Origin of the sequence: Zobellella iuensis (assembly GCF_016746085.1) — a bacterium.
GTDB lineage: Bacteria > Pseudomonadota > Gammaproteobacteria > Enterobacterales > Aeromonadaceae > Oceanimonas > Oceanimonas iuensis.
In genome coordinates this window covers 108,421-163,372 of the sequence record NZ_JAERTZ010000004.1, presented here as the reverse complement: position 1 = coordinate 163,372, position 54,952 = coordinate 108,421, and the positions used below count along the sequence as shown (strand labels likewise).

Here is a 54,952-nt window from a genome sequence, read left to right as displayed (position 1 = left end):
CGCGATGCAATTTCGACTCCTTCCACTCTACCGGTTGGGCGCCTATGGCTCCGTGCTCTGTCTGTGCCTGATATGCGGCCTGATCACCGCCCAGATCCTGGGCCGGCTGACCGACAAGCTGCTGGTGGCGGTGGGCATGAACAGCCTGGGGCTGGAAATCCCCGGCCTGTCCGAAGCCTCCGGCTTTCTGCTGGTGGGCGCCAGTTTTCTCGGCCTGGCCTACACCTTCGTGCAGGGGGGCCATATCCGGGTCACCCTGATGATCGGCCATCTGTCACCCAAGGTCCGCGTGTTCTTCGAACTCTGGTGCCAGAGCCTGGCCCTGGCCCTGTGCGGCTACCTGGCTTGGTACACGTTCTGGCTGGTGGAAGACAGCCTGGCCTTCAATGAAGTGTCCTACGGCATTTTACGGGTGCCGCTGTGGATACCCCAGAGCGCCATGCTGGCCGGCATCCTGCTGTTCTGCACGGCCCTGCTCGAAGCCTGGCTGCACACCCTGATCACGGCCCTGACCCGGCCTTCTTCCTTCCGTGTCACCGATACCGGCCACGAATAACCGCGGAGTAGAACCATGTTGTTGATGATGTTGGTATTGCTGGTGGCGCTGTTCGTGATGCTGGGCAGCGGCGTCTGGGTGTCCTTCACCCTGCTGGGACTGGGCTGGCTGGGCATCAGCCAGTTCACCTCCATTCCGGTGGGCGACATGATGGCCTCGGATGTGTGGAGCGCCAGCTACAGCTGGGAGCTGACCGCCCTGCCCATGTTTATCTGGATGGGCGAGATCCTGTTCCGCTCCCGCCTGGCGGAAGACATGTTCACCGGCCTGGCGCCCTGGATGCAGAAGGTGCCCGGCCGCCTGCTGCACACCAATGTGGTGGGCTGCGGCCTGTTCGCGGCGGTGTCCGGCTCCTCGGCCGCCACCTGCGCCACCATGGGCAAGATGACCATTCCCGAGCTGACCCGCCGGGGCTACGATGAGCGGCTGGTGCTGGGCACCCTGGCCGGCTCCGCCACCCTGGGCCTGCTGATCCCGCCCTCCATCATACTGATCGTGTTCGCGGTGGCCACCGACCAGTCCATCGCCCGGCTGTTCATGGCCGGGGTCTTTCCGGGGCTGATGCTGATCGCCCTGTTCGCCGGCTACCTGGTGTTCTGGGCCTGGCGCTACCCGGACAAGGTGCCCCAGTCCGACGAGCCCGACCTGTCCTTCGGGGAAAAGCTGAAGCGCTCGCGCAAGCTGATCCCCATGGTCGGGCTCATCGTCGGGGTGATCGGCTCCATCTACGCCGGCCTGGCCTCGCCCACCGAAGCCGCCGCCGTGGGCGTGGTACTGTCGCTGGTGCTGGCGCGGGCCAACGGCGCCCTCAACCGGGCCACCTTTATGGAAGCGGCGCTGGGGGCGGTGAAAACCTCCTGCATGATCGCCTTTATCCTGGCCGGCGCCTCCTTCCTCACCGCCGCCATGGGCTTCACCAAGCTGCCCAGCGAACTGGCGGCCTGGATTGCCACCATGGAGCTGTCGCCCTTTATGCTGCTGGCGGTGCTGACCCTCTTTTTCATCGTGCTCGGCTGTTTCCTCGACGGCATTTCGGTGGTGGTACTGACCACCTCCATCATGCTGCCGATGGTGGAAGCGGCGGGCATCGATCTGATCTGGTTCGGCATCTACCTGGTGATAGTGGTGGAAATGTCCCAGATCACGCCGCCGGTGGGCTTCAACCTGTTCGTGCTGCAGGGCATGACCCGCAAGAACATACTGAAGATCGCCGGTGCGGCCCTGCCTTTCTTTTTCCTTATGCTGCTGGGTGTGGTACTGATCAGCATCTTTCCGCAGATTGTGACCTATCTGCCCGAAGCGATGAGTAACAGGTAATGAACAAGAGTAATGAGGAACAGGTAATGGTGGATCCGCGCGGGCCCATAGTGTCGTCCGAGCACCTGTCGCGCAAGGCGCGGGAGCTGTCGGAGTTCGAGTTTGGCCTGATTATCGCGGGCCATGCCTTCAACCGCTGGATGGTGCGCTGCATGACCGCTGCCGGCCTGCCCGAGCTGAGCTCGCTCGACATCCTGGTGCTGCACAGCATCAACCACCGGGAGCGGGCCAAGCGGCTGTCGGACATCTGCCTGGTGCTGAACGTGGAAGACAGCCACACCGTGAGTTATGCCCTGAAGAAGCTGACCAAGCTGGCGCTGATCTCCGGCGAAAAGCACGGCAAGGAAACCTTCTTCAAGACCACGGAGCAGGGGCGCGACACCTGTGCCCGCTATGCGGATATCCGCGAAGCCTGCCTGGTGGAGTCGCTCTCTTCCCTCGGCATCGCCAAGGAAGACATGCACCAGATAGCCGGCGCCCTGCGCGCCATGTCCGGCCTCTACGATCAGGCGGCCCGGGCGGCGGCTTCGTTGTAAGGCGAGTGCATCCGGCATCCTCGCCCGGCGGTGGGGATGCCGCATTTAGGAAATTGCCTATTTATCAAACGCCGGGAACTGATTATGATGGAGCCTCATGTTAACCAAGAGGCCCGGTCAAAAGCCGGTAACTATATGGATTGCTCGCGAAGTTGCTTGCAACGCACCCTTAACTGCCCTGTTTTTCCCTTCTTCTTGTCGTTCCCGGCGTCTGTCGCCCTCCGCTGCCCAGATCACACTCCGCTTGCCCTATCGGCCGGCGCAATGCGCTGAACCTGCCGCTATCGTCATAGAACAAAGAGGTAAATTATGGAATTCCTGATGGATCCGTCTATCTGGGCGGGGCTGCTGACGCTGCTGATCCTGGAAATCGTGCTGGGCATCGACAACCTGGTGTTTATCGCCATCCTGGTCAAGAAACTGCCGCCCCACCAGCGCGACCGGGCCCGCATCATCGGCCTGTCGCTGGCGCTGTTCATGCGCCTTGGCCTGTTGAGCCTGGTGTCCTGGCTGGTCACCCTGACCAGGCCGCTGCTCACCCTGGGTGAGCTGAGTTTTTCCGGGCGGGACCTGATCCTGATGGCCGGCGGTTTCTTCCTGCTGTTCAAGGGCACCATGGAGCTGCACGAGCGGCTGGAAGGCAAGATGCACGAGGCCAGCACCAATGTGGTTTATGCGGGCTTCGGGGTGGTTATCGCCCAGATCCTGGTGCTGGATGCGGTGTTCTCGCTCGATTCCATCATTACCGCCGTGGGCATGGTGGACAACCTGGCGGTGATGATGATTGCCGTGGTGCTGGCCATGGTGGTGATGCTGGTGGCGTCCAAACCGCTCACCGAGTTCGTCAACGCCCACCCCACGGTGGTGGTGCTGTGCCTGAGCTTCCTGCTGATGATCGGTTTCAGCCTGGTGGCCGAGGGCTTCGGGCTGCATATTCCCAAAGGCTATCTGTACGCCGCCATCGGCTTCTCCATCCTGATCGAGTTCTTCAACCAGATGGCCAGGCGCAACTCGCAAAAGGCCGAGGCGCGCCTGCCCCTGCGTGAACGCACCACTCAGGCCATCTTCAACCTGATGGGCGGCGGCAGGAAGGAAACCATGGAGCCCCAGGCCGCACCGCAGCAGAGCCGGGAGCAGGGCTTTGCCGAGGAAGAACGCCATATGATCAGCGGCGTGCTGTCTTTGGCGGAGCGTTCCATCCGCACCGTGATGACGCCCCGGGCCGACATCGTCTGGCTGGACGTGACCGATGGCCCCGACGTGGTGCTGGAAGAGCTGATGGCCTCGTCCCACGGCCAGTTCCCCATCTGCGAGGGGGAGCTGGACAACCTGCTGGGCGTGGTGCGCGCCAAGGATCTGGTGGCCGGCCTTAAGGAGGGCAAGAGCCTGGTCGAACTGGCCACGGGCAACGAGCCCATGATAGTGCCGGACAGCATCAGCGTGATCCGCCTGCTCAACATACTGCGCGAGGCGCGCGGCAACCTGGTGCTGGTGAACGACGAGTTCGGCACGGTGCAGGGGCTGGTGACGCCCCACGATCTGCTGGAGGCCATCGTCGGCGAGTTCCTGGACGAGGACGAGATCCCGGAAGTGCTGGCCCAGGAAGACGGCTGGCTGGTGAAGGGCAGCACCGATCTGCACTACCTGGAGCAGGTGCTGGCGCGCAAGGGGCTGGTGGATCCGGACAACGACTACGCCACCCTGGCGGGCATGCTGCTGGCCTGGAGCGGCCAGTTGCCGGAGGCGGGCGCCGTGTTCGAACGCGAGGATTTGCGCTTCGAGGTGACGGAAGTGGAAGACTTCCGCATCGCCCAGGTGCGCATCACCCCGCTTAGCGCCTGAACCCGGGACGCCGATTCCGTCATGCCCGCGAAGGCGGGCATCCAGAACCCGGGTAGCTTCCCGCGCAGGCGACAACGCCGAGCCCCTGGACCCCCGCCTTCGCGGGGGAGACGGGGTAAGGTGCCTGCGCGGGGACTACAACACCGCCTCTATGGCGGTTTTCAGTTTTTCGTCCTCCGGTTTGGTCAGGCTGGAAAACACCGCCGTGACCCGGCCTTCCCGATCGATCACGTATTTGTAGAAGTTCCAGCGCGGCGCCTTGCCGCTCTGGCGGGCGATCTCCTTGAAGATGGGGTGGGCGCCGCCGCCCCGTACCTTGATGGGTGCCACCATGTCGAAGGTGACGCCGAAGTTCACATAGCAGACCTCCGCCGTCTTGGCCTGGTCGTCGGCTTCCTGGCGGAAGTCGTGGGACGGAAAGCCCACCACCTTCAGCCCCTGATCCTTGTAGCGCTGGTGCAGTGCCTCCAGCCCTTCGAACTGGCCGGTAAAGCCGCAGAAGCTGGCGGTGTTCACCACCAGCAGCGGCTGGCCGGCGAACTGGCGCATGTCCACCGTTTCATTCGAGTGCAGCCGGGGCAGCCGGTGCTCGAACAGGGCGCCGGTGTCCGGCTGGGCCGCGCTGGCCGTCTGGCACAGCAGCAGGCCGCATAGGCCGCTGAACAGTTTTTTCATCTCGATCACTCCCTGATGGTCCATGGGCATGGTTTAAGGTTACAGCCACAAAGACCCTGGCGGATAAAAAATGCTTGCAGCGGGGGTGACGATGGGGATGAATTGTGATGTTATATTATAACTAAATTGGTTGTTCTCATTCGTATCCACTGTTCAGGTAGCCCCCATGATGCCACTGCGATCTTCCCTGCTCGGCGCCGGCCTGCTGGCCGTTGCCGCTTCCACCCATGCCACCGAAGGGGTGCTCGACATAGTCGCGCCCTGGGAAATCGGCAGTACCGATCCTTCCAAGGCCGGCTATGTCTATACCCGGCTGCAGATAGGTGAAACCCTGGTGGAGGTGGACAACCAGGGCCATCCCCAGCCCAGCCTGGCCGAGAGCTGGACGGTTTCCGACGACCAGCTCAGCTGGCGTTTCGCCCTGCGGCCGGGCGTGCGCTTCCACGACGGCAGCCCGCTTACCGCCGAGGTGGCGGCCAAGGCGCTGCAACTGGCCCTGGCCAAGCCCGGCATGCTGACCGAGGCGCCGATAGCGGCCATTACCGCCGAGGGCGATGAGCTGCTGATCCGCCTGAACAGTCCCTTCGCGCCGCTGCCGGCGCTGCTGGCCCACAGCTCCGCCCAGATACTGGCGCCTGCTTCCTACAACGAGGCCGGCGAGGCCACCCAGGTGATCGGCACCGGCCCCTACCGTATCGAGCAGTTGCAGATGCCGCAAAAGCTGACCGCCGCCGCCTTCAACGACTACTGGGGCGAGGCGCCCGCCATCGAACAGATCAGTTACCTGGCCGCCGGCCGGGGCGAGACCCGGGCGCTGATGGCCGAGAGCGGCGACGCCGACATCGTCTTCACCCTGGATCCGGCCAGCCAGGCCCGGCTGCAGCGCAACAACCGGCTCAGCGTGCACTCCGAGCCCATTCCCCGCACCGTGACCCTTAAAGTGAACGCCGGCCATCCCTTCCTGGCCGAGCCCGAGGCCCGGCGGGCCCTGAGCCTGGCGCTGGATCGCACCGGCATGGCCGTGGCCCTGCTGCGCACCCCCGAGGCGGCGGCCAGCCAGCTGTTTCCGCCGTCTTTGACCGACTGGCACCTGGGCGAGGTGGCCGGTGCCGAGCGGGATCTGGACCAGGCCAGGGCCCTGCTGGCCGGCCTGGGCTGGCAGGCGGACGGCAAGGGCATGCTCAGCCGCAACGGCGAACCCTTCAAGCTGACGCTGACCACCTTCGCCGACCGGCCCGAGCTGCCGCTGCTGGCCACCGCCATGCAGGATCAGCTGCGGGAATTGGGCGTGGAGCTGACGGTCAACGTCACCAACTCCAGCGAAATCCCCGCCGGCCACCGGGACGGCAGCCTGCAACTGGGCCTGATGGCGCGCAACTTCGCCCTGGTGCCGGATCCCCTCGGCACCCTGCTGCAGGACTTCGGCCCCGAAGGCGGCGACTGGGGCGCCATGAACTGGCATTCCCCACGCCTGGGCGAGATTTTGCAGCAACTGCTGGCACACACCGACGGCGAGACCGTATCCGGGCTGCGCATTGAAGCCGCCGGCATACTGCACCAGCAGCTGCCGGTGATCCCGGTGGCCTGGTACCAGCAAACCGCCGCCGTGTCCAACAAGGTCGAGGGCTTCAGCATAGATCCCTTCGAGCGTAACTATCGGGTGAGCGAAATGAGGTGGGCCCAGTGATACCGGTGTTGAGCTACCGGCTGATGCAGGCCGCCCTGGTGGCGCTGATGGTGGGGGTGCTGACCTTTATCCTCACCCATGCCCTGCCCGGGGACATGGCCTTTCGCATCGCCGCCGGCCGTTACGGCTACGACTATGTGAACGCGGCCGCCGCCGCCGCGGTGCGCGCCGAGCTGGGCCTGGACCTGCCCGCCTGGCAGGCCCTGGGCCACTGGCTGTGGGATCTGCTGCGGCTGGATCTGGGCCGGTCGCTGGTAACTGGCGAGGCGGTGGTGGACGAGCTGCGCCACCAGCTGGGCCACTCCTTCAAGCTGGCCGCCGCCGCCGTGGGGCTGTCGCTGCTGCTGGGCCCGCCGCTCGGCATTTTGGCCGGGCTCCGGCCCGGCGGCCGGCTCGACCGGCTGACCCTGCTGCTGGCCACCGTGCTGCGGGCCTTGCCCCAGTTCGTGATCGGCATTTTGCTGGTGATGCTGCTGGCGGTGCAGCTGGGCTGGCTGCCCGCCGCCGGCCACGGCACCGCGGCCCACACCCTGCTGCCGGCGCTAACCCTGGCCCTGGGGCTGGCCGCCGTGGCCTGCCGGGTGAGCCGCAACGCCATGCAGGGCGTGGCCGGCTCCGCCTATTACGCCTTCGGCCGCACCAAGGGCCTGGGCGAGGGCCGGGTGTTCAGCCGCCACGGCCTGCGCAACGTGGCGGTGCCGGTGCTGGCCCACCAGGCCATGCAGCTGGTGTACCTGATCGAAGGCGTGGTGGTGGTGGAAACCCTGTTCGCCTGGCCCGGCATCGGCCATGCCCTGGTGCACGCCATCGTGGCGCGGGACGTACCCATGATCCAGGGCACCGCCCTGGTGCTGGGGCTGATGTTCGTGCTGCTCAACGCCCTGGTGGACCTGCTGTGCCACCGTATCGACCCGAGAAGGAGGGAGGCATGAGCCAAACCGCTACCCTGGCCGCCCCGGCGGCCCCCGCCGGCCGCCGTTTTTTGAGCCCCCGCCAGCGCCTGGGCGCCGCTTTGCTGCTGGCGCTGGCCCTGTTCGGCCTCGGCCTGCCGCTGGTGGCCGAGCTGGATCCGGCCCGGCAGAACTACAGCCAGATCCTGGCCGCGCCCAGCCTGGCCGAACCCCTGGGCACCGATCACCTGGGCCGCAGCATGCTGGCCCGCATGAGCTCGGCGGTGCAGCTTTCCCTCGGCCTTTCCCTGCTCGGGGTGCTGACCGCCGCCGTGCCCGGCGTGCTGCTGGGCGTGCTGGCCGGCTGGCGCGGCGGCTGGGTGGACCGGACCCTGGGCGTGCTGGCCGACACCCTGCTGGCCCTGCCCGGCCTGCTGCTGGTGCTGCTGCTGGTGGCCATAGCGCCGGGCAACTTCTGGACCCTGTACGTGGGCATCGCCCTGGTGTTGTGGATCGAATACTTCCGGGTGGTGCGCCTGACCACCCGCAGCCTGATGGCCTCGCCGCAAATCGAGGCCTCGCGCCTGCTCGGCTTCGGCCCCGGCTACATAGTGCGCCGCCACCTGTGGCCGGCCCTGGCGCCGGTGGTGCTGACCCTGGGCGCCTTCGGCGCCGCCACCGCCATCCTGGCCATTGCCGCCCTGGGCTTTGTCAGCGTGGGGCTGCGCCCGCCCACCGCCGAGCTGGGGCTGATGATGACCGAGCTGCTGCCCTACTACCACGAGGCGCCCTGGGTGTTGCTGCAACCCATAGCGGCGGTGTTCCTGCTGGTGCTGGCGCTCAACCTGCTGGCGGGAGGCCGCAAGCCATGACCGAACTGCTGAAAGTGGAACAACTGGCGGTGGCGGCGGCGGATGCCATAGTGCGGCCGCTGTCGTTTACCCTCGGGGCCGGCCGGCCGTTGACCCTGCTGGGGGAAACCGGCTCCGGCAAGAGCCTGATCGCCCAGGCCATTATGGGCAACCTGCCGGCGGGGCTGCAGGCCCGGGGCCGGATCTGGCTGCGGGGGGAAGAGCTTACCCACCTGCCCGCCGCCGCCCGGCGCAAGCTGTGGGGCCGCCAACTCGCCATGCTGCCCCAGGAGCCCTGGCTGGCGCTGGACCCGACCATGAAGGCGGTGGAGCAGGTGGCCGAAGGCTACCGCTACGTGGCCGGGGTGGACTGGGCCCAGGCCCGCAGCCAGGCCGAGCAGGATCTGACCCGGCTCGGCCTGGGCCACGCCCTGCACCGGCTGCCGGGCCAGCTCTCGGGCGGCATGATGCAGCGGCTGGCCTTTGCCGCCGCCAGCACCGGCGGCGCCGACATCGTCATTGCCGACGAGCCCACCAAGGGCCTGGACGCGGGCAGCCGCGACCAGGTGACCGGCCTGCTGCGGCAGGTGGCGGAGGAGGGCGGCGGCCTGCTGACCATTACCCACGACATCGCCGTGGCCCGCCAGCTGGGCGGCGAGGTGATGATAGTGCGGGGCGGCGAGGTGCTGGAATCCGGCCCGGCGGAGCAGGTGCTGCAGGCGCCCGCCAGCGACTACGGCCGGGCCCTGCTGGCCGCCGAGCCCGCCGCCTGGCCGGCACTGGCGCCGCTGAACGCCGGCGCCACCGTGCTGAAGGTGGACGGGCTGGCCAAGGAGCGGGGCGGGCGGCCCCTGTTCCGGGATATCTCCTTCGAACTGCGCGCCGGCGAGGTGATGGGGGTGGTGGGCCCCAGCGGCTGCGGCAAGAGCACCCTGGGCAGCATCTGCCTGGGCGTGCTGGAGCCGGACGCCGGCGCGGTGTGGCGCGACCCCGCCCTGGCCCGCACCCGCTACCAGAAGCTCTACCAGGATCCGCCCGCCGCCTTTGCGCCCTGGTGCAGCCTGGGCCAGAGCCTGAAGGACGTGGTAAAGCTGCACCGCAAAGACTGGGCCGAGGTGGAACGGCTACTGCCCCGGCTGGGGCTCTCGCCCGACCTGCTGGCGCGCTCGCCCCGGGAGGTGTCGGGCGGCGAGCTGCAGCGGCTGGCGATTTTGCGCATCCTGCTGCTGGAGCCGGTGCTGCTGTTCGCCGACGAGCCCACCTCGCGCCTGGATCTGGTGACCCAGCAGCAGACCATAAGGCTGCTCACCGATCTGGCCCGGGAGCGGGGCTGCGCCCTGCTGCTGGTGAGCCACGAGGCGGCGCTGGTGAACAAGGTGGCGGATCGGGTGCTGGCGCTGGGTTGACACTCAAACGGGGAGGGACTGCTAGACTTCAAGGGAGTCCCTTTTCCCGGCAAGGAGAAACCCCATGAAAAAGCGTACCCCGGCCCTGATCCTGCTGTCGCTGCTCGGCCTGTCGCTGTTGTCCGGTTGCAACACCATGCGCGGCGTTGGGCAAGACATAGAAGCGGGCGGCGAGGCGATTCAGCGCTCCACCTACTGAACACTCCACGGCCAGGGGCCGGAGGCACTCCCTCCGGCCCTTTTTCGTCCTGGCATCCGGATGGGCTTATTCTTCACTATCCTCAGGGCAGGTGGATCATGACAACGCCAGGGGAGGAGCCATGAACACGAGCCAGGCGACCATCGGCCATCTCGGTGCCCACCTGGCCGAACAGGGGCGGGAGCTGCGCCGGCTGGAAGGGGCCGGCGGCCGCTTGCTGACCCTGTTCAGCCTGTTGCTGGTGGCCCTGGGCGTGCTCACCGCCTTCAACGCCGCCCTGCTGTTCCACCCGACCGAGCCCCTGGGCTGGATCACCCTGGTGTTGTGCCTGCTGGCCTTTTTTACCCTGGCCTGCGGCTGGGGCCACGCCCTGCTGAGCTTCCGTCCACCGGAGCAGGCGCCCGCCATGCCGCTGGCGGCGGAGCTGGACGCCCTGCTGCACGGCGACGACCCGGCCAGCCTGGAACGGTTGCAGGCCGAATACCGGCAACTGGGCCGGGAGCTGGGCCAGGCCATCGCCCTCAAGCGCCGCTTCTTCAACCACGCCTGCGACGAACTGGCCATCAGCGCCTGGCTGCTGGCCCTGTTCGGCCTGCTGCTGGTGTTCGGCCTGCACTTCCCCTGGGCGGGCTGAAGGCGGGCCGCCGAGGGGGCTTTGCCCTTGCAACTGCCATAGGGAGCCATGCCATTGCTGCTGAATCGGGAAACCGCCCCCCAGGTGCTCGCTTTCTTTTTTTCCTTGGTCATCTTGCTGCTGATCATGCTGGAAGGCGACAGGACCAATCGTGAGCTGCTCCGGCTCAATGACGCGGTCGTCGATATCCACGAGGGGATCTCCTCACTGCAGGAGTTACAGGCCTTGTTGCTGGACGTAGAGACCGGCGAGCGCGGCTATTTGCTGACCGGCAACGAGGAATACCTCGCCCCCTACCATCAGGCGCTCGCCCTGATCGATGAGCGGTACCGTCGCACGGAAGAGCGGATGGCGGCCGAGCCCGCGCAACAGGACAGGTTGGCTCGGTTAGAAGAGCTGATTGCACGCAAGCTGGGCATTGCCACCCGCAATGTGGAAATACGTCGGCAGCAAGGGTTGGCCGAGGCCCGCGAGCGGCTGCTGAGCGGCGAGGGAAAGCAGGTGATGGACGCTATCCGTGGACTGATGACGGAGATGGAAGCCCACGGCAGGATGTTGCTGCTGTCCTCAACCCGCGAAGCCCATAGCCAGGCCGCACGCAGCCGCTGGTTTACCCTGGGGGGTGGCAGCATCGCCGTGTTGCTGTTGCTGCTGGTCGCCCTGGTGCTTAACCGCGACTTCCGCGCCCGGGGGCAGGTCGCGCGGCAGGCCCGGGCCAGCGCCGCCCGGTTGCAGGCCCTGCTGGATGCGGTGCCCGAAAGCCTGTTTCGGCTGCGGCCCGGGCAGGTTCCTGAATATCTGGGCGGCGCCGTGGATGCGCACCGCATGATGCCGGCCACTGTGCTGGTGGCCGCGCTGGAACATGGCGAGCACGACGGGCAAGCCCACAGCCGTGACTGGATCGATGAAGAGACCGGCCGTTGCTATGAGATCCGGGTGGCCGAGGTGGAAGGCCAGGAGCAGGAGTCCCTGGCGATGGTCCGCGAGGTGACGGAGCAGCGCCGGGTCGCCCAGATGAAGCACGAATTCATCGCGACCGTCAGCCACGAGCTGCGCACCCCGCTCACCTCGCTCAACGGCGCGCTGGCGTTGCTGGCCGTGAACGAGGGGGCCGGCGTGAACCCGGATTTGCGGCCCATGCTGAGGCTGGCGCTCAAGAACAGCGAACGGCTGGTGGTGTTGATCCGGGATATTCTCGACGTGGAACGGCTGGACAATGGCCGCCTGCTGGCCAGGTTGAAACGCCAGCCCATACGGCATTTGGTGAGCCGGAGCCTGGAAGACAACCTGCCGTTTGCGGAACGCTTTGGCGTGCACCTGCTGCTGGCCCCGCAAACCGAGGATGCCGAAGTGAATGTGGATGCCGACCGCTTCCTCCAGGTGATGGCCAACCTGATCTCCAACGCCATCAAGTTCTCGCCACCGGGCGAAGCGGTCCGTATCGGAATAGAGCGGCAGCCGACGCGAGTCCTGATCTGGGTTGCCGACCACGGGCCCGGCATCCCCAAGTCATTCCATGATCGCATGTTCGAGCGTTTCTCCCAGGCCGACAGCTCGGACTCCCGCCAGAAGGGGGGCGCCGGGCTGGGGCTATACATCAGCAAAGGCCTGATGGAGCAGATGGAGGGAAGCATCGGCTTTGTATCGGAAGAAGGGGTGGGGACTACCTTTTACTTGTATCTTCCCCTGGTGGAACCCTAGCGAGTAAGAAAGGCCGGGCACTCACCACCGCTACCCGGCAGGAGGCGACAAGATGACGGAGCAGCGCGACCATGTACTGATGGTGGAAGACGACGAGGACATCGCTTTTCTCATGCGTTTTCTGCTTGAGCGCAACGGCTACCGGGTGACGCACGCCGCCAACGGCCGCGAGGCCAAGGAGTGGATCGATACGGCAGCACCGCCGGCGCTGGTGCTGCTGGATGTGATGTTGCCATACCGGGACGGCCTCGAATTGCTGCAGGATATAAGGGCCTTGCCGGCCTGGCGGCATACGCCGGTGCTGATGCTGACCGCCAAGAATCGGGAGGCGGACATAGTGCGGGCCCTGGAGCTGGGGGCGGACGACTACGTGGTAAAACCCTTTCAGCCGGATGAACTGCTGGCGCGTATCCGGCGCATGCTCAGGAAACTGAAACGATGAGGCATGGCGGTTGGATATGGTGGCTGATGCTGGCCACGGTGCAAGCCCAGGACGAACCGCCGGCACCCCGGGTGACGGAAGCGGAGCTCAGTGTCCGTTACGACGTGCTGGATCGGGGCTTTGACGACGAGCAGAGCTACCGGTTGGACTGGCTCTCGGCGCGGCGTGGTTACAACAGCTACCATGGTGGCGTGATCAGCCAGTCACGCTTTGGCGAGGCCGGGCAGGGCATGGAGCTGGGCGGCCATTTTCCCCTGGACGGGCGCTGGAGTCTGTTCACCGAGGGCGGGCTGGGCTTTTCGGCACGCTTTCTGCCCGAGTGGTTTGCGGAGGCGGGGGCCGAGCGCCGGCTGGCATACGGTTTCGGCCTGCGGGCCGGCTACCGCCGCACCTCTTATAGCAGCAACAGGGTGGACCGGCTGGGGCTGACCGGGGATCGCTATTGGGGCGCCTGGCGCGGTGCCTACACCCTGAACCTGACCTGGCTGGAAGGCCGGGATCCGGTATTGGGGCACCATGCTTCCCTGAGCTACTACCCCGATGACCGCAGCTATTGGGGCGTGCGCGTCGGCCTGGGTGAAGAGCGGGAGCTGGTGTCGTCTGCCCGTATCGTCACCACCGACACGGCCGCCATCGGGGTGTTCGGCCGATACTGGCTGGCGCCGCGCTGGGCGCTGACCTGGGATCTGGAGGCGGGCCGGCAGGGGGAGCTTTACCACCGCTACGGTGCGCGGCTGGGCGTGCGCCATGCGTTCTGAGTCTTTGGTGCCGTTGGCCCTCTATTCCGCCCTGGCGGTGGGGGTGCTGACGGTGCTGCTGTTGTTGCAGGTGCTGCTGATCACCACCCTGAATCGCCGCCGGACCCGGGAAAGGACGAGGCTGGAGGCGGGCTGGCGCCCTTGGCTGGCGAAAGTGGCCGCCGGGGACCGGATAGACCGGCTGCCGCTGCTGCCGCCGGCGTACAGCGCCTGGTTTCTGGTGCTGTGGTGCCGCACCCAGCGCAGCCTGCGGGGCGAAACCCGGCGGCGCCTCAACACCCTGCTGTATCACCTGGGGCTGGACCGCTTTGCCCTCGGCATCATCGCCGGCGGCAGGGCGCAGCAACAGCTGATTGGGCTCACCACCCTCGGCTATCTGGGCAACCTGGCGCACTGGCCCGAGGTGGCGGCCCGCCTGGCGGATCTCAGGCCCATCATCGCCCTGGCCGCCGCCCGCACCCTGGTCAGCCTGGATCCGGCGCGGGCCATGGACCAGCTGATGCTGCCGATGTTGACACGGCGCGACTGGTCCCGGGCGCAGGTTGCCACCCTGTGCCGGGCCGCCGGCCAGGAGGCCGTTACCCCTCCCTTGCTGGATGCGGTGCGGCGCTATCAAGGGGGCGAGCCGGTGGCGGGGGCGCCCCTGGCGGTAGCCCGCCTGATGGCGCTGCTGCCGTTGGGCCGGCCGGCGGAGCTGGCCCCCTTTGCCCGCCGCCTGCTGGCCGATGCGGATCCCCGGGTGGCGTGCGCCGCCCTGGGCTGCCTGGCCGACAACGCCGACCCGCGTGACAGGCCCGCCATTCTGGCCATGCTGAGCCATCCGGACGCCGAGGCCAGGGCCATGGCGGTGCGGGCACTGGCGCCCGTGGGGGAAGCCGCCGACCTGCGGCTGTTGCTGCCGATGCTCGCCGATACCGACTGGTGGATACGCCAGCAGGCGGCCAGAACCATGGCGCAGATGCCGGGGCTGGGCCGATCGCAGTTGGAGCGCTTGCTGGCCGAGGTAAGGGACCCCTACGGGCGCGAGGCCCTGGCCTATGCCCTGAGGGTGCGCGGCCTATGAACGGGTTCTGGGAGTTCTGGCTGCCCCTGCTGTTTATCGGCTATTTCATCCTGCTGAATCTCGGCTACCTGATCCTGAACCTGGTGTCGCTCGTTAACCTGCGCCAGTACATGCAGTACCGCTCCGAGCTGGGGGAAACGCCCACCTGGCTGGGGGTGGAGCCCCCCATCACCCTGATACTGCCGGCCTTCAACGAGGAGCGCATCATCACCACCTCGGTGATGTCGGTGCTGCAGCTGCAGTACGGGGAATTCGAGGTCATGGTGGTGAACGACGGCTCCACCGACCGGACCCTGGCCTGCCTGCAGCAGGACTTTCAACTGGAGCCCCAGCCCCAGCCGGTACGGTTGCAGTTGCCCTGCAAGCCCATTACCGGCATCTACCGCTCCCGGCGTTTTCCCAACCTGGTGGTGCTCGACAAGGCCAACGGCGGCAAGGCCGACGCCATCAATGCCGCCATCAATGCGGCCCGGCACGGCCTGTTCTGCGTGATGGACGGCGACTCCATACTGCAGCGGGACAGCCTGTTGCGCATAGTGCAGCCCTTTATCGAGGACGAACGGGTGATCGCCGCCGGCGGCACGGTGCGCATCGCCAACGGCTCGGAGATCCGCGGCGGCTTTATGGTGAAGGCCGGCTTGCCCCGCAGCTGGCTGGCCCGTTTCCAGGTGGTGGAGTATCTGCGCGCCTTCTTGTTTGGCCGGCTGGGCTGGTCGCCCATGAACGCCCTGCTGATCATCTCCGGCGCCTTCGGCCTGTTCAACCGGCAACGGGTGATTGACGTGGGGGGCTTTCGGGTGGACACGGTGGGCGAAGACATGGAGCTGGTGGTGCGCCTGCATCATTACCACCGCCAGCACCGCATGCCCTACCGCATCGTCTATGTGCCCGACCCCCTGTGCTGGACCGAGGCGCCGGAAGACATCGGCACCCTGGGGCGGCAGCGGAGCCGCTGGCAGCGGGGGTTGTCCGAAAGCCTGTTCAGCCACTGGCGGCTGCCCTTCAGCCGCACCGGTGGGGCACCGGGCTGGCTGGCCTGGCCTTTTATGTTCCTGTTTGAGTGGCTGGGGCCCCTGATAGAGCTGATGGGATACCTGCTGCTGATGGTCGGCTTTCTGTTCGGCCTGGTGTCGGCGGAGGCGCTGCTGGCCTTTGCCGTGGTGGCGATTGGCCTTGGCATGCTGCTGTCGGTGAACGGCCTGCTCCTGGAGGCCATGTCATTCCGGGTGTATCCCCGGCGGCGCGACATGCTGTGGCTGTTCCTGGTGGCGTTGCTGGAAAACTTTGGCTACCGCCAGCTCAACACCCTGTGGCGGCTGCGGGGCATGCTGCAGTGGCTGACCCGCCGCAAGAAACACTGGGGCAGGATGAAACGCAGCGGCAGCTGGCTGCAAAAGTAGTTTGCTGCCGCCTTGCCCGGCTACCACCAGCGGCGCAGCTTGAGCCAGGCACCCAGCGCCACTCCCAGCGCCAGTATGATCAGGCAGAAAACCCAGAAGGCGAGGGGGCTTTCGGCCCCCGGCATGCCGCCCAGGTTGATGCCGAACAGGCCGGTGAGAAAGGTGGCGGGCAGGAACAGCAGCGCCATTACCGAGATTTGGTAGGCGCGGCGGTTGGTGGCCTCGGTCATCAGGTTGTTGATCTCGTCGGCCAGCACGGCGGTGCGGGCCACGCCCGCGTCCAGATCGTCCAGCCAGCGGCGCAGCCGGTCGGCGATGTCCTGTAGCCGGCGGCGGTCGTCCTCGTCCAGCCAGCCGATTTTTTCGTTGGCCAGCCGGGCCACCAGATCCCGCTGCGGCGACAGGTAGCGGCGGATCAGGATCAATTGCTTGCGGATGCGGCCCAGCCGGCCGTTGCCCGGCAGCTTGCGCTCCAGCACCGCCTCTTCCAGCGCCAGGATCTGGTCGTGCAGCTCCTCCACGAATTCGCCGGCCCGGTCGGTAAGGGCGTCGCACATTTCCACCAGCCAGTCGCCCGGGTTGGCCGGGCCGCCGCGGCGCTCGAGCCGGGCGAACAGATCCTGCTCCGACAGCAGCGGCCGGCGCCGGCTGCTGATAATCAGATCGGGGGTGATAAAGATGCGCAGGGCCACCATTTCTTCGGGCCTGTTCCCCTGGTTGTGGTTGATGCCGCGCAGGATCAGCAGCAGGTTGTCGCCCTGGCGCACCAGCTTGGGCCGGCTGCTCTGGCCCAGCAGCGCCTCGCGGGCGGCCTCGTTCAGCAGCGGGCTCTGCCTTAGCCAGCGGGCGGACTCGGGATCCCCGTAGTCCAGATGCACCCAGGCGGGCCCGTCCGCCGGCAGCCCGGCCCCCGCCAGCGGCCGCATGCCCCCGGCGCCGTCCAGCACCAGGCGATAAATACTGTTAACCGGCACCCGCTCCATCGCATTCCTCCCCAAGATCAGAGCCACCAGCTTACACCAAGGCGGGGCCGGCCTCGTCAGAGCCTTGCCGAGAAAAATCACAAACACAAAATAAGAATTATTACAATTGATGTTTTGTTTTGTGGCAACAATACTTGTCTCAAGTGGGTAGGGCAGGTAGACGCTTGGACCTGAAAACAGCGGCGGGCGGTAGCGTACCTTTAAAGACTCAAGTGGCATTGTTTTTATGCGGTATGCATATCCTGAAACCGCTATACGGCGCGATAACCCAGGTCGGACCTCCCGATAACCCCAACATCCCGATAAAGATCCTTTCTATTTCAGTAAGATAGCCGGCAGGCAAGGAGGCCATCGAGCTGGATTATGGCGTTATCGCTCTGGCTTCTGGCTTCTGGCTTCTGGCTTCTCTCGGCTTTGGTTCTTGCGGCGTCATAGGGCCACTTTGCATTCGGAGGGAGTTGACTAACAAACGAGGTGCAACCCATGCCCAAGAATGTTCGCCTCGGCATCATACGCGCCAGGCACGATACAACCGTCCCTGTCATCCCCGATCAGGCGTGCATCGCGATGGTGATGATCGGCGACCGCTCGCTGTTGCGCTACTGGATCAACACCACCCGCGGTTACCTGGATTTCCTCGACTCGCCGATGTTTCCGTGGGTCGACATCACCATCGGCACCGACACGAGCCGCAGCGCACAGGCGACGGCCGCGATCAATGCGCTCCGCGCCCGCGTTCCCGGGCACGACCCGCTCGCCGGACTCGACGGACTCGTGGTGCTGACGCACCCCGGAACGCGGACCATGGCGAACCCGCTCGCCGGGCAGCCCGGACAGCCCGCAACAGTCACGACCGGCTTCGACGGCGGCACGACGGGCGTCGGCGGATTCACTGTCGCCGTGCTGCCGATAATGGCGAGCGACCACACGTTCATGTGCCACGAGATCGGCCACGTGCTCGGCTTCGGCCACACCTTCGGCCTCGACAACAACGGCACCGACTGGGATCCCTCCGACGCCAACATCATCGTGGGGCCCGAATACGGGTCGCCGTATGATCTGATGTCATCGGCGTCGTTCGGCACCCTATGGCTCGGGACCGGCCCGTTTTACGCGGCCTCGCCGACCTTCATCGGCCCGCCCGTCAGCGGTTGGCCGAACGCCAACGGTGCCCTCGCCATGGGACCTCACCTGGCCCGCGCCAACCTGCACCGGTTCATGCCCGATGCTCTCGCCGGCCGCGTTGTCGAGCGGCCCTTCCCGCCCCCGGGTGGTGCCGTGCGTGTGCGCCTGGTGCCGGCGTCGGCTGCGACCGGACGGTGCCTCCTGATCCTGCATCCGCCGAACGAGCCCGCGAACGGCGTCGGCCGCGTCTACGTCGAGTACCGCACGGCCCGCGGGTGGGATGCTGGCATGGACATCCTGGGGCCGAGCCTGTCGCGCGAGGGCGTGGTGGTGCACTCGCTCGTCGACCAGCCGAACGTTGGCCCGCGGGTGTGGTACCGCGGGTCGGTCCCGACGGTGTCGCCGGACGCCGACGTCGCCGTTGCCACCACGTCGCTCGTCGTCAGTGTTGAAGACATCGATCCGGAACGCAACTGGGTCGAAGTCTCGGTAACGGAGGGCGCGGCGCGGCGTGTCGAGCTCGTCCGCGGCAACCATTCAGACGACGTCGTGGGTGTGGTGGGGGCGCTGGAGCAAACGACGACGCCGTGCGGCGATGCGATCCGCAAAGGGACGTTCGCGACGTCGACGTTCAGCCAGTTTCGCATCCGCACGACCGGCTTCGGCGGTGGTGGCGCACCCGGGGTTCCCGACGCCACCGTGGCGTGGACGGTCGGCGGCGTGCCTGCGGGCGGCAACAGCGGCACGGTGGACGTGCCCTACGACGGCGTGACGTTCGCGGTGGAGTACACCATCGACCCCGTCGTCTTCGAACTGGCGCTGACCTCCCGTGGCGGCGAACGCTTCGAGGTTCCGGTCGTCGTCACCGTCACCGGTGACGGGACGACGGCGGCGGCCAGCGGCACCTTCGCCGCCGAGGGTTGGTTCGACGGCGTCCATCCGGACGATGCGGCGACCCTCGATAGGTGCCTTCGGCGCGTTTTCGACCGCTACCATGAAGTGCCGCCGTTGTTCCGGAAGCCGACGCCGGAGCCCGGATGGTCGTTGCGGGTCCGCGAGGAAGTCCAGCGGCTCTGGTACGCACAGACGACCCGCTTGATCAACGACGCGTCGGGACTCGACGCCGCCGGACGAACCGCGTTCCGCCAACTGGTCGACGTGCAGGTGCAGCCGACGCAAACCGTGCTCGGCGCCCTGGCCGCCGTCGGGATCGACTTCAGCGTGCCGGAGGCCGACATCACGGCCTGGCTGGCGAACCCCGAGTTCACGCCGTATCCGGCACTAGCGGAAGCGTTGCTGACACGGCTGAATGGCAACCGGCTGCGTCGCGCGGTGTTCCTCGACGTCATTGCGTTCAACTATGAACACGCCCCCGGCGTGACGTCGCCGCGGGCGGTCGAGCAGGTGCGGGTCGGTGTGCTGGAGGCCGCCGTTCTGGAAGGATCGAACACCCGATATGGAGAACGTGCCACGAGCTTTGCCGAACTGCTCGCGGTCGACGACAGTGACGATGCCCTCACACGCGTCCGTGCGGATGTCGCTGGCGAGATCTGGCGGATGGGACGGACTCGGCACGCGGATCCCGGATAGGCACGCCAGCGGCCCTCGACTCACGCGACGGCCGCCCCGTTGCTCAGTGGACACGCACCAACACAGAGGTTGAATAGAAACCAGTTGCTGCGCTCAAAAGAGCCAAGCCCCCCTTGAGCCGCCCGCATCTTCCCTTGGCCCCCGGGCTCAGGCCCGGGGATGGCGAGTTCCACCACGCAGGAATTTCATCATGCTTACCGATCTTCAGCACAAGACCGCCCAGGCGGTAGTACACGTTTTCGAGACCGGCCGGCCGACCGGCGGTTACGACACGGTTACACTGTTGCCGGGTGACACGGGGCACCTGACCTACGGAAAACTGCAGACCACGCTCGGCAGTGGCAACCTGTTTTTGCTCATCAACCGCTACTGCGCAGCACCGGCCGCCGCCTTTGCCGAGCCGCTGCGGCCCTATCTCGGGCGGCTGCGCGACCGCGACACCAGCCTGGATCAAGACGCTGCGCTGCGGCGGCTGCTGCGCGAGGCAGGGAGCGACCCGGTGATGAAGGCGGTGCAGGACGCGTTTTTCGACGATCTCTACTGGCACCCCACGGTGACCGCCGCGCGGTCGCGCAACATCAACAGCGCGCTGGGCACCACGGTCGTGTTCGACAGCTTTATACACGGCTCCTGGCGGCGCATGCGCGACCGCACCGATCAACAGGCCAAGGGCAAGAGCAAAACATCGGAGCAGGCGTGGATTGCACTGTACCTCACCACGCGGCGCGACTGGCTTGCCAACCACACTAATCCGCTGCTGCCGCGTACCGTCTATCGCATCGATGCCTTGCAGAAGCTGACCAGCGCAGACAACTGGGCGCTGGCCCTGCCCATTACGGTGCGCGGCCAGTTTATCGACGAGGCGGTGCTCGATGGCTCCAGTCACGCGCGTGCTGCCAGCGACGACGGCGAGCGGCTATTGATGGTCACCAGCCCGATGCACCGCGGCGACGACGTTAAGGCGTTACAGCAGGCGCTTAACGCGCGCGGCGAGTCGCTGCAGGTGGATGGTGTATACGGGCATGCGACCGCCGCCGCGGTGAGGCGGTTCCAGGGGCTCAACGGGCTGCGTGCCGACGGCATTGTTGGCGCCATGACCCGTGCGGCGCTCGGCATGTTCTAGCGGCGCGGTTCGCCCCGCGCAATCGGCAATAGGAGCCAGTGGCTCCTCGGCCCCCCGTTTGCGCAACGGCAGCCTGCAATCTTATCCGCTCCTGAGCGCTGCTCGGTACTCACCGGAGGAATCCTTATGGCCATCAAAACCTTGTTATCCCTTGACGGAGGCGGCATCCGCGGGCTTATCCCCGCGCTGTGGCTGGTTGAAGTTGAGCGCCGTTTACGCCGCTCCGGCAAGGGCAGCGTGCGCGATCACTTCGATCTGATCGCCGGCACCTCGACCGGCAGCATTCTTGCCTGCGGTATTGCGAGCGGCCTTAGCCCGCAGCAGATTGCCGACCTGTACGTGCAGCGCCACCAGGAGATTTTTCCGGGAGGGGCGATGCGGCTGTGGTCGCGCATGGGCCGCTTGTTTACGCAGGGCCCCTCGGCGCCCAAATACGATGGCAAGGGCCTGCGTGCGGTGCTTTCGTCGGTGCTTGGCGGCAACACCCTCAAGCATCTGTCGCCGCGCACCCTGGTTGTGTCTTACGACACCATCGCGCGCTCGGCGGTGATCTTCAAAAGCCATAAGGAAGAGCACTGGGAGTTGCCGGTGTGGCAAGTGTGCGTTGCCTCGTCGTCGGCACCGACCTATTTCCCCGGCCATATCATGGACGTGGAAGGCAAACGTTGTGCACTGATCGATGGTGGCGTTGTCGCCAACAATCCGACCGCCTGCGCCGTTGCCGAGGCGCTGCGCCTGAACCGCGAGGCCGGTACACCAGAGCAGCCGTTAATGGTGGTGTCGATAGGCACCGGCCAGGTCACGCGGCCCATTCCGGCGGAAGCAACCCAGGAGTGGGGCGCGCTCGAATGGGCGCTGCCGATCATCGACGTATTGTTCGACGGAGCAAGCAAGTCGGTCGACTACATCGCCCGCCAGAGCATAGGCGCCGGCTACTTCCGTTTGCAGACCCAGCTGGCCAAGGGCATGGACGACATGGACGACGTGAGCGCAACAAACATCAACGCGCTTACCACCACGGCGCAAGACTATCTCCGCGAGCCGCAAGTGAATCAAATGCTCGACGATATCGTCGCTCGGCTGTAGCGCACCCGCTTACACCAGGCGGACAGCCCCGGCCGGGGCTTTCCTCCTGCCTCGCAAAAAAGACATTCCGCAATTGCCTTTTACCCATGAAGCGACAAAACTAGGCACAAATGAGTCGGCCGGGGGTGCGCTTGAACCCGAAAACAGTGACGGGCGGTAGCGTGCCCGGCAGGGCCCGGATGGCGATGGGTTTATACAGTATCAACGGCCAAAAACCACTGTACAGGCGCGATAACCCACATCGGACTTCTCGATAACCCCGGCAAGCCGATAAAAATCCTCCCGGCTTCAGCCGGATAACCGGCAGGCGAAGGGACAATCGAGCCGCCTTATGGCGTTATCGCGCCGGCTTGTTTACTCCGGCACTGGTTGGGGGCGATTGTGTAAAATATTTCTATTATCAGTTGATTATAAGTTTTTATTGATCTGGTCAGGTGTGTGTAAATGAGCCAGGTCAATATACAATTGTTAGGCATCGCAATCAGCATCTGAGAGAATTTTATGAAAAAAAACATCGAATCCAAAAGTTCTGTAAGTCGTCTTTCAGATGAGGGGCAGAAAGAAGGGTTTCAGACACTTCACAAAACGTCAGAGAACACGGCAAAGGTTGACTCGGACGCAATCAACAATATTGGGTCACTTACATCTGAGTACATTTCTGCCTCAAAGGAGGCTCTGGCCAACGCGAAGACAGAAGATGAAAGGACTCAGAGGCTAAAAGATGCTAGGGACGCACTTCGAGAGGCGCGCGAAGATATCCGCGAAGTAAATAAGCGATCACACCAATCTCAGCGAGGATTTTCCACTCTTGCGATTATTGGAATGACCGCTCTGGCAGGCGTAGCCATTTCAGGCGGATTATGGCTATTGTCAAAAAAATAGTGGGCTAGCAATACCTAACAATTCGTTCAAGCCGACGCCGCTTCACGGCTCGGCTTAACTCAAACGTTATACGCAAAAGAAGAATCGAGCATGGCAACAAGACAACCACAATTTGAAGAGATAGTTGAGCTGCTTAGTAAAGCTGTTCCTATCTTGGAATCAGAAGGTTTAGATGGCTCGGTCAAAAATACAGAGAAACTAATTAATCGTATTAAAGGTATGGGCAGCATTATCCCATCACACAAAAATGAGCTTTACTCAATTCTTCGTATGATGCTTGAATCTAATACCTACTATGACTCAAAAGCTGGAGAGTATTTGGATCAAGCATTTGTACTTATTAAAGAGGCATTTGGTGAAAGCGTATAACAAGTCAAAGCACGTGGACTTGGCAAAGCTGTCACCTTTTTTGTTCCAAAAAAGCCGCCAACTTCACCAAGCCGGTGTTTGAGGCGTTATACGAGGTGTTCAATGAATAAACTGGAGAATTACATTGCTTAAACTGAAAGATATTCACTTGGGATCCACAGATGCAAAAAACGAACTCCTAAGTAGCTCCCCTGAAGAAATTCGTAGATTTGAGTCGTCGTTTGTTACGCCTCCGGCATTGAATATCGAAAGCTACTATAATAGAAATAAGTACTATGTTGTAGGTCTGAAAGGCACTGGGAAAACCGCTCTTCTCAGATATATATCAATTAAGCTAGACGAAAAATCAAGTTCACATTATTCCTTCGTACTATTTAAATCGGAAGTTGATGAGGATTTACGAAAAGACTTCACAAAAGCCGCACGCATTCAATTGGCAGAAGATAACTCAAATGAGTTCCAAGGTAACGATTTTGAAACGGTCTGGAGATGGTTTATATACAGAAAAATTGCATCTTCAATTGAAAATATGGAAGAGAACCCATTTCAAAAAAACAGTAATTATTTCAAGTTTGTTGAGTTAGTGAACTCCGAAAACATTGGCCAGCAACAAGACAAGGGTTTTTCACGTTTAATACCTAAGATTCGAAAAGGAAATATCGAAATAAGCAAGTCGCCAAAGCTTGGATTGGAATTTGACTGGGATGAGGATGGAAGAGCAAAGGTTAATTTCAACGATCTTGTTCGTAAGGCAGATGACGCTTTTGAAAAATTGGACCCGGGCGCTGGGACACTGAATATATTTTTTGATGAACTAGAACTTAGCTACCAATCCAGCAAACAATATCAGCGAGACTCGAGACTGATTAGAGATTTGATAGTCTCTGTTGAAAAGGTCAACGCGGTATCCAAGCGTAATGGATTTAATTTTTGTCTATATGCCGCTATTCGTTCGGAGGTTTTAAATTCTGTTGAGTCGCTTGGAAAAGAAATTAACAAACCAATAGCAGATTTTGGATCTACTGTTTTATGGAATAGACCGGGCCTAGATGCAGTGCAGCAGCCAATATTGCATATTATTGAGAAGAGAATAAATAATGCCCGAGAAGAGAATGGCTTGGAACGACTTTCTGAAGCCAGTCTTTGGAAAGATTATTTCCCCTCCTCGATTCATGGCAAAAGGCCTCAAATCTATATACTTCACAATTCATGGTATCGACCTAGAGATGTAGTTCGTCTTTTGATTTCAGTTCAAGACCAGTATCCGAATGAAGAAACATTTGCGCTGCAAGGTATTGAGGCTATTAGAAAGGCATACTCTACTGCGTCTTGGGTTGAAATTACTGAAGAACTGAAAGCCAAGTACCGACCTTCAGATATAGACGGCATAAAATATATTTTTTATGGGTTTAAACAAATAATCTCTTTAAGTGAACTTATGGATAGAGCCGTTGAGGTTTCGAATGACCACAAAGAAACCGCAGAACTTATGAAAGCCAACGATCTTAAAAGTGTTGTCAAAGACCTATTCAGAATAGGGGTCATTGGAAATATCAATGATAATCGTGACAGAATAAGATTTTCATTTCGCGGAGACGACGAGATATTGTTTGATATGAATATTTTCGTCCATAATGCTTTAAAAGCACACCTTTCTATATTCAAATAGTTTGTATAACAATGCCAATCACTGCGACAACTTTTTCGTTACGGCTCCGCCTTCACTACAAAGCTGCGCGTGTTGGCGACGTTAGGCGTTCGTGAGATAGCATTCAGGGATAACTATGAGCAATGTAAACATCAAAAGAGCTATTGAAAACATACGCTCAGGAACTAGCGTTTATACTCCGATTGTAGAGACTGTTGTCAATGCAATTCAAGCAATTGAAAGTGCTAAAGGCATTACAAATGGATTGGTTGAAATAATAGTAAAGCGTGACCAACAAATGGATCTGGACGGGACGGTTCCAGAAGTGGATGGTTTTGAAGTTGTTGATAATGGCATAGGATTTACTGACCTTAATCGCGACTCTTTTGATACTTTATACTCAGCCCACAAAATAAGTGAAGGGGGTAAAGGTTTTGGACGATTTACCTGCTTAAAGTATTTCGAGAACCTTGAAGTAGATAGCACGTTTGAGAAAGGCGGAAAGCTTTTTGACAGGTGCTTTGAGATGGGAAAAGAAAACGAAATAATAATTAACGAAAGTATAGCTGATTCACAAAAAGATAGCACCGGCAGTAAAATCAAGCTCATAAAACTTAAAAGAACTAAGTTTCCCGATAAAAAACTGAAAACTATGGCAAGGATCTTAGTTGAAAGACTCCTTCCATACTTTGTAAGCGAAGACAGAATCCCCCCAACTATAGTTCTTCGAGAAGAAGATGAGTCTGAAGTAGTTGTTCTTAACGAGTACGTAAAAACCCAAGGTCAAATACAGGAAATCAAATCTGCTAGTAGTGAGTACTTTCTGGACGGTGTAGATGAACAAAAGCGGTTTGTAGGTAGAGTTTTCAAATTTTATTCTCCAAGAAGCCAAACAAGTAAAGTCAGTCTCGTCGCACACAGAAGAGAAGTTACAAGCATATCACTGCATAAATACATACCTGAATTTATCGAAGAATTTTTCGATAGAGAAATCAATGGTGAAGAAATTCATGATAAAAATTTCACCATCAAAGTCTATGTTTTTGGAAATTATCTAGATGATAACGTATCTCTTGAGCGAGGTGGATTCGAATTCCAGAAAGAGAATGATGCATTATATGGAATCTCTCAAGTCGATATTGAAAGAAATGCAGCAGAGCTTGCTAGAGTTGCTGTGGATTCAGAGGTTCAAGCAAGGTACGAGAAGAAAACTAGAAAAGTAAACGAGTATGTGAGTGAAAAGGCTCCGTGGCACACGGGTATGTTAGCAGACGTAGATCTGACAGATATGCCTTATAACGCAACTGACGAACAAATAGAGACTAGGCTTCAGAAAATCAAGTATGAGCGAGAGGTTCAGGTTAGAGCTGAAGTAAAGAAAATATTAGAGAAAGGTGAAATCAACGATCTTAAAGATAAAGCCACCGATATAGTGCGGAGGATTTCAGGCGCGACCAAGAACGATCTTGCACATTATATTGCACTCAGGCGAAGTGTTATTGATCTTTTTGAAAAGAGTCTCCAATTAGAAGCTGATGGAAGCTATTCTTCAGAAGGAGTTGTACACGACATTATTTTCCCGAGAAAGGGCGACTCTGATGTGACCCCTTTTGATGATCATAATCTTTGGTTGATAGATGAAAGGCTTAATTTTACGGAATACCTCTCTTCTGATTTACCCTTGAAAGGTCGTCAGGATCGGCCGGATCTTCTTGCGTATGATAAAAGAGTTGTATTCCGTGGTGAGAACGAGGCTACCAATCCAGTAACTATATTTGAGTTTAAGAAGCCTCAACGGGATGATTTTGTAAATCCATCTTCGAGTGAAGATCCCGTTCAGCAGGTGATTCGATATGTAAGGCGCCTACGTTCAGGTGATTTTAAAACACCGCAAGGTAGAGAAATATTAATTTCTGAAAATACGCCGTTCTATGGGTTCGTTGTATGTGATTTGGCAAAAAAAGTAAGGTCTTGGCTTGAGGAAGAAAAGGATTTCAAACCAATGCCCGATAGATTGGGATACTTTAAATGGCATGAAAATTTAAACTTGTACATCGAAGTAATTGGCTGGGATAAAGTTTTGAAAGATGCATCAATGAGAAACCGTATATTCTTCCATAAGCTAGGTATTGAATGAATTTGCGCCTAACAAATCAAAGCACGCGGACGTTCGCTGGGACGGGCTAAAGCCCGCCCTTAGCTTAATCGTTAGCTAGGAGCCTCATGTCTCATATCATTTATGACCGTCTAATATTGGAGAATTTGTTTCTTTTAGAGCAAATGGCTCACGGCAGTCTTTCTACAGTAAAATTTTTAGGTGAGACATTAGATAATTCAAAAAAGTTTGATTATTTGCAATCTGAAGCGGAAAGCGCTGTTTACGGTTTTAAAGGTATTGAAGAAGGATATTGGGATAATTTGCAGAAATTTGTGAGTGACTATTTAATCCAATGTGCCACCCGAACTAGAATAATGCAAGACTTTTCAGAATTCTCAACAGACGATCCTGAATATTGCCCAGACGAAGAGAGTTGTCGTAAATACCCGGGTTTAGCAATTATTTTGGAGGGAAACTTCCCTCTCTCATTAAGAGAATGCTGTAATAAAATAATTCATGCAAAAAATGTTGAGCTTGTGCCTTTAATGGATAAAGGTACTGACCTTAAATATTGGAGTGGTTTATGTGTTTTGGGTGGAGATAAATCAAAAAAACATGGAAGCTACAAATCAACATAGGGCTATGGGTTTTGGCAATGCGTCATTATTATTCTGTCACCAGTGAGTTGTAGCTAACGTTACGGCAGTCCGAAAGTACACCGGGAACTACGTCAGGAAGGCATTCGCGTTGGGGTGTGGCTCCCCCATTTTAGTGGACACCTTAGCACTGAATCTCTTAGCCCTTAACTGTCTAAATCTATGAAAGTAGTAACTTGGAACTGTAATGGCGCACTGAGGCGTAAGCTTGCTGAGGCCGACGGCTTGCAGGCCGATATCTTGGTGGTTCAAGAGTGTGAAAATCCGGCACTATCGGTCCAGGCATATCAGGAATGGGCCGGTGAATATCTGTGGATTGGAGAGTCAAAGGATCGTGGTATTGGTGTCTTTCCCCGAAACGGTCATCAAGTAGAAAAGTTGGACTGGGGTGGTCGCTTTTCCCTACCCGGCCTTTATAGCAAAAGTAATACGCTGAATTGGCATACAAATGATCTTAGGTTATTTATTCCTTTCATCATCGACGGGGAGATTACTGCGTTGGCAGTCTGGACGAAAGGGCGTAATGACGAAGTGTTTGGTTACATCGGGCAATTATGGAAGTACCTTCAGATCCACCGGAATGACCTTGGCGGTCCCAAAACGATCATTCTCGGCGACTTCAATAGTAACGTGATTTGGGATAAACCTGATCGCTGGTGGAACCATTCGGATGTGATTGCTGAGCTTGAAGCGATGGGTCTCCAAAGTTAGTATCACCGAGTTTACGAGGAGTGTCAGGGGAAAGAGACGAAACCAACCTTTTTCCTGCAGAGAAATAGTCAAAAGCCTTACCATATTGACTACGTTTTCACTTCCTCCGATTTGACTGAAGAATGTGCTCTACAGGTGGGAGAACATGATGATTGGATTTCGGTCAGTGACCATGTACCACTGACCTTGAACATCAACAGTTAGCAAGCGGCTGTTGGCGGACGTGCCTACGCTCCGCTCCGGCACGCCGCAAGGCGCGGCATTAACCACCCCTCCAAACGGGCCCTTCGGGGCCCGTTTTGCTTCCCCTATCTGCAATACTCAAGGTCAGCCCAGCTCTCGGGAGGTCGATATGCACCCCTGGTTTGCCTTATTGCTTTGCCTGCTCTGCGCCGGTTGCGGTGCGTCCGGCGGGGGGCGGTATCTGCCGGCCTCCGTGGGGCAGGGCGTGCCCCTTTACCTGGTCAACCATGGCCTGCATACGGGGCTGGTGGTGCCGGCGGCGGGGCTGGAGCGGCGGCTGCCGGGGCTGGAGGGTCATTTCCCCGGGGCCTTGTTTTACGAGGTGGGCTGGGGCGACCGGGTCTTCTACCAAACCGAGGAGGCGGGCTCCGGCCTGGCGCTGCGCGCCCTGCTCTGGCCCACGGCCAGCGTGGTGCATCTGGTGCCCCTGTCCGGGCCGGTGCAACTTTACTTTCCCGAACTGGAGCGGGTCGAACTGCGGGTGTCGCCGGCCGGGCTGGAGCTGCTGCTGGATCGGGTGGCGGCCTCCTTTGTGCGCAACGGCGAGGGCCGCCCACGGTATGCGGGGGCGGGGCTCTACGGCAGCGGCGGCTTTTTTTACTCCGGCGAACGCTACCACCTCTTTTATACCTGCAATACCTGGGTGGCCCGGCGCCTGGCCGATGCCGGCGTGCCCATGCGCCCGGCCCTGGCCCTTACCGCCGGCGGCCTGATGCGCCAGGCCGGGGCGGCGGCGGCCACTTACCGGTGCTGCGCCGTGCCGGACGCAACGCCGCCGGCCCGCTAACCGGGCCGGCGGCTGTTATCCGCGGCCGGCATTTAACAGCCGCAGCCCGGGTCGGTGTCGCCCTGGCCGGGTTCGGCCAGGGCGAAGCCTTCGTCCCGCCAGCCGAGCAGGCCGCCAATCATCTCCTTCACCGGGTAACCCAGGCTCGCCAGCCGCACGGCGGCCCGGTTGGCGCCGTTGCAGTGGGGCCCGGCGCAATACACCACGAACAGGCTGTCGTGGGGGTAGGCCGCCAGGGTGTCGGCGCTCAACTGCCGGTGGGGAATATTGACGGCGCCCGGCACATGGCCCAGGGCGAAGGCGGCGGGGCCGCGCACGTCCACCAGGATGAAATCGGCCTCGCCCGCCTGCAGGCTGGCGTGTACGTCCGAACAGTCGGTCTCGAAGCTCAGGCGTTGGCTAAAGTGGCGCAGGGCCTCGGCGGCGGGGGCGGCGGCAATGGTACTGACCAGGCTTGGCATAATGTGCTCCTTGTGGGGGTGAATACCGGGCCACTGTAACCCGCGCGGCCGGGGTGCTACAGTGGCGAGCAAGACAACTACCGGTAGTTTTCCGCCAATGCATGCAACCCCCGGCCTGGTGGCCATTCTGGCCTACGACGGCCTCTGCACCTTCGAGTTCGGCATCGCCGTCGAAATTTTCGGGCTGCCGCGCCCGGAGTTCGATTTTCCCTGGTACGAGCACCGCATAGTGGCGGTGGAGCCGGGCCCGTTGCGGGCCATGGGCGGCATCCGGGTGCTGGCGGAGGCGGGCCTGGAGCGGCTGGCCGAGGCCGGCACCATCATAGTGCCGGGTTGGCGCAGCCGCAGCGAGCCGCCCCCGGCCGGACTGTTGCAGGCGCTGCGGCTCGCCCACGGGCGGGGCGCGCGCCTGCTCTCCATCTGCTCCGGGGTGTTCGTGCTGGCCGCCGCCGGCCTGCTCGACGGGCGGCGGGCCACCACCCACTGGCGCTACGCCCAGGAGCTGGCGGCGCGCTTTCCGCTGATCGAGGTGGACCCGGAGGTGCTCTACGTGGATGCCGGCCAGGTGATCACCTCGGCCGGCAGCGCGGCGGGCATAGATGCCTGCCTGCACCTGGTGGCGCGGGACTTCGGCTCCCAGGTGGCCAACAGCGTGGCCCGGCGGCTGGTTACGCCGCCCCAGCGCAGCGGCGGCCAGGTCCAGTTTATTCCGGCCCCGGTGAGCCGCACCCCGCGCAACGACCTGTCGCGGGTCATGCAGTGGGCGCGGGAGCGGCTGGAGCAGCCGCTGGCGGTGCGCCAGCTGGCCGAGCGGGCGGCCATGAGCGAGCGCACCTTTCTGCGCCGCTTTACCGAGGCCACCGGCATGGCGCCCAAGGCCTGGCTGCAGCACGAGCGCCTGGCCCGGGCGCGGGAACTGCTGGAGAGCAGCGGGCTCGGCAGCGAGCGCATCGCCGAGCTGTGCGGCTACCGCTCGGCGGAGAGCTTCCGGGTGGCCTTTCGCGCCCGGGTCGGCCTGCCGCCCTCGGTCTACCGGGAGCGCTTCGGCCGGGGCGAGCCGCCGCCGGCGGAGTAGCGGGCGGTTGAGGTTATCCTCGGGGCCTGGCAGGCGTTATGATGCACCCATTCCCTTTCTGCCTTTACAGGTTGACCCATGCGACACGGCTCCTGGCATCCGGATATGGACGAAACCCCGTTCAATGTCCGCACCCTCAACACCCTTATTCCCTACCTGCTGGACTACAAGGGCCGCATCGCCCTGGCCCTGCTCTGCCTGGTGGCGGCCAAGCTGGCCAGCGTGGGCCTGCCCTTTCTGCTCAAATACGCGGTGGACGCCATGGACGCCGCCGCCAACCCGGTGCTGGTGCTGCCGCTCGGGTTGCTGCTGGCCTACGGCGCCGCGCGCCTCGCCAACGTGCTGTTCGGCGAAATCCGCGACGCCCTGTTCGGCCGGGTTACCGAGCGGGCCATGCGCCGCATCGGCCTCGGGGTGTTCAACCACCTGCACCGGCTGGAGCTGGACTTTCACCTCAACCGCAGCACCGGCGGCCTGTCGCGGGACATAGAGCGGGGCGTGACCGGGGTGGGCTTTCTGCTGCGCTTTATGGTGTTCAACATAGTGCCCACCCTGCTGGAAATCGGCCTGGTGGTGGGGCTGTTGTTGTTCAACTATTCGGCCTGGTTCGCGCTTATTACCCTGGTGGCGGTGGTGCTGTACGTGGCCTGGTCGGTGCTGGCCACCGACTGGCGCACCGGCTATGTGCGCGCCGCTAACAAGGCGGACTCGCAAACCCACTCCCGGGCGGTGGACAGCCTGCTCAACTTCGAAACGGTCAAATACTTCAACAACGAGGGCTTCGAGGCCGAGCGTTACGACAAGGATCTGGCCGAGTGGGAGCAGGCCCGGCGCAAGAACCGGCTGACCCTGTTCGCGCTCAACGGCGGCCAGGCGCTGATCATCGCCCTGGCGATGACCGCCATGATGGTGCTGGCCGGCCAGCACGTGGTGCAGGGCAGCATGACTCTGGGCGACTTCGTGCTGATCAACGCCTTTATGATGCAGCTGTTTATGCCGCTCAACTTCCTCGGCTTTATCTACCGGGAGATGAAGGGGTCGCTGGCCAATATCGAGCGCATGTTCGCGCTGCTGCGCCGGGAGCCCAACATCAAGGATGCGCCGGCGGCGCCGGAACTGCGGGTGTCGCGGGGCGAGATCGAGTTTCGCGGGGTGAGTTTCGGTTATGGTACGGACCGGCAGATACTGGACGGGGTGAGCTTCACCCTGCGGCCCCGGCAGAAGCTGGCGGTGGTGGGGGCCAGCGGCTCGGGCAAATCCACCCTGGTCAAGCTGCTGTTCCGCTTCTACGACGTGGACCAGGGCGCCGTGCTGATCGACGGCCAGGACATCCGCACCGTCAGCCAGGCCTCGCTGCGCCGGGCCATCGGCATAGTGCCGCAGGACACGGTGCTGTTCAACGCCTCCATTTACGACAATGTCCGCTACGGCCGCATAGACGCCACCGACGAAGAGGTGAACGAGGCCATCCGCCTGGCGCACCTGGACGGCTTTATCGCCAAACTGCCGGAAGGGGGCAACACCCTGGTGGGCGAGCGCGGGCTCAAGCTCAGCGGCGGCGAAAAGCAGCGGGTGGCCATCGCTCGCACCATCCTCAAGCGGCCGCCGATACTGGTGTTCGACGAGGCCACCTCGTCGCTGGACAGCCGCGCCGAGCAAAGCATTCTGCAGGCCATCCGCGAGCTGTCCCGCGGCCAGAGCAGCCTGGTCATCGCCCACCGGCTGTCCACCATAGTGGACGCCGATCATATCCTGGTGATGCAGGACGGCCGCATCATAGAGCAGGGCACCCATGCCGCGCTGCTGGCCCAGGGCGGCAGCTACGCCCAGATGTGGCAGCTCCAGCAGCAACAGCGGCAGCGGGAGGCACTGGCCTCGTAGGCGAGGGTCTGCCCGCTTTCGCGGGCATGACCCCTGGGTAAAGGATGGGATACGGCTCGCCGTTCAGTAGGCCACGCCGATGCGCCGGCGGGGGTGCTGGCCGGCTTCCGCCTCGTCCACCAGCGCTTTGGCATAGTCCTGCACGCTGATGCGGGAGTGGCCCTCGGCGTCGGTCAGCAGCTGGTCGCCGCCCAGCCGGTAGTGTCCGCTGCGCTCGCCGGGGAAGATCTCGGCGGCGGGGCTGACGAAGGTCCAGTCCACCGGGGTGTCGGCGTGGCAGAATACGTCCAGCGCCTGGCCCTGGGCCAGGGCTTCGTCTTTGTACTCGGCGGGAAAGTCCGGCAGGCTCAGCAGGGTGGTGCCCGGGGCCACTTCCAGGCTGCCGGCGCCGCCCACCCACAGCAGGCGCTTGACCCCGGTGCGGGGCAGCGCTTCCAACAGCGCGCGGGCGCTCTCGGCCACCATGTCGTGCCGGCCGCTGGCGCGGCCGCCGATGCTGGCGATCAGCAGCTCCACGCCCTCCAGCGCCTGCGCCAGCGAGGCCGGATCCAGGCTGTCGGCCCGGCGGGCTTCCGCATCCAGGGTGAATTTGGCCGGGTCGCGCACCAGGGCGATCAGTTCGTGGCCCCGTTGTTGTACTTCCGCCGCCACTGTTCCGCCAATCCAGCCGGTGGCGCCCAATACCGCAATCTTCATCTCGAACTCTCCTCTCATGGTTGATGGTGGCAGTGTATTGAATCGATATGGGCAGATAAATCGTCTGATATGAAGCAGATTGTTTCTTAATTCGAACCAATAAGGACAAAAAACGGCGGGCCCGGGTCGACCGCAGACCGCTGGCCAACCTTCGTATTTCGCTGTGGTCACTCCCGCGAAGGCGGGAGTCCAGAGCCATAGGCCATGGATCTCCGCCTTCGCGGAGATGACAGTAATTAAACCGAGGTATCTGCTGAGCAATAGCTGGCTGAGAAACGGACGGGGCTTTGGCAATCAAGCCACGGCGGGCCCGGGCCCGCCGTTATTACACCGCCAACAAGGCGATCAGTCGGTGGTGCCGGCCGGCAGGGGCGCGGCCTGGCGGGCGCGCCGCCAGCGCAGCAGGTCGACCAGCAGGAATAGCAGCAGGCTGGCGCCCAGCACCGGCAGGCACCAGCCCAGGGCGGCGGCCAGCGCCAGGCTGGCGGCGCGGGTGGCGGGGCCCAGCCGTTGCCAGGCCTGCAGCAGGGGTTGCAGGCTGCCGGCCGCCGGGCGTCGCCGCCACCAGGCCAGGTAGCCCAGCACTATCATGCACGACAGCGCCAGCCCGAAGGCGGCCAGCAACAGCTGGTTGGCCAGGCCGAACAGTATGCCCATATGGGCATCTATGCCCCAGCGGATCAGCTTGGCCACCAGCGGAAACTCGGCGAAGTCGGCGCGGCTGGTCACCTGCAGGCTGGCGGGATCGATGGCGAGGGTGTCGACCTGGGTGGGCCAGGAGCGGTCCACTTCGCGCACCATCCAGGCGCTGTCCGCGCTTCTGGCGGGGCGGATCTCGATGATGTCGGCGTCGATGCCCGCCGCCCTGGCCGTCGCCAAGACGGTGTCGAACAGGGCCGGCTCGGCCAGCCCGGTCGCCCCGGCGGCGGGTGCCGGGCCATGGCCGTGGTCGTGCCCGGTGTGAGCGCCGGCGGCCAGGGTGGCGGTGTCCAGCTGCAGCGACACCGACGGCGTCACCCAGCCCATGGTGGTGCGCAGGGCGCCGATGCGGTCTCCGGCCCACTTCGACCAGGTCAGGCCGGTGGCGGAGAAGAACAGCAGGCCGAGGAGGATCCACAGCCCGGTCAGGCCGTGCAGCCGGCGCAGCCGCATGGTGCCGCCGCGGCTTGCGGCCGCCTTGCTCGGGCGGCCACCCAGCAGCCAGAGCGCCATGCCGCCGAGGGCGGCCACCCACAACCAGGACGCCGCCAGCTCGCTGTAGTGGCGGCCAAAGTCCCCCAGCATCAGGTTGCGGTGCAGGTAGTCGAGGGTGATGCGAAACGGCAGTATGCCGCTGGTGCCGTACACCGTCAGTTCGCCCTGGATGGCGAGGGTGACGGGGTCGACAAACACGGCGTGGCTTTCGGACTCGCCGAGGCCGGGCCGGCTGAACATCACCCGGGTGGTGCTGCCGGCGTGCGGCGCGGGGCGCACGGCGAACAGCCGGTCGTCCTCCCCGGCCACGGCCTGGGCGGCGGTGATCTGTTCGGCCAGGGAGTGCGGGGTGCCGGTCGCGTCGGCGGTCAGTTGCTTGGCGTAAAGCCGCGCCTCCAGCTGGGGGCTGAGCACATAGAGGGTCCCGGTGAGGGCGGCCACCAGGATAAAGGGCCCCACCAGCAGCCCTATGTAGAAGTGCAGGCGGGTGAGAAAGGCGAGCAGGGCGCCTTTGGTGGTTTGACGTGTTGCTGTCGACATTATGTCTTCCTGTTCTGTTTGCGCGCGCCTGCTCTCGGGCGCACGCGGGCGCGAGCCAGGCACGCATCGGCGGCCGGCTCCCGGTATTGGCTGTCGGGCCGGCCCCTGGGGCCGGCAATGGCGGTTTTAGCGGTTCAGCCGGGTGGTGCCCGCGCCTGGAAGGGAGGACGGGGAAGGGCAGGGAAGATGGCCGGCGGCGGCAGCGGGGGCTGTGCCCGGCCCGGGTGGGCCAGCGCCAGGGCGAGGCGCTGCGCCGGCCCCAGCCAGGACAGCTGGCCCAGCAGGGTGCAGTAGCCGCACAGCTCGTGGGCCATGCCATGGCCGCCATGGTGCTGGGGTGCGGGCTGGGCAGGGTGCCCCTGGTGGGCGCCATGGTGCGCTGCCGTGGGCTGGGCCGGAGCATGATGATGCCCCTGGTGGCCGCCATGGAGGTTGTGGTGCCGGGCCAGGGCCTGGGAGGCCAGGGGTGCCAGGTAGAGCAGCAGGGTCGCCAGCAGGCCCAGCCAGGCGGCAAGGCGCTGGCGGTGATCGGGCTGATGATGGCGGGCGGCGTCCAATCCGTGGGCTCTCCTCGGTAGCAGGCGGCCATTCTAAAGACCCCTTTGCTATTGCGCCATAGGCACTGCACCGCTCGGGCCAGGCAATGAGTGCTGTACAACGGCAGATGATGGCGCTAATAAGAGACTTTGTTTCATAAAAAGATCCAATTACCGAGGGATGCCATGGATCGGTTGGAAGCGGTGCGCAGTTTCGTGGAGGTGGCCGGCAGCGGCAGCTTTACCCAGGCGGCGGAGCGGCTGGGCCTGACCCGGGTGCGGGTGTCGCGCCATATCACCGAGGTGGAAGCCTGGTTGCAGGCGCGGCTGCTGCACCGCACCACCCGCAGGGTGAGCCTGACCGAGGCCGGGCTGGCGGCCCTGCCCCTGTGCGAACAACTGCTGAGCCAAGCCGGTGAGCTGGAAAACCGCACCCGGCCCCGGGGCCAGGCGCTCGCCGGCCGCATCCGGGTGGCCAGCCCCATCGGCCTGGGCCAGCAGCTGCTCTACCAGCTGGTGGAGGATTTTCTGGCGCTGCATCCCGGGGTGCAGATCCAGCTGCTGCTGTCGGATCGCAACGCCCGCCTGGTGGACGAACGGGTGGACGTGGCCCTGCGCTTCAGCCGCCAGCCGGATCCCCAGCTGATCGCCCGCCGGCTGATGCGGGTGGACTCCTGCCTGTGCGCCGCGCCCGGCTACCTGGCCCGGGCCGGGCGGCCGGCACACCCGCACGATCTGGCCGGACACAACTGCCTGGTGCATCTGGATGGCACCCGCTGGGATTTTTACCGGGGCGACGAGCCGCTGGCGGTGGCCGTGAGCGGCAACTTCGGCGCCGACGACATGGGCGTGCTGGCCCGGGCCGCGGCCCGCGGCCTGGGCATCGCCCTGCTGCCCTGCGACCTGGCCAACCCCTACCTGCAGCGTGGCGAGCTGGTGCCGCTGCTGGCGGACTATCAGGCGCCTTCCGCCTGGGTATGGGCGGTATATCTGTCGCGCAGCTACCAGCAGCCCCTGGTGCGCACCTTTATCGACTTCGTGGCCGAGCACTGGCAACAGCCGGTCATGAGGTTGTCGGAGTAGGGGGCTTTGGCCCGGCGGGCCGGGCTGCCTATACTCTAGCAACCCGTCCGCACAGGGAGCCCGGTTCCTTCAGCGACGGCAAGGCGTACCTGCACCGCCGTTGATGGTGGCGCGGGGCCGGATTTTGGCGGCAGCGGTGTACCGTTGCCCGGCTTTTATCAACAGAGCAAGAGAGAGTGTCAATGACAGAACAGCAGCAACCCATCGCCCATACCGAAAACTGGGTCAGGCAGGTGATCATGAAATACAACCTCTGCCCCTTTGCCCGCCAGGAAGTCGAGCGCGGCAGCATCCGTTATGTGATGACTGACGATCCGCAGCCGGCGGCGGTACTGGAGACGCTGATGGCCGAATTCCATGTGCTGGACGAACAGCCGGAGGTGGAAACCACGCTGCTGATTATTCCGCGGGGTTTTGAGGGCTTTTACCCCTACCTGGATCTGGTGGACCTGGCGGACGCCCTGCTGTGCGAACAGGGCTACGAGGGATGTTATCAACTGGCCAGTTTTCATCCCGATTATTGCTTTGAAGGCGAACCCCAGGATGATGTGGCCAACTACACCAACCGTTCGCCCTATCCCACCCTGCACATTATTCGCGAAGCCAGCATGGAGCAGGCCCTGGACCAGTACGACCAGCCCGAGTCCATTCCTGAGCGCAATATCGAGTTTGCCCGTCGCCGGGGCAGGGACTTTTTTGTACAGCTGTTGGCCCAATGCGTTAAGCCTTAACCTTTTTCGTTTGGGATGAGAGGGGTTATGACTTGGTGGCAGTCAGCCGGCCAGCATGGTGCGGCAATGGGTTACACGCGGGGATATCCTTGATGGGCAAGCGTTACCGGGGACACATCACCCAGTGGAAACATGAACAGGGTTTTGGCTTTATCACCCCCGAAGGCGGTGGTGAGCCGCTGTTCGTGCATATCAAAGCCTTCGCGGCGGGCAAGTGCCGGCCCGCCGACCGGCAGGCGGTCAGTTACGAACTGGGCCGGGATGCGCGGGGGCGACGGCAGGCTCAGCAGGTGTTGTTGCAGGGGCAGTCTGCACCCGCGGGCCCCTTGTATCCGCTGTTTCTCCTGTTTTTCATCACCCTGCTGGCGGCCCTGGCCTGGCTGGGGGCGCTGGACTGGTGGGTAGTGGCGCTGTATCCGGGCGTGAGCCTGTTCACCTACTGGATGTACGGGCTGGACAAACAGGCGGCCCGGCAGAACCTGTGGCGCACCCGGGAAAGCACCCTGCATCTGCTGGCGCTGGCTGGCGGCTGGCCCGGTGCCCTGGTGGCCCAGCGGAGGCTCAGGCACAAGTCGCGGAAAGCCTCCTTTCAACTGGTGTTCTGGTTGTCGGTGGTCGCCAATGTCGGCGTGCTGGCCTGGCTGTTGTTCGACCCCGGATGGGGCTGGCTGGATCGCCTGTCCGGACTTTATTGAGGAGGAATGATGCAACCAAGGATCAGTATGATCACCCTGGGCGTGCGTGACCTGGCCCGCGCCGTGGCTTTTTACCGGGCGCTCGGCCTGCCGCAGCTGGACTCGCCGCCCAGCGTGGCCTTTTTCAATCTGAACGGCAGCTGGCTGGGGTTGTTCGGCCGCGAGGCCCTGGCCGAGGACGCGGGCGTGCCCGCCGAGGGCCATGGCTTCGCCGGTTTCAGCCTGGCCCACAATGTCGCTTCGCCGGCGGCGGTGGATGCGCTGCTGGCCGAGGCGGTGGCCGCCGGCGCCACCCTGGTCAAGCCCGGGCAGGCGGTGTTCTGGGGCGGCTATTCCGGCTATTTCGCCGATCCGGACGGTTACTTGTGGGAGGTGGCGCACAACCCCTTTATGTGGGTGGGGCCGCCGGATACGCAAGATACCTGAAGCCCAAATGGCGGCGCGGGTTCTGTTTGGGTCTTGATTGTCCGGTGCCGGCGTCGCGGGCAGGAGCGGCCGGATCCGGCTTCATCTGTCGCCGTGGCGGCGCCTATAGTTAGGAGGAATGGGAGCAAGCGCCGAGGCTGGGGGAGCATGGGACTGAACCGACTGAAGCTGATACTGGGCGGCCTGGTGCTGTTGCTCGGCCTGGCCTGGCTGCTCAGCCTGCCGGCCGGGGCGCTGGCGGCCCTGTTCTGGCCATTGCGGCGACTGCTGCTCGAGTTTACCGGCATCCTGGCCATCGGCCTGTTGTCGGTCACCGTCATGCTGGCCGCCCGGCCGCTGCAGCTGGAAGCCTGGCTGGGCGGGCTGGACAAGTACTACCGCCTGCACCGCTGGCTGGGGCTGGCCGGTGTGGCGGCCGGGGCGCTGCACTGGCTGCTGCGGGTGGTGCCGCCGGCACTGGTGGAGCTGCAACTGCTGATAGGGCCGCACCAGGGGGGCAGGAGCCGTCCGCTGGAAGGGACCCCGCCGGACTGGCACCGGTTGGCCGCCGAGGCGGGCCCCTGGGCCTTTACCCTGCTGCTGCTGCTGGTCGGGCTGGCGCTGTGGCGGCGTTTTCCCTATCGCTATTTTTTCAGGGTCCACCGGCTGATGGCGGCGGTCTATCTGCTGCTGGTGTTCCATTCGGTGCTGCTGTTGTCGCCTTCCTTCTGGGCCAAGCCGGTGGGTTGGCTGCTGGCGCCCCTGTTGCTGGGCGGCAGCCTGGCGGCGGCCTTGTCGCTGTTCCATCGCATCGGCCATGGCCGCAAGGCGGTAGGCCGGATCCTCGCCCTCGAATACCACCATGACGGTCAGGTACTGGATCTCAGTGTCGAGCTCAGCACCGCCTGGCCCGGCCACCGGGCCGGTCAGTTCGCCTTTGTGGCCTTTGCAGACGGGCCGGGGCCCCATCCCTTTGTCCTTACCTCGGGCTGGCAGGATGACGGCCTGCTGCATTTCAGTATCAAGGGCCTGGGGGACTACAGCCGCCGTTTGCCCCGCACCCTGGCGACCGGCCAGGAAGTGAACCTGGAGGGGCCCTATGGCCGTTTCACCTTTGCCGGCCGGCGGCGCCAGTTGTGGGTGGCCGCCGGCATCGGCGTGACCCCCTTTATCGCCCGGCTGGAGGAGCTGGCCCGGGTGGGGCAGGAAGAGGACACCGACTTTATCTATGCCACCGCCACGCCCGCCGACAGCTTTATCGGCCATGTCCGCAGCCTGGCCGAGCGGGCCGGGGTGCGGCTTCATCTGGTGATCACCGAGGTGGAGGAGCCGCTGACCATGGCACGGCTGGCCACCCTGGTTCCGGACTGGGCCGAGCGCGAGCTCTGGTTTTGCGGCCCGCGCGAGTTCGGCGACCCGCTGCGCCAGGAGCTGCAGGGGCGGGGCTTCGCCGGCGCCCGTTTTCACCAGGAACTGTTCGACATGCGCTGAGCCCGGGCCTGCGCACCGTTCTTCCGCCGGCCTCCCGTGGCAGGGCGCAGGATGGCGCCTGAATATTCCGTTCGATGACACAAGATGACATAAATGGGAGCCATTCCGGTGCTATGGTGTGGGCGGGATCCGGGTCATGGATACCTCCCAAGAGGTGGATTTGAATGTATCCCTGTAATATCGTAAAACGCTAATAAAAAGATGGGTGCGATATGCCCGTGACAATAACCACTCTCAGGAGCATCGCAATGTTGAAGAAAACGTTGATTATCGCCGCCGCCGCCGGTCTGTTCGCCACCACGGTTGCGGCCCAGACCAATCTGTTCAAACCCGAGGACGGCGTTAAGTACCGGCAGTCTATCTATAGAGTCATGGGCGCCCAGACGAAAGTGATGGGCGCTATGGTGAAGGGAGAGATCGACTTCGATGCCGAGGCGCTGCACCAGCGTGCCCTGAACTTGGGCAATGTGTCCGGCCTGCTGGGCGAGACCTATTTCCCCGAAACCCGGGGGGCGCGTGGCAGTAACCTGTTGCCCAAGGCCTGGAACGATATGGATGGCTTCAGGGCCAAGGGCCAGAACTTCGGCACCGCCCTGCAGGAGCTGATCGAAGTATCCGGCCAGCCCGGCTTCGACTCTGCCAAGGCCCGGCCCGTGGTGGCCAAGGTGATGCAGAGCTGCAAAAGTTGCCACGACGAGTATCGCAAGTAAGCACCAAAAAGGAGCCTAAAGGCTCCTTTTTTTGATTAGAGGCCGTTGAAGATCAGCCATACCAGGCCATAGGCCAGGGCCACCGCCGGCACGAACCGGAGCCAGGGGAAGACCTGGGGATGGGGCTTCTGCAGGTCGGCCACCTGGCTCGCGTCCGGCGCCTTGTGGCCGGTGATCATGGCCTTGACCAGGCCCTCTCCCCGCAGTTTGTACAGCCCTATGGCCAGCACATGCAGCCCCACCAGGATCAGCAGCCCCTCGTAGAACCAGGACTTGTGCCACTGGGTCATCCAGCCCGAGGTGGCGCGGGATACGCTGTCGTACAGGGGGCCGTTGTAGAAGATGTCATCGGTGGTGAACAGGCCGGTGGTGGCCTGGAACAGCAAGGTGCCCAGCAGCACCAGCACCATGATGCCGCCCAGGGGGTTATGGCCGAGGTACACCGGTTTCTGCGGGCTGAACGACGCGCGCAGGTAGGCGAACACCTGCCCCGGGTGATAGAGGAAATGGCTGAAGCGGGCATAGGGGGTGCCGATAAAGCCCCAGATAATGCGATACAGCAACAGCCCCAGCATCAGTTGGGCAAACAGCATGTGCCGGTCCAGATCCTCGCCGGCGGAGTGCCACAGCAGATACAGCAGAACCGGCAGACTCCAGTGAAAAAAACGGATGGACCAGTCCCAGACCTTGACCTGGGGGTGACGTGGTGTGCTCATTGGGCAGGCTCTCCTGTGATGCTTGGCGGCTGCGAACATGATCATCTTACAGCAAGTTGTTGTTGTTTAAGGTAATGTGCCGGCTTGTTCATCGGCGGCGAAGCTAACCGGAACTGCAAGGGTCCCAAAATAAAACATCCCGGTAAAGACCGGGATGCGAAGGGCGGAGCGGGCGCCCGTTATTGCGCTTGGCGTTGCCGCTGGCGCAGCTCGACCATGGCCTGGCTCAACCCCTGGCGGTATTGGGTGCGCGTCAGGGCGTCTATCTCCCCCCACTTGTCTCGGGGGGCAAAATTCACCTTGGTTTCGGTCATTACGTCCTGACCCTGCAGGGCTATCCAGCGGGGATCGTAGTTGCGGCTTTGCTGGCTGTCCCATTCCAGTACCTGCGCCACTATGGCTTCCAGCCGATCCGGATTATTCAACGCATGGGGGATGATGTTGGTGCCGAAGCGCTGGTTAAGCTGGGTGACGGCGCTATGGGTGCTATTGTCGCCGGACTTGTTGGCATCGCTGCGTGCCCGCAGCTGGGCGGCATAAAACCAGAAGGTGCCCTGATCATGATAATCGTTGTCGAACATGATGGCGGAGATCAGATACAGCACCGGTGGGGCGTAGTCGTTGGGGCTTTGCAGTATTTCGTTGATGGTGTCGGCATTGCCGCCGGTAATGGCGTCCATCGCCTGCTGGGAGCGGCTGACATTGATCTGGGTAAATTCGCCCTTGGGCACGACTTCCTGCGACGGGTTGTTGCTGGTGGATTGCGGCGTTTGGGCTTGTTCGGTGCTTTGCTGGCCGGCACAGGCGGCCAGCAGGCCACAGAGCAGCAGGGGGTACAATTTCATGGGGTTGCCTCATGATGAACGATATGTCCCAGCAAAGCGGGAAATGGCGTTCAGGTCAAGGGGGCATGGGGAATTTCCGCCGGGGCGACGCCCGGAAGAGGGCGTTGGCATCCGTTTAGGGTCATGTTTTGACCTGTGCTACAGCTGATGCTGCCAAAACAGGCGGATATCCTGGCGGTAGGAGGCGGGGATGCTGCGGGAACAGCTGAGTACCACAGCACTGCCTTTTTTCACGCCCCGGATGGTTCCCTTGAGGGTGCGGGCGTCCTGCACCAGTTGCTGGCAATGGCGCAGCAGTGCCTGAGGCGGGCGGCCGCGTTTTACATTAAGATGGATGCCTTCGATGGTGATGCAAAAGCTTTCCTGCCGGCGGCGCAGCAGGTACAGCAGGCCGAACAGCGCCACCGAGGTGATGACCAAAATGCTAAACATTGTTTTCCTCCCTGAAAAACAGCTGTTAAAGCCAAGATGATGACAGTTTGAGCGATAAAGGCAAGTAGCCCCTATGACTCCTTCCGCAAAAATACGCATTGCCAGCTTCAATGTGGCCCTGGATCGCCGCCAGCCCGGGCAGCTGGCGGCCGAAATCGCCGGGGAGGGCAGTACCCAGCTGCGTAATATCGCCCTTATCCTGCAACGGCTCAGGCCGGATGTGGTGTTGCTGAACGAATTCGACCATGAGGGTGAAGGCCGGGACGACGGCCACCTGCGGTTGTTCTGCGAGCGCTACCTGGCCGCGGGTGAACATGGCATTGATTACCCCTACTCTTACCTGGTGCCCACCAACACCGGCCTGCTGGCACCGGTGTCCCTGAGCGGGGACGGCGAGCCCCGCCTGCCCGAGGACGGCCTGGGCTTTGGCACCTTTCACGGCCAGTACGGGTTCGCGCTGCTGTCCCGTTATCCGCTGCTGGTGGAGCAGGCGCGCAGCTTTCGCCGTTTCCTGTGGCGAGACATGCCCCATGCCCGGCTGCCCCGGACCGAGGCCGGGCCCTACTATTCCCCGGAGGTGCTCGAGGTGTTGCCGTTGTCGTCCAAGAATCATCTCGACCTGCCGGTACGGCTGCCCCATGGCCGGGTGCTGCACCTGCTGGCCTGCCATCCGGCACCGCCCATCGACGAAGGCCCCGAGCGACGCAACAGCTGCCGAAACCACGACGAGCTGCGGCTGTGGCACGACTACATCCGCCCGGGGTACGGGGACTATCTGGTCGACGATGCCGGCCGGCGCGGTGGCCTGCCCGGCGGGGCCGATTTCGTGATCCTGGGGGATCTGAACGCCGATCCCCAGGACGGCGACGGCTTTCGTGGCGGCATTCAGGCGCTGCTGGCCGATCCTGCGCTGAACCGCCGCGTGGCCCTGGGGCGGCTGCGGCCCGGCTCCCGGGGCGGCTTTGCCCTGAAAGGCATGGGAGAGCGCCGGGGCTCGCCCCGCTACTGGACCCACAGCCAGGGGCTGAGGCTCGACTATGTGCTGCCGGGCCGCAGGTTGCGGGCCCTGGCCAGCGGGGTTTACTGGCTGGCGCCGACGCATCCGCAGGCGAACCTGTTCTGGAATACGGGGGGCTGGCCGGAGCGTGGCGCCAGTTCGGATCATCGCCTGGTATGGGTGGATCTGGCAGTGTGAGAGGGCTCACGCTTTCATGGCCGGGGGTAGCAATAACGCGAGCGATATCAAACATTGAATAATCAATGCTGGGTTTTTGGCACTTTTGGCGATTTAATGTTGCCCGAGACCCTAGATTGCTTTCGAAGTTCAGTTATCCGGGTTGGTGACCCGGATAATCAACTGGTATTCTTCATTGCGGGCAAGCCTTATCGGCTTGCCCTTTTTCTTGCCTGACATTCTCCCGACTGCCGGCCCGTCAGTCCGGTTGCCCGGACCCAGGCCCGATTGCGCAAAAGGTTGCGGCCGGACAGGAGAGGGGCGTGAGTCATCTTTGCTGACAGGGTTCGTCGTAACGGCGATAATGTGCGCCGGTTGGCCGATGGCCAGGTGAATGGATGAGAGAAAACAAGATGAAAAAGATAGTGGCGGGCGCCATGGCGCTGTTGGTGGTGGGGTGTGCCAGTGACGACAAGGGGGGAGAGCAGTACCGTTATTATCCCCCGGTGGCCAAGGCCACCAATAAAACCCAGGAGATGGCGATCCCGGGGGATCTGGTATGGGCCCGTGCCGAGAAGTGGTTTCGCGATCAGGGTCTGAACATTGATAACAGCCAGCGCGGTGCCGGTCTGATGACCGCCAGCGTCGAGAGTTCGGCCGATGGTCTGGCGTGGCTGGATTGCGGCACCATGGGCTCCAGAGTGGTGCTGGGCAACCCCAACCTGCAGATCAACCTGATCATCACCCAGAGCGGAAACCACAGCGTGGCCACCGCCAACGTCAAGGGCTACACCGAGTTGTTTTTTGTCGAATCCTCGGGTGAGCGTATTCCGGCGCCTTCCATCAAGCCGGTCTGTGTCTCCCGCGGCAGCCTGGAGCAGAGCCTGTTTGCCACCCTGGGCAACTGAGCCGTATGCCCTGCCAGCATGACCAAACCCCGTTGCCTGCAACGGGGTTTTGTTTTGTGCGTATTGCTCTTTTTTACTGCTGCCGCTGGCGCAGGAAGGCGGGGATGTCCAGGCCCTGGGGGCTGGATTCGAGCGAAGGCTGTGCCGGCCGCTCCTGGGTTGGGGATGGGGCTATGGTCTCCTTGGGCGGCTGGATACCGGTGGCGATCATGGTGACCTGGATGCTGTCGGTGAGGTTGGGATCCAGGCTGATGCCGGACACTACGGTGGCGTCTGTGCCGACGCATTCCGCCACCCGGTCGCCGATCTTCTGGAAGTCGTCCAGGCCGATGTCCATCGAGGCCACTACATTGAGCAGCACGCCCCGGGCCCGCTCCAGCTCCACTTTTTCCAGCAGCGGGTTGTTCAGGGCCTGCAGGGTGGCCTCTTCCACCTTGTTTTCGCCTCTGCCCAGGCCGATGCCCATGACGGCCTTGCCCTGCTGGCGCATGATGGTGCGCACGTCGGCAAAGTCGATATTGATAAGGCCGGTCTGACCGATGATGTCCGCCAGCCCCTTGACCGCATTCTGGATCACCTTGCTGCTTTCGCTGAAGGCGGCCAGCAGCGGGGTGCGGGCACCCAGCACCTTGAGCAGGTAGTCGTTGGGCAGCACCAGCAGGGCGTCGGTCTGTTCGGCCAGCGCCTCTAGCCCTTGATCCGCCGCCCGGGCGCGTTTCTTGCCTTCAAAACCGAAGGGGCGGGTGACGATGGCCACCGTCATGATGCCCAGCTCGCGGGCCACCTGGGCGACCACCGGGGCGGCGCCGGTACCGGTGCCGCCGCCCATGCCGGCGGTAATAAAGCAGAGATCGGCCCCTTTCAGCTGGTTGCGGATATCCGCCAGGCTCTCTTCGGCGGCGCGGCGGCCCACTTCGGCCTCGGCTCCGGCGCCCAGGCCGCGGGTCAGGAGCTTGCCCAGCTGCAGGGTCTCGACCCGGCTTTGTTGCAGGGCCTTGGCATCGGTATTCATGGCGACGATGTTGACATGCTGGGGCAGGGCCGCTTCGGCCAGCAGGTTGACGGTATTACCGCCGCAGCCGCCCACGCCGATCACGCGGATATGAATGGCATCGCAATCCGGTTCGGCCGGTTCAAAAAGGAGATCGCTCATCCGGTACTCCGTGGAAAAACAAAAGGGCTGAACCAGTCAGCCCCCGGGGTCAAGATTCGTGCTGAATCAGCGGCTTTTCAGCGATTCCGGCGCCAGCACTTCGACTTTGCCCGCCATATCGGTCAGCCAGCGGCGAAATTCGGGTGAATCTTTCACGTCGGTTTCCACCATCATGCTCTGCTTGTCGTAGCGGGTCAACCTGGGGTTGTTGCCCGGAATGCTGTCTTCCAGTATGGCCCGGTTCGGGTTGGTGATCCGGCCCACGAAATGGATGGTCTCCGCCTCTTCCTGGTAGCCTTTTTCACGGATCAGCTTGTTGACGCTGAATTCCCTCGGCTGGGTAACAGGACGACTGGTCAGCTCCACTTCTTTAATGTGCTCGAAGGGAATGCCGTAAATTTTGGGATCCATGTCCGATACGGTGCACAGCAGCATGGGACCTTCCTTGCGGCTGACGATGCCGAGCGGATTGACCTGCTCGTAGCGCAGCCAGACGGTGCGGCCCTTGATCACCCGCTTGATCTCGGCGCTGAACTTGCGGCCGCGCCACAGGGCGTCGCGAATGGTGGTGGCGCGCCGCATCTCCGGACTGCCCGGGAACGGCTTGGGCAGTTGCACCACGTTTTCCATCCAGCGGCTGGCCAGCTCGCTCTGGCTGTCTTTTATGACCTGGGTGGCCTTGTCGATAATGGGGTTCAGCTCGCTCAGTACGCTGGCCGGCAGCAGATCGGCGGCCTGGTCGTTCCAGGTTTTCAGCGCCATGGCCAGGCTGAGTGGCATAAAGTTGGCGAAATCGTTCAAACCATTGCGTTCGAAGCACCAGCCATGGGGCTTGCTGCGATCATCGGAAGTGAGATCAAACAGGCCCATGCCGGACATCTCTTCCAGATCCCGCTGTACCGTACGCAGGCTGACTTGAATTCCTTCTTCTTCCAGTTTTTCTTGCAGCTGGCGAGCGGTCAGCTTGTATGGACGATAAGGAACACAGCGCGCCAGGGTCAATTGTCTCAGCAGTTTCTTACTCATGGTTATGCCCTCTTGCTTGGGATGATTCTATCCTAGGCGCAAGCTGTGACAAGTTCTGTCGCTACTTTTTGGCGGCCGACTGTCGCCATTTTTCTACAACCCGGGATCTTCGGTCTGATCCTGACGCTAAATTACAGTTGCCTTTTTTTCGTCCATATGAGTATAAGTGTTTGAAATAAAACCACCTTAGCCGGAGAACCATGAAGATTTTATTGAGTCTGCTGCTGCTGTGCAGCAGCCTGGCGTGGGCCCAGCCCGTGCCGCCGACCCCCTTTGAAAACGGAAAATTTCTGACCCTGCCCAGCAGTCGCGACATCAGCCATTACCTGGCGGAGCTGGATGAACGCTCGCCCAAGGCCCGTTTGGTGTCGCTCGGCACCTCGGCCGGCGGCCGGCCGATAGAGGCGCTGCTGATGTCCGAGTCGCCCGCCTTCCTGCGGGAGTTCGCCGCCGAGGCGGACAAGCCGACGGTGATGATCTTCGGCTCCCAGCACGGCAACGAGCCTTCCAGCGCCGAGGCGGTCCAGCAGTTGGCACGGGAGCTGATCGCCGGTGAGCACCCGGCACTGTTGAGCCGGCTCAACCTGGTGCTGGTGGCCATGGCCAACCCGGACGGACGGGATCTTTCCACCCGGCACAACGCCAATGACGACAACACCAATATCGATTATGTGGCGCTGAAGGCCGGGGAGACCCGCTTGCTGGTGGAGGCGCTGCATACCTTCGATCCGGACGTGGTGTACGACGCCCACGAGTCCGGCATCTGGAAGCGGGTGCTGACCCGGGAGCAGGGCTGGATGACCGATGTGGAGGCCCAGTTCGACATGGGCAACAACCCCAATATCGACGGACCGCTGCGCGACTACACCGAGCACCGGCTGCTGCCGGCCCTGATCGAGCGGGTGTCGGACGCGGGCCTGGCGGCGGTGCGTTACCGGGGCGAGATCACCGACATCAACCAGGCGGTGGCCCGCGGCGGCCTGGGCATCACCAACCTGCGCAACTATGCCGCCATGCAGGGACGGATCTCCATTCTGGTGGAAAACCGGCTGGATAATAAGGACGGCACTTACCCCACGCCGCGCAATATCGCCGAGCGGGTGCGCAAGCAGCACCTGGGCATAGTCACCATGCTGGAGCTGGTGGCGGACGAGAGCGAACAGCTGGTGAGCCTGTCGCGCCGGGCCCGGCAGCAGTGGCAGTCCGGCACCGAGGACGGCCGCACCCTGTGGATGGGGGTGAGCTTCGACGTGAACCGGGACGAGCCCGAGGTGAGCCTGCCGCTGGTGCGCTTCGCCGACGGCCACAAGCAGCAGCACCGCTTCCGCAATCACGATGCCATCGTCACCCGGGAGCCGGTCCGGCTGGCCGACGCCTATGTGGTAACCCGGGAGCGGGAGCGCATGGCGGACTGGCTGGGCCGGCACCATATCACTTTCGAGACGGTCGGCGCCCCGCGGGAGCTGATGGCGGAACGGCTGGTGATCGAGCAGTTGCTGCCCCAGCCCAAGGCCAGACCCGGAGTGCGGGAAAAAGTGCAGGCCAGGGTCAGGATCGAAGAGGTGAAGGTCACCCTGCAACCGGGGGATTTGCTGGTGCCCATGAGCCAGCCGCTGGCGCCCCTGGCCGCGCTGATGCTGGATCCGCGCTCCGCTAACGCCCTTTACCAGGAAGGCGAGTGGAGCTGGCTGCAACCGGGCGAGTTTCCGGTGTTTCCGGTGCGGTTGCCCTGAGCCGGTGATGGTCATCTCCGCGAAGGCGGAGATCCATGACATATTGCACCGGACTCCCGCCTTCGCGGGAGTGACAACAGCGTAATCCGAAGGTGTATCGGTAGTCTGAGTAGCGGCCTCAGTGCTACAGAGCCAGCCAGGACAGCGGGGACTTGCTGACGGCGGCGCCGTAGATATAGGCGAAGATGGCGATGGCCGCCAGGGCGGCGCCCAGCCGTTGGCCTTGGGTCTTGCCGCGTTTGATGGCGATGGTGCCGACGATAATATAGAGCACCAGGCCGATCACCTTGGCGGTGAGCCAGGGGCTGTTGTCGAAGGGCACCTGCCTGATCTGCACCGCCAGCCAGATGCCCAGCAGCAGCAGCAGGGTGTCGTTGACATGGGGCAGTACCTTCAGCAGCTTGTTGTTGATGCGGGCGGGGGAGGGTACCGCCAGCCAGGCGCGCAGCATGAACAGGGTTATACTGATCAGGGCAAACATCATATGGGCGTGTTTGACGGCCAGATAAGACATAATAACTCCAAAAAAGACAATAAGATGGCGAAATGGTAACAGCATACCGCTTTGCCGCCGTCCTGAATACTGAGGAAGATCAAGGTCGCCGCCGCCCCGGCTGTTAACCTTGAGGCCAGAATCCGGTCTGATCACATTCAATTACCGAGGTAACTGCGATGAAAAAATGGTTTTATGGCTTGGCGGGGGCCCTGTTGGCCGGCCCCGTACTGGCGGCGCCGATGACGGTGTACAAGTCCGAGTCCTGCGGCTGCTGCCAGCACTGGATCGAGCACATGGAAGACGCCGGTTTCGAGATAGCGGTGGTCAACACCGACAAGATGGCGCCGATCAAGGCCAAGGCGGGGATCAAGTCTAGGCTGGCGTCCTGCCATACCAGTTTTATCGACGGCTATGTGATCGAGGGCCATGTGCCAGCGGCGGACGTGAGGCAACTGCTGGAGCAAAAGCCGGCGGTGCGCGGCCTGACCATACCCGGCATGCCCCAGAGCGCGCCGGGCATGGACATTCCCGGCACCCCCTACGAGGTGCTGAGCTTCGATAAACAGGGCAATACCTCGGTGTTCAGTCGTTATCCAGGATAGTCTCGTCGGGCTCGAAGGCGATAAAGCGGCTGCCCTGGAACACTAGGGTGCCGGTGGCTTCCTGGGTCAGTTGTTCGTAGAGGTGTTCGCTGACCTGGAATTCCCGCTCGTCCCCGCCCGCCAGGGGACGGAAGCGCACATAGTAATCCACCCGGGGCGGCGGCAACTCGGTCTTTTCCTTGCTGGTGCGCCCCATGAACTCCCGGGTGTGCTTGTGGGCCACCGCCACCTTCAGGCTGTGCTGGGGCTGGCCGCTATTATAAAAGTGGGTATAGAGCTGCCGGCCTATCACCAGGGCGGCGATGGCGATAATGCCCCAGAGAACGATTTTATCCATGACATTTACCCCCTGTTGGCTTCAGCTTAATGGTTGTGCAGGGCGACGCAAGCTGATTTGATTAGAGTAACGATTGAATCCGGTAAAGGCGATGGGGATGCGACAACTGGTAGGCTGCTGTTTGCTGTTGATGTCCGGCGCCCTGTCGGCGCAATGGCTGCCCGAGTGGTTGAGCGCCCAGGCCACCCTGGCCCGGGCCCAGGTGCCGGCCTGCCCGCGCGAGCAGGCCGAGGGGCTGTCGCTGGTGCTGGACCAGGGGCAATTGCAGGGCCGGTTGGCGCGGCTCAGCCTGGATCTGACCTGCTCCCGCAGCGGTGCCAGCGGCGCCGAAGGCGAGAGCGATGCCCTCTCCCTGCTGCTCACCCTGCCACCCATCGATTTCCGGGTCGAGGAACTCACCCTCTACCTGCCCAGGGGGGTGGCGACCGGTGCGGCCGAATTGCGGCACCGGCAGCAGCACCTGGATATCCTGTGGCAGACCGCGTCCGGTGACGTCAGGCTGGCCCTGTTGCCGGAGCAGCAGGGGTGGCGCTGGCAGGGGGAGCTTCCCGGCGGCGTGCTGGCCCCGGAATTCGGTCACAGCCTGACCTTGAGCGGCGGCTGGCAACCCGGACAGGAACTGACGCTGTCCGCCGGAGGCGCATTGCCGGCACCCTTGTCGGGCCATTGGCAACTGCGGCTGGCCGCCATCGAAGGCGACGCGGGCTGGCAACTGCAACCCGGCTCCCGGTTGCAGATCCCGCGGCTGGGCTGGCAGGCGCTGGAGCTCGGCACCCTGGAGCTGGCTCCGGTCGGGATCCAGCATCTGGACGGCCCCTGGCAGGCCCGCTTGAGCTGGCAGCAGGGGCGCTGGGGGGAACAGGCATTGCCCGAGGCCGGCCTCATTGTGGAGACCTCGGACGAGGACGAGCGCCGGGGCAGCCTGACGCTGGAGCTGGGCCCGGCGCTGCGGCTGCGGGGGAACTGGCACTACGACCAGGGGCTGGCGCTGAGGGTGCCGGAGCAGTCCTTGCCCTTCGCCGGGCTCTGGCAATGGCTGTCCGGCTGGTTGGCGTTGCCGGTGGGAGTGGAACCCGCAGCCGGCAACCTGGTCTTATCGTTAGCAGCGCCGGATCTGCTGGATGAAACCCGGCCGGTTACCCTCGGGCTGGCACTGCGGGAAGGGCAACTGAGTTATCGGGACATGCAGGCCGAGCAGGTGGCGGCCCGGCTCGGCCTGCAATGGCGCCGGGGGGCCTTGCAAACGGTCGGCAGCAATGGCCTGACGGTGGCGCTGCTGGATATTGGCGTGCCCATCACCGACCTCAGTGGCGCCGTGCAACTGCGGCGAGGCGTGCCCTGGCTGTCCGGACTGACGGCCCGGGCGCTCGGTGGCCAGCTGGCGCTGTCGCCCATGGCACTGACGGCCGCACCCAGCGGGGAGATGCATTTCAGTGATATCTCGTTGGAGCAAATCCTCGGCTACACCGCCGTCAGCGGCCTTACCGGCAATGGCCGGCTCCACGGCCGGCTGCCTTTTTCCTTCGAGCGAGGCTTCAGTGTGACCGGCGGCCGGGCCCATAGCGAGAACGGTTGGATTTCCTACCAGGCCGGCGAGGATCTGCTGGCCTCGGGGGCGAGCAACCTGACCCTGGGGCTGACCCTCGGCCTGCTCAGCGATTTGCGTTACGACAGGCTGGAAGCGGAGATTTCCATGGCGCCCGACGGCGAGGCGGTGATCGAAAGCCGGCTGCAGGGACAGGCGCCGGTGATGGGGCGGATGCACCCGGTGAACTTCAATTATCACCATGAGGAAAACCTGTTACAGTTGCTGGCAAGCTTGCGTTTTGCCCGTGATCTCAGTGAACGGTTGCCGGTACGCTTACAGGGGGAGAACCAGTAAATGATAAAACCTGCAGCAGTGATCAGCCTGCTATTGCTGACCGCCTGCACACCCCGGGTGGAGGTGGTGGTGCCGGACAAGCCCATTACCGTCAACCTTAACGTGAAGGTGGACCACGAAATCCGGATCCGGATAGACCGGGAGCTGGAAGAATTGTTTGAACAAGAGAAAGACCTGTTCTAAGGGGGTTGATATGCGGTGGTTGGCTTTTATGTTGGCGGCAACCCTGAGCTGGTCGGTATGGGCCCTGGACCTGCAGCAGGCCAAGCAACAGGGGTTGATCGGCGAGCAACAGAACGGCTTGGTGGGGGCGGTGCAGAGCAATGCCCAGGTCAATGCCATAGTGAACGATATTAATCGCAAGCGGCTGGAAAATTACCAGGACATCGCCCGGCGCACCGGCACCAGCCTGACCGTGGTGCAGAGCCGGGCCGGGCAGTTGAACATAGAACGGACCCCGAACGGTCAGTATGTACAATTGGCCGACGGCAGTTGGCGACGTAAGTAGTTACTTTCCTCCCAAGGGCCGGGTAATCCGGCTCCATTCGGGCTTTTGTGCTGCGTTTCCTCGCAGTTTTCATCAAATCTCTTGGTCAGCTTCATCTTTCCTGGTTAATATTTGTGCACTTTTTGTGCAGGAAGAAGATGAAGGAGCAGCGTGTGCGCAATAGGGTTAGACTTTGCTTGATGTTAGCATGGGTGGCTTGTGCCAAACCCTATGCCAAAGGTACTGATTTGGAAATAAAACCGCCGGTTGCCAAAAAAATCCCTCATATCCTGCTCAACCACGACGACGTCCGGGTGGACAACTACCACTGGTTGCGGGACGACGAGCGGGAAGACCCCGAAGTCTTGTCCTACCTGGAGCAGGAAAACCGCTACAGTGAACAGGTGCTGACCCCGCTGAACGAACTGCAGGAAAGCCTGTTCCAGGAAATGGTGGCCCGCATCCGCCAGGACGACAACAGCGTGCCCTACCTGAAGAAAGGTTACTGGTATCAGACCCGTTACCAGCAGGGCCAGGAGTACGCCATTGTCGAGCGCTACCCCGACGGCCAGCCCGAGCGGGTGGAGGTGCTGCTGGACGGCAATGAGCGGGCCGGGGAGCACAGCTACTATGGCATGGGACAGCTGGCGGTCAGCCCGGATCAGCAGACCCTGGCCTTTGCCGAAGACTTCGTGTCCCGCCGCCAGTATCAGATCCGCTTCAAGTCACTGCAAACCGGCGAATTCTACGAGGAAGTGCTGGAGCACACCTCCGGCAACCTGGTGTGGGCCAACGACGGCAAGACCCTGTTTTATGTGAAGCAGGATGAAAGCACCCTGCTGCCCTACCAGGTGTATCGCCATACCCTGGGCACCGACCAGAGCGAAGACGTGCTGGTGTACGAAGAGCGCGACAACAGCTTCTATACCAGCATCTACAAGAGCCGTTCCGAGGATTACATCGTGATCGGCGCCTGGAACACCGATTCCAGCGAAATCAGCCTGGTGCCGGCGGACGCGCCGGAGGCCCCGGCCCGGGTGTTCCTGCCCCGGGAACACGGCCATGAATACGACCTCGAGCATTACCAGGGCCAGTTCTACATCCGCTCCAACAAGGACGGCGCCAACTTCGGTCTCTACCTGGCCCAGGAGGCGTCGGCCGGCGACCAGTGGCAGCCACTGATCCCGGCCCGGGCCGAGGTGCTGCTCGAGGGCTTTGCCCTGTTCCGCGACTGGCTGGTGCTGGAAGAGCGCCGCGAGGGGCTGGTGCACCTGCGCCAGATCCACCGCCAGGACGGGCGCGAGCATGAAATTCGCTTCGACGATCCCGCCTATGTGACCTGGCTGGGCGCCAACGCCGAGGCCGAGACCCCCTGGCTGCGCTACGGCTATTCCTCCATGACCCGGCCGGTGACCACCTATGAAGTGAACATGGATACCCTGGAGCGGCGCGAACTGAAGCAGCAGTACGTGGGCGAGCAGTTCAATGCCGACGATTACCGCAGCGAGCGGCTGTGGGTGACCGCACGAGATGGAGTAAAGGTGCCGGTATCTCTGGTGTACCGGGCCGACCAGTTCAAGCGTGATGGCAGCAATCCGCTGCTGGTGTATGCCTATGGCTCCTACGGTGCCAGCATGGATCCGGATTTCAGCAGCTCCCGCCTGAGCCTGCTCGACCGGGGCTTCGTCTACGCCATCGCCCATGTGCGCGGCGGCGAAGAGCTGGGCCGCGACTGGTATGAGCAGGGCCGATTGCTCAGCAAGGAAAACACCTTCAATGATTTTATCGATGTGACCCGTGATCTGGTGATGCAGGGCTATGGCGACAAGGGCCGGGTGTTCGCCTCCGGCGGCAGCGCCGGCGGCCTGCTGGTGGGCGCCGTGGTCAACATGGAGCCGGATCTGTTCAAGGGGGTGGTGGCCGCCGTGCCCTTCGTGGACGTGGTGACCACCATGCTGGACGAATCCATACCGCTGACCACAGGTGAATACGGCGAGTGGGGCAACCCGACGGAGCCCGACTATTACCACTACATGAAGTCCTACAGCCCCTATGATCAGGTCAAGCCCCAGGCCTATCCCCATATGCTGGTGACCACCGGCCTGCACGATTCCCAGGTGCAGTACTGGGAGCCGGCCAAGTGGGTGGCCAAACTCAGGGAGATGAAGGTAGACGACAACCTGCTGCTGCTGCACTGCGATATGGACACCGGCCACGGCGGCAAGTCCGGGCGGTTTGAGTCCTACCGCGAGCTGGCCCGGGAATATGCCTTCCTGCTGGCGCTGGCCGGGGAGGGAACGGGGCCCAGCCTGGCGGCCGGCCTGAGCGGCGCAGGCGAAGTGACCCAGTAAAAACAAGGGCCGCGATGCGGCCCTTGTGCTGTCAGTTGCCCGGTTTGGGTGTGT

General features: G+C 62.6%; 55 protein-coding genes (1 of these 55 cut by a window edge). 41 read left to right on the top strand and 14 right to left on the bottom strand.

Annotated elements, in window-relative coordinates:
* Positions 1 to 4: 4 nt before the first annotated feature.
* The 4 genes from JKV55_RS02540 (at position 5) to JKV55_RS02525 (ending at position 4,251) form a co-directional block, all read left to right on the top strand.
* The gene (locus JKV55_RS02540; RefSeq protein ID WP_202082170.1) at positions 5 to 556 is read left to right on the top strand and encodes a TRAP transporter small permease; all 552 of its coding nucleotides are present in this window, start codon (positions 5 to 7) and stop codon (positions 554 to 556) included.
* Between the two features lie 15 nt (positions 557 to 571).
* The gene (locus JKV55_RS02535) at positions 572 to 1,873 is read left to right on the top strand and encodes a TRAP transporter large permease (RefSeq protein WP_202082169.1); all 1,302 of its coding nucleotides are present in this window, start codon (positions 572 to 574) and stop codon (positions 1,871 to 1,873) included.
* On the top strand, positions 1,873 to 2,409 hold the full coding sequence (locus JKV55_RS02530; RefSeq protein ID WP_237332617.1) for a winged helix DNA-binding protein: 537 nt from the start codon (positions 1,873 to 1,875) through the stop codon (positions 2,407 to 2,409). The genes JKV55_RS02535 and JKV55_RS02530 overlap by 1 nt, the downstream gene beginning before the upstream one ends.
* Before the next feature lie 309 nt (positions 2,410 to 2,718).
* On the top strand, positions 2,719 to 4,251 hold the full coding sequence (locus JKV55_RS02525; RefSeq protein ID WP_202082168.1) for a TerC family protein: 1,533 nt from the start codon (positions 2,719 to 2,721) through the stop codon (positions 4,249 to 4,251).
* 135 nt (positions 4,252 to 4,386) lie between these two features.
* Here JKV55_RS02525 and JKV55_RS02520 read toward each other — a convergent pair whose 3' ends face one another.
* Positions 4,387 to 4,926: a glutathione peroxidase gene (locus JKV55_RS02520; RefSeq protein ID WP_202082167.1), complete on the bottom strand. Its 540-nt coding sequence runs from the start codon at positions 4,924 to 4,926 to the stop codon at positions 4,387 to 4,389.
* Positions 4,927 to 5,092: 166 nt separating this feature from the next.
* Here JKV55_RS02520 and JKV55_RS02515 point away from each other — a divergent pair, with 166 nt between their 5' ends.
* The 11 genes from JKV55_RS02515 (at position 5,093) to JKV55_RS02465 (ending at position 15,957) form a co-directional block, all read left to right on the top strand.
* The gene (locus tag JKV55_RS02515) at positions 5,093 to 6,613 is read left to right on the top strand and encodes an ABC transporter substrate-binding protein (protein WP_202082166.1); all 1,521 of its coding nucleotides are present in this window, start codon (positions 5,093 to 5,095) and stop codon (positions 6,611 to 6,613) included.
* Positions 6,610 to 7,545: an ABC transporter permease gene (locus tag JKV55_RS02510; RefSeq protein WP_202082165.1), complete on the top strand. Its 936-nt coding sequence runs from the start codon at positions 6,610 to 6,612 to the stop codon at positions 7,543 to 7,545. Before JKV55_RS02515 ends, JKV55_RS02510 begins: the two co-directional genes overlap by 4 nt.
* Positions 7,542 to 8,375: an ABC transporter permease gene (locus JKV55_RS02505; protein WP_202082164.1), complete on the top strand. Its 834-nt coding sequence runs from the start codon at positions 7,542 to 7,544 to the stop codon at positions 8,373 to 8,375. The genes JKV55_RS02510 and JKV55_RS02505 overlap by 4 nt, the downstream gene beginning before the upstream one ends.
* On the top strand, positions 8,372 to 9,760 hold the full coding sequence (locus tag JKV55_RS02500; RefSeq protein ID WP_202082163.1) for an ABC transporter ATP-binding protein: 1,389 nt from the start codon (positions 8,372 to 8,374) through the stop codon (positions 9,758 to 9,760). Before JKV55_RS02505 ends, JKV55_RS02500 begins: the two co-directional genes overlap by 4 nt.
* 64 nt (positions 9,761 to 9,824) lie before the next feature.
* A complete protein-coding gene (locus JKV55_RS02495) occupies positions 9,825 to 9,959 on the top strand; it encodes an entericidin A/B family lipoprotein (protein WP_202082162.1) in 135 nt (44 codons plus the stop codon).
* A 121-nt stretch (positions 9,960 to 10,080) separates the two neighbouring features.
* Positions 10,081 to 10,593, top strand: a complete 513-nt coding sequence (locus JKV55_RS02490) for a hypothetical protein (protein WP_202082161.1) — start codon at positions 10,081 to 10,083, stop codon at positions 10,591 to 10,593.
* 48 nt (positions 10,594 to 10,641) lie between these two features.
* On the top strand, positions 10,642 to 12,294 hold the full coding sequence (locus tag JKV55_RS02485) for a sensor histidine kinase (protein WP_202082160.1): 1,653 nt from the start codon (positions 10,642 to 10,644) through the stop codon (positions 12,292 to 12,294).
* 52 nt (positions 12,295 to 12,346) lie between these two features.
* Positions 12,347 to 12,736, top strand: a complete 390-nt coding sequence (locus JKV55_RS02480; protein WP_202082159.1) for a response regulator transcription factor — start codon at positions 12,347 to 12,349, stop codon at positions 12,734 to 12,736.
* Positions 12,733 to 13,494, top strand: a complete 762-nt coding sequence (locus tag JKV55_RS02475; RefSeq protein ID WP_202082158.1) for a YaiO family outer membrane beta-barrel protein — start codon at positions 12,733 to 12,735, stop codon at positions 13,492 to 13,494. The genes JKV55_RS02480 and JKV55_RS02475 overlap by 4 nt, the downstream gene beginning before the upstream one ends.
* Complete coding sequence (locus tag JKV55_RS02470) at positions 13,484 to 14,557, top strand: HEAT repeat domain-containing protein (protein ID WP_202082157.1); 1,074 nt, start codon at positions 13,484 to 13,486, stop codon at positions 14,555 to 14,557. Before JKV55_RS02475 ends, JKV55_RS02470 begins: the two co-directional genes overlap by 11 nt.
* Positions 14,554 to 15,957, top strand: a complete 1,404-nt coding sequence (locus tag JKV55_RS02465) for a glycosyltransferase family 2 protein (protein WP_202082156.1) — start codon at positions 14,554 to 14,556, stop codon at positions 15,955 to 15,957. The genes JKV55_RS02470 and JKV55_RS02465 overlap by 4 nt, the downstream gene beginning before the upstream one ends.
* A 20-nt stretch (positions 15,958 to 15,977) precedes the next feature.
* Here JKV55_RS02465 and zntB read toward each other — a convergent pair whose 3' ends face one another.
* A complete protein-coding gene (zntB, locus tag JKV55_RS02460; RefSeq protein ID WP_202082215.1) occupies positions 15,978 to 16,940 on the bottom strand; it encodes a zinc transporter ZntB in 963 nt (320 codons plus the stop codon).
* A gap of 483 nt (positions 16,941 to 17,423) precedes the next feature.
* On the opposite strand from zntB, the gene JKV55_RS02455 reads away from it, so the two are divergent.
* The 10 genes from JKV55_RS02455 to JKV55_RS02410 all read left to right on the top strand — a co-directional run bounded on the left by JKV55_RS02455 (position 17,424) and on the right by JKV55_RS02410 (position 29,258).
* Complete coding sequence (locus JKV55_RS02455) at positions 17,424 to 19,655, top strand: zinc metalloprotease (protein WP_202082155.1); 2,232 nt, start codon at positions 17,424 to 17,426, stop codon at positions 19,653 to 19,655.
* Positions 19,656 to 19,845: 190 nt separating this feature from the next.
* Positions 19,846 to 20,778 carry a peptidoglycan-binding protein gene (locus tag JKV55_RS02450; RefSeq protein WP_202082154.1) on the top strand — a complete coding sequence of 311 codons (933 nt, stop codon included), beginning with the start codon at positions 19,846 to 19,848 and terminating at the stop codon, positions 20,776 to 20,778.
* 126 nt (positions 20,779 to 20,904) lie between these two features.
* Complete coding sequence (locus JKV55_RS02445) at positions 20,905 to 21,864, top strand: patatin-like phospholipase family protein (protein WP_202082153.1); 960 nt, start codon at positions 20,905 to 20,907, stop codon at positions 21,862 to 21,864.
* A gap of 501 nt (positions 21,865 to 22,365) precedes the next feature.
* A complete protein-coding gene (locus tag JKV55_RS02440; protein WP_202082152.1) occupies positions 22,366 to 22,746 on the top strand; it encodes a hypothetical protein in 381 nt (126 codons plus the stop codon).
* A gap of 90 nt (positions 22,747 to 22,836) precedes the next feature.
* Positions 22,837 to 23,115 (top strand): hypothetical protein, encoded by a 279-nt coding sequence (locus JKV55_RS02435; RefSeq protein ID WP_202082151.1) that lies wholly within the window; start codon positions 22,837 to 22,839, stop codon positions 23,113 to 23,115.
* 124 nt (positions 23,116 to 23,239) lie between these two features.
* Entirely contained in the window at positions 23,240 to 24,784 is a 1,545-nt protein-coding gene (locus tag JKV55_RS02430) for a P-loop ATPase, Sll1717 family (RefSeq protein ID WP_202082150.1), read from the top strand.
* 115 nt (positions 24,785 to 24,899) lie between these two features.
* Positions 24,900 to 26,900, top strand: a complete 2,001-nt coding sequence (locus tag JKV55_RS02425; RefSeq protein WP_202082149.1) for a hypothetical protein — start codon at positions 24,900 to 24,902, stop codon at positions 26,898 to 26,900.
* An 86-nt stretch (positions 26,901 to 26,986) separates the two neighbouring features.
* Positions 26,987 to 27,499 carry a hypothetical protein gene (locus JKV55_RS02420; protein ID WP_202082148.1) on the top strand — a complete coding sequence of 171 codons (513 nt, stop codon included), beginning with the start codon at positions 26,987 to 26,989 and terminating at the stop codon, positions 27,497 to 27,499.
* 180 nt (positions 27,500 to 27,679) lie between these two features.
* Positions 27,680 to 28,228, top strand: coding sequence for an endonuclease/exonuclease/phosphatase family protein (locus JKV55_RS02415; RefSeq protein WP_202082147.1), 549 nt, complete (start codon positions 27,680 to 27,682; stop codon positions 28,226 to 28,228).
* Positions 28,229 to 28,580: 352 nt separating this feature from the next.
* Positions 28,581 to 29,258 carry a DUF2459 domain-containing protein gene (locus JKV55_RS02410; protein WP_202082146.1) on the top strand — a complete coding sequence of 226 codons (678 nt, stop codon included), beginning with the start codon at positions 28,581 to 28,583 and terminating at the stop codon, positions 29,256 to 29,258.
* A gap of 32 nt (positions 29,259 to 29,290) precedes the next feature.
* On the opposite strand, the gene JKV55_RS02405 is transcribed toward JKV55_RS02410, so the two are convergent.
* The gene (locus JKV55_RS02405; RefSeq protein WP_202082145.1) at positions 29,291 to 29,719 is read right to left on the bottom strand and encodes a rhodanese-like domain-containing protein; all 429 of its coding nucleotides are present in this window, start codon (positions 29,717 to 29,719) and stop codon (positions 29,291 to 29,293) included.
* A gap of 97 nt (positions 29,720 to 29,816) precedes the next feature.
* On the opposite strand from JKV55_RS02405, the gene ftrA reads away from it, so the two are divergent.
* Positions 29,817 to 30,794 (top strand): transcriptional regulator FtrA, encoded by a 978-nt coding sequence (gene ftrA / locus JKV55_RS02400; RefSeq protein ID WP_202082144.1) that lies wholly within the window; start codon positions 29,817 to 29,819, stop codon positions 30,792 to 30,794.
* 78 nt (positions 30,795 to 30,872) lie between these two features.
* Positions 30,873 to 32,675 carry an ABCB family ABC transporter ATP-binding protein/permease gene (locus JKV55_RS02395; protein ID WP_237332616.1) on the top strand — a complete coding sequence of 601 codons (1,803 nt, stop codon included), beginning with the start codon at positions 30,873 to 30,875 and terminating at the stop codon, positions 32,673 to 32,675.
* 63 nt (positions 32,676 to 32,738) lie between these two features.
* Here the strand turns inward: JKV55_RS02395 and JKV55_RS02390 are convergent, their stop codons facing one another.
* From JKV55_RS02390 to JKV55_RS02380, 3 genes are all read right to left on the bottom strand, one after another.
* Complete coding sequence (locus tag JKV55_RS02390; RefSeq protein ID WP_202082143.1) at positions 32,739 to 33,371, bottom strand: NAD(P)-dependent oxidoreductase; 633 nt, start codon at positions 33,369 to 33,371, stop codon at positions 32,739 to 32,741.
* Between the two features lie 345 nt (positions 33,372 to 33,716).
* Positions 33,717 to 35,105, bottom strand: coding sequence for a PepSY-associated TM helix domain-containing protein (locus tag JKV55_RS02385; protein ID WP_202082142.1), 1,389 nt, complete (start codon positions 35,103 to 35,105; stop codon positions 33,717 to 33,719).
* A 134-nt stretch (positions 35,106 to 35,239) separates the two neighbouring features.
* Complete coding sequence (locus tag JKV55_RS02380) at positions 35,240 to 35,662, bottom strand: DUF2946 family protein (protein ID WP_202082141.1); 423 nt, start codon at positions 35,660 to 35,662, stop codon at positions 35,240 to 35,242.
* A gap of 165 nt (positions 35,663 to 35,827) precedes the next feature.
* On the opposite strand from JKV55_RS02380, the gene JKV55_RS02375 reads away from it, so the two are divergent.
* The 6 genes from JKV55_RS02375 (at position 35,828) to JKV55_RS02345 (ending at position 40,756) form a co-directional block, all read left to right on the top strand.
* Positions 35,828 to 36,724 (top strand): LysR family transcriptional regulator, encoded by an 897-nt coding sequence (locus tag JKV55_RS02375; RefSeq protein WP_202082140.1) that lies wholly within the window; start codon positions 35,828 to 35,830, stop codon positions 36,722 to 36,724.
* A 182-nt stretch (positions 36,725 to 36,906) separates the two neighbouring features.
* Positions 36,907 to 37,455 (top strand): DUF1415 domain-containing protein, encoded by a 549-nt coding sequence (locus JKV55_RS02370; RefSeq protein ID WP_202082139.1) that lies wholly within the window; start codon positions 36,907 to 36,909, stop codon positions 37,453 to 37,455.
* Positions 37,456 to 37,547: 92 nt separating this feature from the next.
* Positions 37,548 to 38,150 carry a DUF1294 domain-containing protein gene (locus tag JKV55_RS19860; RefSeq protein ID WP_237332615.1) on the top strand — a complete coding sequence of 201 codons (603 nt, stop codon included), beginning with the start codon at positions 37,548 to 37,550 and terminating at the stop codon, positions 38,148 to 38,150.
* Positions 38,151 to 38,159: 9 nt separating this feature from the next.
* Positions 38,160 to 38,576, top strand: coding sequence for a VOC family protein (locus JKV55_RS02355; protein WP_202082138.1), 417 nt, complete (start codon positions 38,160 to 38,162; stop codon positions 38,574 to 38,576).
* Positions 38,577 to 38,723: 147 nt separating this feature from the next.
* Entirely contained in the window at positions 38,724 to 40,046 is a 1,323-nt protein-coding gene (locus tag JKV55_RS02350; RefSeq protein ID WP_202082137.1) for a ferredoxin reductase family protein, read from the top strand.
* A 248-nt stretch (positions 40,047 to 40,294) separates the two neighbouring features.
* Positions 40,295 to 40,756, top strand: a complete 462-nt coding sequence (locus JKV55_RS02345; RefSeq protein ID WP_202082136.1) for a c-type cytochrome — start codon at positions 40,295 to 40,297, stop codon at positions 40,754 to 40,756.
* A 35-nt stretch (positions 40,757 to 40,791) separates the two neighbouring features.
* Here JKV55_RS02345 and JKV55_RS02340 read toward each other — a convergent pair whose 3' ends face one another.
* The 3 genes from JKV55_RS02340 to JKV55_RS02330 form a co-directional block, all read right to left on the bottom strand.
* Complete coding sequence (locus JKV55_RS02340; protein WP_202082135.1) at positions 40,792 to 41,472, bottom strand: cytochrome b/b6 domain-containing protein; 681 nt, start codon at positions 41,470 to 41,472, stop codon at positions 40,792 to 40,794.
* A 179-nt stretch (positions 41,473 to 41,651) separates the two neighbouring features.
* Entirely contained in the window at positions 41,652 to 42,317 is a 666-nt protein-coding gene (locus tag JKV55_RS02335; RefSeq protein ID WP_202082134.1) for a hypothetical protein, read from the bottom strand.
* A gap of 138 nt (positions 42,318 to 42,455) precedes the next feature.
* On the bottom strand, positions 42,456 to 42,749 hold the full coding sequence (locus tag JKV55_RS02330) for a DUF3634 family protein (protein WP_202082133.1): 294 nt from the start codon (positions 42,747 to 42,749) through the stop codon (positions 42,456 to 42,458).
* Positions 42,750 to 42,822: 73 nt separating this feature from the next.
* On the opposite strand from JKV55_RS02330, the gene JKV55_RS02325 reads away from it, so the two are divergent.
* Together JKV55_RS02325 and JKV55_RS02320 are read left to right on the top strand one after the other, a co-directional pair.
* Entirely contained in the window at positions 42,823 to 43,944 is a 1,122-nt protein-coding gene (locus JKV55_RS02325) for an endonuclease/exonuclease/phosphatase family protein (protein ID WP_202082132.1), read from the top strand.
* A gap of 392 nt (positions 43,945 to 44,336) precedes the next feature.
* Entirely contained in the window at positions 44,337 to 44,831 is a 495-nt protein-coding gene (locus JKV55_RS02320) for a hypothetical protein (protein WP_202082212.1), read from the top strand.
* 73 nt (positions 44,832 to 44,904) lie between these two features.
* Here JKV55_RS02320 and ftsZ read toward each other — a convergent pair whose 3' ends face one another.
* Positions 44,905 to 45,984 (bottom strand): cell division protein FtsZ, encoded by a 1,080-nt coding sequence (gene ftsZ / locus JKV55_RS02315; RefSeq protein WP_202082131.1) that lies wholly within the window; start codon positions 45,982 to 45,984, stop codon positions 44,905 to 44,907.
* 66 nt (positions 45,985 to 46,050) lie between these two features.
* Positions 46,051 to 47,010, bottom strand: coding sequence for a helix-turn-helix transcriptional regulator (locus JKV55_RS02310; RefSeq protein WP_202082130.1), 960 nt, complete (start codon positions 47,008 to 47,010; stop codon positions 46,051 to 46,053).
* Positions 47,011 to 47,210: 200 nt separating this feature from the next.
* On the opposite strand from JKV55_RS02310, the gene JKV55_RS02305 reads away from it, so the two are divergent.
* Positions 47,211 to 48,743, top strand: coding sequence for a M14 family zinc carboxypeptidase (locus JKV55_RS02305; RefSeq protein WP_202082129.1), 1,533 nt, complete (start codon positions 47,211 to 47,213; stop codon positions 48,741 to 48,743).
* Positions 48,744 to 48,867: 124 nt separating this feature from the next.
* On the opposite strand, the gene JKV55_RS02300 is transcribed toward JKV55_RS02305, so the two are convergent.
* On the bottom strand, positions 48,868 to 49,257 hold the full coding sequence (locus JKV55_RS02300) for a SirB2 family protein (protein WP_202082128.1): 390 nt from the start codon (positions 49,255 to 49,257) through the stop codon (positions 48,868 to 48,870).
* Between the two features lie 158 nt (positions 49,258 to 49,415).
* Here JKV55_RS02300 and JKV55_RS02295 point away from each other — a divergent pair, with 158 nt between their 5' ends.
* Positions 49,416 to 49,841, top strand: coding sequence for a DUF411 domain-containing protein (locus tag JKV55_RS02295; RefSeq protein WP_202082127.1), 426 nt, complete (start codon positions 49,416 to 49,418; stop codon positions 49,839 to 49,841).
* Here the strand turns inward: JKV55_RS02295 and JKV55_RS02290 are convergent.
* On the bottom strand, positions 49,822 to 50,178 hold the full coding sequence (locus JKV55_RS02290; protein ID WP_202082126.1) for a DUF2500 domain-containing protein: 357 nt from the start codon (positions 50,176 to 50,178) through the stop codon (positions 49,822 to 49,824). The genes JKV55_RS02295 and JKV55_RS02290 overlap by 20 nt on opposite strands.
* A 97-nt stretch (positions 50,179 to 50,275) precedes the next feature.
* Here JKV55_RS02290 and JKV55_RS02285 point away from each other — a divergent pair, with 97 nt between their 5' ends.
* The 4 genes from JKV55_RS02285 (at position 50,276) to JKV55_RS02270 (ending at position 54,898) form a co-directional block, all read left to right on the top strand.
* Entirely contained in the window at positions 50,276 to 52,060 is a 1,785-nt protein-coding gene (locus JKV55_RS02285; RefSeq protein ID WP_202082125.1) for an intermembrane phospholipid transport protein YdbH family protein, read from the top strand.
* A complete protein-coding gene (locus JKV55_RS02280; protein ID WP_202082124.1) occupies positions 52,061 to 52,243 on the top strand; it encodes a YnbE family lipoprotein in 183 nt (60 codons plus the stop codon).
* Positions 52,244 to 52,253: 10 nt separating this feature from the next.
* Positions 52,254 to 52,568 carry a YdbL family probable chaperone protein gene (locus tag JKV55_RS02275; RefSeq protein WP_237332614.1) on the top strand — a complete coding sequence of 105 codons (315 nt, stop codon included), beginning with the start codon at positions 52,254 to 52,256 and terminating at the stop codon, positions 52,566 to 52,568.
* A gap of 179 nt (positions 52,569 to 52,747) precedes the next feature.
* Positions 52,748 to 54,898 carry a S9 family peptidase gene (locus tag JKV55_RS02270; RefSeq protein ID WP_237332625.1) on the top strand — a complete coding sequence of 717 codons (2,151 nt, stop codon included), beginning with the start codon at positions 52,748 to 52,750 and terminating at the stop codon, positions 54,896 to 54,898.
* A 31-nt stretch (positions 54,899 to 54,929) separates the two neighbouring features.
* On the opposite strand, the gene JKV55_RS02265 is transcribed toward JKV55_RS02270, so the two are convergent.
* Positions 54,930 to 54,952, bottom strand: partial view of a DUF1820 family protein gene (locus JKV55_RS02265; protein ID WP_202082122.1) — the final stretch only. The gene runs 88 nt beyond the window's last position; the window shows 23 of its 111 coding nt (coding positions 89–111); the start codon falls outside the window, past its right edge; it ends in the stop codon at positions 54,930 to 54,932.

What these genes read in the sequence shown, in the direction of transcription:
- JKV55_RS02405 (WP_202082145.1), bottom strand. Translation starts at nt 29,719, where the DNA reads ATGCCAAGCCTGGTCAGTACCATTGCCGCCGCCCCCGCCGCCGAGGCC.
- JKV55_RS02415 (WP_202082147.1), top strand. Translation starts at nt 27,680, where the DNA reads ATGAAAGTAGTAACTTGGAACTGTAATGGCGCACTGAGGCGTAAGCTT.
- JKV55_RS02305 (WP_202082129.1), top strand. Translation starts at nt 47,211, where the DNA reads ATGAAGATTTTATTGAGTCTGCTGCTGCTGTGCAGCAGCCTGGCGTGG.
- JKV55_RS02450 (WP_202082154.1), top strand. Translation starts at nt 19,846, where the DNA reads ATGCTTACCGATCTTCAGCACAAGACCGCCCAGGCGGTAGTACACGTT.
- JKV55_RS02395 (WP_237332616.1), top strand. Translation starts at nt 30,873, where the DNA reads ATGCGACACGGCTCCTGGCATCCGGATATGGACGAAACCCCGTTCAAT.
- JKV55_RS02420 (WP_202082148.1), top strand. Translation starts at nt 26,987, where the DNA reads ATGTCTCATATCATTTATGACCGTCTAATATTGGAGAATTTGTTTCTT.
- JKV55_RS02320 (WP_202082212.1), top strand. Translation starts at nt 44,337, where the DNA reads ATGAAAAAGATAGTGGCGGGCGCCATGGCGCTGTTGGTGGTGGGGTGT.
- JKV55_RS02525 (WP_202082168.1), top strand. Translation starts at nt 2,719, where the DNA reads ATGGAATTCCTGATGGATCCGTCTATCTGGGCGGGGCTGCTGACGCTG.
- JKV55_RS02350 (WP_202082137.1), top strand. Translation starts at nt 38,724, where the DNA reads ATGGGACTGAACCGACTGAAGCTGATACTGGGCGGCCTGGTGCTGTTG.
- JKV55_RS02455 (WP_202082155.1), top strand. Translation starts at nt 17,424, where the DNA reads ATGCCCAAGAATGTTCGCCTCGGCATCATACGCGCCAGGCACGATACA.
- JKV55_RS02275 (WP_237332614.1), top strand. Translation starts at nt 52,254, where the DNA reads ATGCGGTGGTTGGCTTTTATGTTGGCGGCAACCCTGAGCTGGTCGGTA.
- JKV55_RS02270 (WP_237332625.1), top strand. Translation starts at nt 52,748, where the DNA reads ATGTTAGCATGGGTGGCTTGTGCCAAACCCTATGCCAAAGGTACTGAT.
- JKV55_RS02300 (WP_202082128.1), bottom strand. Translation starts at nt 49,257, where the DNA reads ATGTCTTATCTGGCCGTCAAACACGCCCATATGATGTTTGCCCTGATC.
- JKV55_RS02295 (WP_202082127.1), top strand. Translation starts at nt 49,416, where the DNA reads ATGAAAAAATGGTTTTATGGCTTGGCGGGGGCCCTGTTGGCCGGCCCC.
- ftrA (WP_202082144.1), top strand. Translation starts at nt 29,817, where the DNA reads ATGCATGCAACCCCCGGCCTGGTGGCCATTCTGGCCTACGACGGCCTC.
- JKV55_RS02435 (WP_202082151.1), top strand. Translation starts at nt 22,837, where the DNA reads ATGGCAACAAGACAACCACAATTTGAAGAGATAGTTGAGCTGCTTAGT.
- JKV55_RS02310 (WP_202082130.1), bottom strand. Translation starts at nt 47,010, where the DNA reads ATGAGTAAGAAACTGCTGAGACAATTGACCCTGGCGCGCTGTGTTCCT.
- JKV55_RS02485 (WP_202082160.1), top strand. Translation starts at nt 10,642, where the DNA reads ATGCCATTGCTGCTGAATCGGGAAACCGCCCCCCAGGTGCTCGCTTTC.
- JKV55_RS02495 (WP_202082162.1), top strand. Translation starts at nt 9,825, where the DNA reads ATGAAAAAGCGTACCCCGGCCCTGATCCTGCTGTCGCTGCTCGGCCTG.
- JKV55_RS02440 (WP_202082152.1), top strand. Translation starts at nt 22,366, where the DNA reads ATGAAAAAAAACATCGAATCCAAAAGTTCTGTAAGTCGTCTTTCAGAT.
- JKV55_RS02535 (WP_202082169.1), top strand. Translation starts at nt 572, where the DNA reads ATGTTGTTGATGATGTTGGTATTGCTGGTGGCGCTGTTCGTGATGCTG.
- JKV55_RS02465 (WP_202082156.1), top strand. Translation starts at nt 14,554, where the DNA reads ATGAACGGGTTCTGGGAGTTCTGGCTGCCCCTGCTGTTTATCGGCTAT.
- JKV55_RS02340 (WP_202082135.1), bottom strand. Translation starts at nt 41,472, where the DNA reads ATGAGCACACCACGTCACCCCCAGGTCAAGGTCTGGGACTGGTCCATC.
- JKV55_RS02500 (WP_202082163.1), top strand. Translation starts at nt 8,372, where the DNA reads ATGACCGAACTGCTGAAAGTGGAACAACTGGCGGTGGCGGCGGCGGAT.
- JKV55_RS02290 (WP_202082126.1), bottom strand. Translation starts at nt 50,178, where the DNA reads ATGGATAAAATCGTTCTCTGGGGCATTATCGCCATCGCCGCCCTGGTG.
- JKV55_RS02540 (WP_202082170.1), top strand. Translation starts at nt 5, where the DNA reads ATGCAATTTCGACTCCTTCCACTCTACCGGTTGGGCGCCTATGGCTCC.
- JKV55_RS02330 (WP_202082133.1), bottom strand. Translation starts at nt 42,749, where the DNA reads ATGTTTAGCATTTTGGTCATCACCTCGGTGGCGCTGTTCGGCCTGCTG.
- JKV55_RS02285 (WP_202082125.1), top strand. Translation starts at nt 50,276, where the DNA reads ATGCGACAACTGGTAGGCTGCTGTTTGCTGTTGATGTCCGGCGCCCTG.
- JKV55_RS02425 (WP_202082149.1), top strand. Translation starts at nt 24,900, where the DNA reads ATGAGCAATGTAAACATCAAAAGAGCTATTGAAAACATACGCTCAGGA.
- JKV55_RS02490 (WP_202082161.1), top strand. Translation starts at nt 10,081, where the DNA reads ATGAACACGAGCCAGGCGACCATCGGCCATCTCGGTGCCCACCTGGCC.
- JKV55_RS19860 (WP_237332615.1), top strand. Translation starts at nt 37,548, where the DNA reads ATGGGCAAGCGTTACCGGGGACACATCACCCAGTGGAAACATGAACAG.
- JKV55_RS02345 (WP_202082136.1), top strand. Translation starts at nt 40,295, where the DNA reads ATGTTGAAGAAAACGTTGATTATCGCCGCCGCCGCCGGTCTGTTCGCC.
- zntB (WP_202082215.1), bottom strand. Translation starts at nt 16,940, where the DNA reads ATGGAGCGGGTGCCGGTTAACAGTATTTATCGCCTGGTGCTGGACGGC.
- JKV55_RS02370 (WP_202082139.1), top strand. Translation starts at nt 36,907, where the DNA reads ATGACAGAACAGCAGCAACCCATCGCCCATACCGAAAACTGGGTCAGG.
- JKV55_RS02355 (WP_202082138.1), top strand. Translation starts at nt 38,160, where the DNA reads ATGCAACCAAGGATCAGTATGATCACCCTGGGCGTGCGTGACCTGGCC.
- JKV55_RS02385 (WP_202082142.1), bottom strand. Translation starts at nt 35,105, where the DNA reads ATGTCGACAGCAACACGTCAAACCACCAAAGGCGCCCTGCTCGCCTTT.
- JKV55_RS02470 (WP_202082157.1), top strand. Translation starts at nt 13,484, where the DNA reads ATGCGTTCTGAGTCTTTGGTGCCGTTGGCCCTCTATTCCGCCCTGGCG.
- JKV55_RS02530 (WP_237332617.1), top strand. Translation starts at nt 1,873, where the DNA reads ATGAACAAGAGTAATGAGGAACAGGTAATGGTGGATCCGCGCGGGCCC.
- JKV55_RS02445 (WP_202082153.1), top strand. Translation starts at nt 20,905, where the DNA reads ATGGCCATCAAAACCTTGTTATCCCTTGACGGAGGCGGCATCCGCGGG.
- JKV55_RS02280 (WP_202082124.1), top strand. Translation starts at nt 52,061, where the DNA reads ATGATAAAACCTGCAGCAGTGATCAGCCTGCTATTGCTGACCGCCTGC.
- ftsZ (WP_202082131.1), bottom strand. Translation starts at nt 45,984, where the DNA reads ATGAGCGATCTCCTTTTTGAACCGGCCGAACCGGATTGCGATGCCATT.
- JKV55_RS02475 (WP_202082158.1), top strand. Translation starts at nt 12,733, where the DNA reads ATGAGGCATGGCGGTTGGATATGGTGGCTGATGCTGGCCACGGTGCAA.
- JKV55_RS02520 (WP_202082167.1), bottom strand. Translation starts at nt 4,926, where the DNA reads ATGAAAAAACTGTTCAGCGGCCTATGCGGCCTGCTGCTGTGCCAGACG.
- JKV55_RS02375 (WP_202082140.1), top strand. Translation starts at nt 35,828, where the DNA reads ATGGATCGGTTGGAAGCGGTGCGCAGTTTCGTGGAGGTGGCCGGCAGC.
- JKV55_RS02390 (WP_202082143.1), bottom strand. Translation starts at nt 33,371, where the DNA reads ATGAAGATTGCGGTATTGGGCGCCACCGGCTGGATTGGCGGAACAGTG.
- JKV55_RS02505 (WP_202082164.1), top strand. Translation starts at nt 7,542, where the DNA reads ATGAGCCAAACCGCTACCCTGGCCGCCCCGGCGGCCCCCGCCGGCCGC.
- JKV55_RS02480 (WP_202082159.1), top strand. Translation starts at nt 12,347, where the DNA reads ATGACGGAGCAGCGCGACCATGTACTGATGGTGGAAGACGACGAGGAC.
- JKV55_RS02515 (WP_202082166.1), top strand. Translation starts at nt 5,093, where the DNA reads ATGATGCCACTGCGATCTTCCCTGCTCGGCGCCGGCCTGCTGGCCGTT.
- JKV55_RS02335 (WP_202082134.1), bottom strand. Translation starts at nt 42,317, where the DNA reads ATGAAATTGTACCCCCTGCTGCTCTGTGGCCTGCTGGCCGCCTGTGCC.
- JKV55_RS02325 (WP_202082132.1), top strand. Translation starts at nt 42,823, where the DNA reads ATGACTCCTTCCGCAAAAATACGCATTGCCAGCTTCAATGTGGCCCTG.
- JKV55_RS02410 (WP_202082146.1), top strand. Translation starts at nt 28,581, where the DNA reads ATGCACCCCTGGTTTGCCTTATTGCTTTGCCTGCTCTGCGCCGGTTGC.